Here is a 57,671-nt window from a genome sequence, read left to right on the forward strand (position 1 = left end):
AACGCCATTTCATCGCCATCCCGCCGAGCATACAGGCCTCGGAAGAACCAATGGTGTTGGTGCCAACGGCCTGACCATTTTTCGGCGCAGGCGCATGCCACAGATCGGCAACCATATTTACGCAACGCAGGTCGATGGCTGCGGATTGCGGATATTCTTCTTTGTCGATCCAGTTTTTATTGATCGACAAATCCATCAATTTATGGACGTTTTCGTCGTCCCAGGTCTGGCAGAAAGTGGCCAGGTTCTGACGAGCGTTGCCATCAAGATATAATTCATCATTGATAATCTGGAATGCGACATCATCGCGCATTTCGTGCAGCGGAAATCGTTTTGACTCCGCGATAGTAGAAATGGCCTTTGCGCCAAAACGTGAATCGAGTAGTTCTGAGCGGAAATCCGTTAACAGCTTCTGGTCCATTTCGAACTCCTTAAATTTATTTGAAGGCAATAAAAAAGTAGGATTTATCCGCAATGGAAGCAAGGCATTACAGGCTTAATTTAAATAACAAAATCCTAAGCAGAAAAACGACTTTTTATAATATAAACATTTAACATGATAATATTAAAAACAGACTTTATTATCGTAATAAAAATCGCCCAAACATTCCTGTTCGGGCGATCAAATTAATTATTGTTTATCCTGCATATACGGCGTGTACACCCCGTTCAGACTGTGCAGGAAAGCTACGATATCATCCACATCCTCCTGCGGCAGCTCTTTGCCTACCTGATAGCGCAGCATCAGTTTCACCGCCCCGTCCAGCGTCGGCACGTCACCGCGATGGAAGTACGGTGCCGTTAAAGCAACGTTACGTAAACCGGGTACTTTCTGACGCAATTTATCACGCTCTTCTTTAGTCACATTCATACGACCAATATCCGCCGCCGTAATTTCCCCAAAGTTAAAGTCTTTTTTCAGCCCCAACGGTTCAAAGGAACGTCCGCCGAGAATAATACCACCATGACAAGTTGCACATTTATTATCTTTAAATAATTGATAGCCTTTTTTCTGTTGCGCCGTCAGCGCATTTTCATCTCCACGCAACCATTTATCAAATGGGGAATCCGGCGTAATTAATGTTTTCTCAAATTCAGCAATGGCATCAGTAATATTTTCGCCACTGAAACCTTGCGGATAAACTTCGAGGAACTGCGCTTTAAGCTGCGGATCTTTTTCCAGCTTAGCAATAATTTCGTCCCAGGATTTCGACGCCATTTCAATCGGGTTCAACGGCGGTCCACCTGCCTGATCCTGCAATGTTGCCGCACGACCATCCCAGAACTGCTCAACGTTAAATACTGAGTTAAATACCGTCGGCGCGTTAATCGGCCCAACTGCGCCACCAACACCAATCGATGTTTTTCTGCCATCGACGCCCCCCGCATTCAACGCATGGCAATGAGCGCATGAAATGGTGCTATCAGCCGATAAACGGGGATCGTGATACAGCGCAAAGCCCAACGCCACTTTTTGCGCATCGGTAGGCAGTTTTTGCGGGATGGGCTGCACCGGTTCATTGCGATGCTCCGGAGCAGTATCATTGCTGGCGTAATATTCCGCGCGCTGTTTTGCAATCCAGGCCAGTATTTCCGCCCGCTCTTCATCACTCACCTTACCCGCCCAGTGTAGCGCGGTATAACGCGTTGGTGGCATAGTTTCATACTGCATCACCCATTCAATCTTATTCAGATCGCTTTGCGAAACGGGTTTATCAGCCAGCAGTGCCGCACGCACGGCCTCGAGGTTAAAAGATTTATATCCAAGCTTAATGTCGTAATCCATCAACTGTTTCGCGCCAGGAATATAATAATAGGCGGGTAATTCTGCCGAAGGTGTGTGGCAATAGTCGCATCCTTTTTCGCGGAGAAAGCCTAAAACCTTATTATTTTCACTGACAGCAGATGCCTGAACATCGGCCTGTTTACTGCGTTTATTATCGTGGTACCACACATAACCAGATAACCCTAAATAGCAAATCGCGACGCCAGCCAGGCCGATCGCGGTAATACGTGAGACCATTTTCATTATTCTTCCCTCACGGTGGTGAGTTATTGTGACCCAGAAAATTTTCCAGAATGCTGCAAACGTCTCTGCGAGACAAAGCCATCATAAAAAACAGGGAGATACGCTTTTTGATAGGAATCAATCAATTACATGAATATAAACTATCAATAAGATAGCCTGTGCCTATTACCCAGATCAGGAATGGCATATCATGATTGCGGCGAGAGCAGGATTGAATGTTCTGAAAATGAAAAACAACACGAAATCCGTATTTTTATAAATTCCATGGATATTAGTGCGTTATATTTTTTGACAGGTTAATAAACGTGATCCACCGCACGCTTTGTCGCCCACCAGGCGGAGCGAATGACTACCCTTAAAGAAAAGCCCGATAATTAGCGACGAATTTCGGAGGTTGGATCCTTATGCTCAATCAGAAAATTCAAAACCCTAATCCAGACGAACTGATGATCGAAGTCGATCTCTGCTATGAGCTGGACCCGTATGAATTAAAACTGGATGAGATGATCGAGGCAGAACCGGAACCCGAGATGATTGAAGGGCTGCCCGCCTCTGATGCGCTGACGCCTGCCGATCGCTATCTCGAACTGTTCGAGCATGTTCAGTCGGCGAAAATTTTCCCCGACAGTAAAACCTTTCCCGACTGCGCACCCAAAATGGACCCGCTGGATATTTTAATCCGCTACCGTAAAGTGCGCCGTCATCGTGATTTTGACTTGCGCAAGTTTGTTGAAAATCACTTCTGGCTGCCGGAGGTCTACTCCAGCGAGTATGTATCGGACCCGCAAAATTCCCTGAAAGAGCATATCGACCAGCTGTGGCCGGTGCTAACCCGCGAACCACAGGATCACATTCCGTGGTCTTCTCTGCTGGCGCTACCGCAGTCATATATTGTCCCGGGCGGCCGTTTTAGCGAAACCTACTATTGGGATTCCTATTTCACCATGCTGGGGCTGGCGGAAAGTGGTCGGGAAGATTTGCTGAAATGCATGGCCGATAACTTCGCCTGGATGATCGAAAACTATGGTCACATCCCCAACGGCAACCGCACCTATTATTTGAGCCGATCGCAACCACCGGTTTTTGCGCTGATGGTGGAGTTGTTTGAAGAAGATGGTGTACGCGGTGCGCGCCGCTATCTCGACCACCTTAAAATGGAATATGCCTTCTGGATGGACGGTGCAGAATCGTTGATCCCTAATCAGGCCTATCGCCATGTTGTGCGGATGCCGGACGGATCGCTGCTCAACCGTTATTGGGACGATCGCGACACGCCGCGTGACGAATCCTGGCTTGAGGACGTTGAAACCGCGAAACATTCTGGTCGCCCGCCCAACGAGGTGTACCGCGATTTACGCGCGGGAGCGGCCTCAGGTTGGGATTACTCTTCCCGTTGGCTGCGTGATACTGGTCGTCTGGCGAGCATTCGTACCACCCAGTTCATCCCCATCGATCTGAATGCCTTCCTGTTTAAACTGGAGAGCGCCATCGCCAACATCTCGGCGCTGAAAGGCGAGAAAGAGACAGAAGCGCTGTTCCGCCAGAAGGCCAGTGCCCGTCGCGATGCGGTAAACCGTTACCTCTGGGATGATGAAAACGGCATCTACCGCGATTACGACTGGCGACGCGAACAACTGGCGCTGTTTTCCGCTGCCGCCATTGTGCCGCTCTATGTCGGCATGGCGAACCATGAACAGGCCGATCGTCTGGCAAACGCCGTACGCAGCCGGTTACTGACACCTGGCGGGATTCTGGCAAGCGAGTACGAAACCGGTGAACAGTGGGATAAACCCAATGGCTGGGCACCGTTACAATGGATGGCAATTCAGGGATTTAAAATGTATGGCGATGACCTTCTGGGTGATGAAATCGCGCGCAGCTGGCTGAAAACGGTGAATCAGTTCTATCTGGAACAGCACAAAATGATCGAGAAATACCATATTGCCGATGGTGTTCCCCGCGAAGGCGGCGGTGGCGAGTATCCGTTGCAGGATGGGTTTGGCTGGACTAACGGTGTGGTACGCCGTTTAATTGGTTTGTACGGCGAACCATAATATTTTTACAGCCAGCCGCTAACTTCCTGCTGGCTGTAAAATTATCCTCTTCAGGAGGAGATATTTAACATCATTGCCGCCTGGGTGCGATTTTTCACTTCCAGACGGCGATACAGGGATTCCAGATGCGCTTTTACCGTTCCGGTACTGATATTCAGCGCTCTGCTGATCTCCTTATTTGATTCGCCCGCCGCTAACATGGTTAAAATCTCCCGCTGGCGGGCGCTTAACGATTTGAGATCTTTAATGTCCTTTTCCGGCGTCGTCCGCCAGTCTCCAGGCAGAAACATCATCCCCATCGCCGCACTATTTACCGCCAACGCAAATGTCTCGACGGTTGAATCACGAGGCACAATGGCCAGCACATTAAAATGAATAACTTCCTGTAACCACCGTTTATTGCAATCCGTCGCCGTGATTAACACCTTAACCTCAGGAAACTGCACCACGGTTTTTTGCAGCAACCAGTAGCAAAACTCACCATCCTGATCGCCATCGAGCATAACTAAGGCTTCAGGGTAACTTTCCAGCTTTTGCCATAACTCGTCTGCCTGACTGGCCCCCTGAATACTCACTCCTGGAATACGCTGCTGTAAACTGATTTTCATTCCATGAATAAATATTGACTGCCTGTCAAACATGACTATTTGCATAACTGAATCTCCACCTGAATACGTTAAAAAGACTTAAGTAGTGGAAGGGTATTACCCGCGAGAAAAAATAAGAATTCGCCATTTGGCGGTGGCCATTCTACAGAGATGACGCGTAGAAAATAGTTACCGATATAAATAGTTACAGCTAAACGCCTGAAATTACATGTCGAGGGCCTATTTAAAACAATTTTGAGGATTTCCTTATATTGGTGGTTAGTACGCATGCAATTAAAAATGAAACTCCGCGACCACAAGCAAAAATAACAAACGGCAATGAGACAAAAATAAGCACAAATAGCCAACACGTCCTCTATTCACTTTAAAGGGAATCGCTGAAAAATACGCTCTGTTTAGGGGGATTCACCTTTCTCAGAAAGCTATTCCGCCCTTTTCCTGCTGAGAAATCGCCACATTCGTCATGACAACATTGTGAAACCCGGCATTAGATGTTAGAAAAAACAATAAACAATGCGATATGCGCGTTACTGTTTCGCTGTGAACAACAATCGGTCAAAGAAATGGATAAAATTCACGCAATGCAGTTGTTCATCAAAGTCGCGGAGCTGGAAAGTTTTTCCCGCGCGGCGGATTTCTTTGCTTTGCCAAAAGGAAGTGTTTCGCGCCAGATACAGGCACTGGAACATCAACTTGGCACCCAGCTTCTCCAGCGCACCACGCGACGGGTCAAACTCACGCCAGAAGGCATGACCTATTATCAACGAGCAAAAGATGTGTTGAGTAATCTCAGCGAACTGGACGGTCTGTTTCAACAGGATGCCACCAGTATCAGCGGTAAATTACGCATCGACATCCCGCCAGGAATCGCGAAAAGCCTGTTACTGCCGCGCCTGTCGGAATTTCTCTATCTGCATCCGGGAATTGAGCTGGAACTGAGTAGCCATGACCGTCCGGTAGATATTCTTCATGATGGTTTTGATTGCGTGATACGCACTGGCGCGTTACCGGAAGATGGCGTTATCGCCCGTCCCCTCGGCAAACTGACCATGGTCAACTGTGCCAGTCCGCACTATCTGACGCGCTTTGGTTATCCGCAAAGCCCCGATGATCTGACTTCACACGCAATAGTGCGTTATACACCGCACCTGGGTGTACATCCGTTAGGTTTTGAGGTTGCCAGCGTTAATGGCGTCCAGTGGTTTAAGTCTGGCGGCATGTTGACGGTAAACAGTAGCGAAAACTATCTCGCCGCCGGTCTTGCCGGTCTGGGGATTATTCAGATCCCGCGCATTGCCGTGCGCGAAGCCCTGCGTGCCGGGCGGCTTATTGAAGTGTTGCCAGGCTACCGTGCCGAGCCGCTCTCCCTTTCGCTGGTTTACCCGCAGCGTCGGGAGCTTTCCCGGCGTGTAAACCTGTTTATGCAGTGGCTGGCTGGCGTAATGAAAGAGCACCTGGACTGACCGACTATACTTTTTAAGAATGACCACGACAGAAGGACAAAAGAGCGGATGACGCAGGAAAACGAGATCAAACGTCCCACCCAGGATCTGGAGCACGAGCCGATTAAGCAGTTGGATAATAGCGAGAAAGGCGGCAAAGTTAGCCAGGCGCTGGAAACCGTCACCACTACTGCCGAAAAAGTCCAACGCCAACCGGTTATTGCGCACCTGATTCGCGCGACAGAACGCTTTAACGATCGGCTGGGTAACCAGTTTGGTGCGGCTATCACCTATTTCTCATTTTTATCGATGATCCCGATTTTGATGGTGTCGTTTGCCGCAGGGGGCTTTGTGCTGGCCTCCCATCCGATGTTGCTACAGGATATCTTCGACAAAATTCTGCAAAACATCAGCGATCCGACGCTAGCCGCCACGTTGAAAAACACCATCAACACCGCCGTTCAGCAGCGTACGACTGTAGGGCTTGTCGGCCTGGCGGTGGCGCTTTATTCTGGCATCAACTGGATGGGTAACCTGCGTGAAGCGATTCGTGCCCAGTCGCGCGATGTCTGGGAACGCTCGCCGCAAGATCAGGAGAAGTTCTGGGTAAAATATCTGCGTGATTTTATTTCACTGATTGGTTTGTTAATTGCGCTGATTGTGACGCTGTCGATCACCTCGGTTGCCGGTTCGGCGCAGCAAATGATTATTAGCGCCCTGCACCTGAACAGCATTGAGTGGCTGAAACCGACGTGGCGGTTGATTGGCCTGGCGATTTCCATCTTCGCCAACTATCTGCTTTTCTTCTGGATCTTCTGGCGGTTGCCGCGCCACCGTCCGCGCAAAAAAGCCCTGATTCGCGGAACATTTCTGGCTGCTATTGGTTTTGAAGTGATTAAAATCGTGATGACTTACACCTTGCCATCGCTGATGAAATCCCCCTCTGGCGCAGCATTTGGTTCCGTGCTGGGGCTGATGGCATTTTTCTACTTCTTCGCCCGTTTGACGCTGTTTTGCGCGGCGTGGATTGCCACCGCCGAATATAAAGACGACCCGCGAATGCCAGGGAAAACGCAGCCTTAAAATAGGCCGGATGCGGCGTAAACGCCTTATCCGGCATACGATTTTATTCGGCCTGGCTCCCCGTAGGCCGGATAAGATGCGCCAGCATCGCATCCGGCTATAATGCGCACATAACCTCTTGAAACTCTTCCCCAGAGCCTCTTCAGCCATCTATTTGGGAGCAAACAATTTCATTCCAACTCATAACCCCAGCATATAAATCCAGTTGGTAACTTTTATTTAACCTGAAACCAGTTTTATCCACTATTTATAAAATTATGTGAAGCATTTCATAGAAGAAAAATCACTGGCCTAAACATTATCCCCTTTTTGCCTGGTTTTTGACCATTTCCGCGATTTGTTACACATTGAAATATCACTTTTGCTGTGCGTAATATGGCTATTCGTTAGCCAAAAAATAAGAAAAGATTATGCAAGCAACAGCCACAACACTCGACCACGAGCAAGAATACACGCCAATCAACTCGCGTAATAAAGTCCTTGTCGCCTCTCTCATTGGCACGGCCATTGAGTTCTTCGACTTTTACATTTACGCCACTGCGGCCGTTATTGTGTTTCCGCATATCTTCTTCCCGCAGGGCGATCCAACGGCAGCAACGCTACAGTCGCTCGCCACCTTCGCCATCGCCTTCGTCGCGCGCCCCATTGGCTCTGCCGTTTTTGGTCATTTTGGCGATCGCGTTGGGCGTAAAGCGACGCTGGTCGCCTCGTTGCTAACGATGGGGATTTCGACCGTGGTGATTGGTCTGCTGCCGGGCTATGCCACGATTGGTATTTTCGCCCCGCTGCTGCTGGCGCTGGCTCGATTTGGTCAGGGTCTGGGCTTAGGCGGTGAATGGGGCGGCGCGGCGCTGCTGGCGACTGAAAACGCCCCACCGCGCAAACGTGCACTGTATGGCTCCTTCCCACAGCTGGGCGCACCGATTGGCTTCTTCTTTGCCAACGGCACTTTCTTGCTGCTTTCCTGGCTACTGACCGACGAGCAGTTTATGAGCTGGGGCTGGCGTGTGCCATTTATCTTCTCGGCGGTGCTGGTCATTATCGGCCTGTATGTTCGCGTGTCGCTGCATGAGTCGCCGGTGTTTGAGAAAGTCGCTAAAGCGAAAAAACAGGTGAAGATCCCGCTGGGTACGCTGCTGACCAAACATGTTCGCGTAACCGTACTGGGTACGTTCATTATGCTGGCAACCTATACGCTGTTTTACATCATGACGGTCTACTCTATGACCTTCAGTACCGCCGCCGCGCCAGTTGGGCTTGGCCTGCCGCGTAACGAAGTGTTGTGGATGCTGATGATGGCAGTTATTGGTTTTGGCGTGATGGTGCCAGTCGCCGGATTACTGGCTGATGCCTTTGGTCGCCGTAAAAGCATGGTAATCATCACCACGCTGATCATCCTGTTCGCGCTGTTCGCCTTTAACCCGCTGCTCGGTTCTGGCAACCCGATTCTGGTTTTTGCCTTCCTGCTGCTGGGGTTAAGTCTGATGGGACTGACCTTCGGGCCGATGGGCGCGCTGTTACCAGAGCTGTTCCCGACAGAAGTGCGTTACACCGGAGCATCGTTCTCTTACAACGTAGCGTCGATTCTCGGGGCTTCCGTTGCACCATATATCGCAGCCTGGTTGCAGGCTAACTACGGGTTAGGTGCGGTGGGGTTATATCTGGCGGCGATGGCTGGCTTGACGTTAATCGCCCTGCTGCTGACCCATGAGACGCGACATCAGTCGTTGTAAGTATCGTGTGGGCAGCCACCCTCACCCCAGCCCTCTCCCTGAAAGGGAGAGGGAGAAAAGCGGAGCGAGATGTTATATCGCGAACATAACAGCCCTCCCCCAGAAAGTGAACGGAAAAGCGGTACTCGTTGTTTCAACACGCACAAAACAGTCCCCTCGCCCCTTTGGGGAGAGGGTTAGGGTGAGGGGAACACGCTGCTCCCGAACTCACCAGCAAACACAATCCAACCTCATCACTTCTTCATCTGCGACAATATCGTCCGACACTGATTAGCCTCCCCTTCGGAAGGTGAGATCAGTGCCAGTAACGCCGCCGCCGGTGTTACCAGCGTTGCCAGTGCCGCAGCAACAGCACCACGGGCAATCAACGGCCCGGCTTTCACCCCAGCCTGCGGATTTTTAAACGTCCCACGCACATACAGCGGCGAACGCAGTGTGATAATCCGAATCCCTTTACTCTCCGGATCAATAGTCAAATCCAGCTGTTCCGAAGCAAAACTTGCCGTGCCGGTAACATTAATCAACGCGTTCTCAGTATCGAAAGCAAAAATCTGCGGGCGCGCCACGCCGTTGGCAATATTCAGATTCGCCGCCGCGCAGTTCACCCGCACCTCATCGTCACCAAATATCGCACCGACAATGTAGTTGCCGACATTCAGCCCAACAATCTCCATCAGGTTGCGGCTCACCAGCCCGTCATTCATCAACAGTTTCAGGTTGCCGTTACTGTTGCCTAAAAGTGCTGCCACCGAGTTACCGCTACCGCGTAGTTCCGCGTCACCGTTCATTTCCCCCAGCGTCTTCTGCATCAGTTCCACATCGGGCATCAGTTCTTTCAGTTTCAGTCGACGAGCCTGAATATCTGCCCGCCCCTGCATCGGCTTTTTATCGCCTTCCAGATGAATATTCGCCGCAATGCTGCCGCCCGCCATGCCAAATTTCAGCGGTTGCAGGCGCAGGTCAGCATTTTTGAGGATGATATGAGTAGAAAGATCGCTAATCGGCAGGCTACTGCCATGCTCAATGCGCCGCCCTTTGAAGCGAACATCGGCATCCATAACGTCCCATTTATCGGTTTCGAAGCGGTCATAAGGCAGCACTTTGCCCGCAGGCTGAACGCTTTTTTCGCCCTTCTTCTGTTCAGACCGTTTCGACTTTTCTGCCCCTTTCCCGGAGTCAACGCCAATTAACGGTCCCAGGTCCGCCAGCCGCAATTGCCGCGACTCGACATCACCTTCCAGTTTTGGTCGTGGTTTTCCGGTGGTGTAGACCAGAGAACCGTGGATATCGCTATCGCCAATTCGCCCATTAAAACCGCGATAATCAAAGACCGACGATTTTTCAGTGTCGATTTTCGCTACCAGCCGACCATCCGTTTCAAACGGCGGGGTATCGGGCAGCAGAACGCCCGTCAGTTCATAGAGATCACCCAGTGAATCGCCAGAAAATTTAAGCCGTAAATCGACACCGCCCATCTTCATTGGGTCATTCACGACGCCATCAAAAGCAACACGGGTGTTACCAGAGCGGAAATCAGCCTGTACCGGAAACGGCGTCCCTTCGCCACGCAGCGCCAGCATACCGCCTATTTTTCCCGTACCCGTGAGCGGTTCACCGTTATAACGTCCCTGCGCCTTCAGGCCAAAAACGTAATCGCCCACCTTTTCTTTATCCGCTTTACCTTTCGATCCAGTAACTTCGCTGAACGGCAGCGGCTTGCCTAACGGATCAACAAAAATCTCCAGATCCGCTTTGCTTACTTTGTCATCAATAGCGATCCGCCCTTGATCGAAAAGAATATTATCCAGCCGAAACGACCATGCCGACGGCTTTGCATTCGCGTCTTTGTTATCATCGTTGGCGAGATTAAACGTCCAGTTATTGTTCTTTTCGGAGAGGCGAATCAGGCGCGCGTCGGGCTTTTCGAGCTTGATCCACGGCAGCCAGACCGTTTTGGTCAGCAGCGCCAGCGGGGCCAGCGTTGCCTCTACGCGTGGCAAATGCACCATCGTGACTTCGGGAATATCCGGTGGATTGCCAAGAATGATGTCTTCCGCGTGTACATGGGGCCACGGCACCCAGCTGCGCCAGCCAGTTTCTTGTTTTTGCCGCTCCCACACCACGCCCAGATCGCCACGGATAGCGAACGGACGATTCAACTCCGCAGAGACTTTCTGGTTGATGGTCGGTTTGAGTCGATTCCAGTCAAAAGTTGCAATCAAAATGATCGCCACGACAATCAACAACAAGAAAGCCCCTGAAATCGCAGCGGTTATTTTGCCTGCCTTGCTCATCGTTCGCTTCCTCATATTCTTCCTGTGCCAGTCCTAAAGATAGTCCAGCCAGGCGGAAAATGAGGCAGCTTATAGCGCCAGAACCGCCGTATTCAGCGTTTCTATCGGTGCCGGGCGTGAAAGAAACCAGCCTTGTGCGGCGAATGCGGGCGAGTTCTGAACATCACGCCACTCTTCCGGTGTTTCTACGCCCTCGACAATCACCCCGCGACAATAGCGATTCATTAGATGTAAAAGCTGAGAAAAGAGTGTGCGGCCTTCCGGCGACTGACGCAGCATCACGAACAGCTCTCGCGCGATTTTGATGTAGTCATAACGCACTTCACTTAGCGCAGAGAAATTTGCCATCCCGGTGCCAAAATCATCCAGCCACAGCGGGCCAAATTCACACATCGAGGCAAAGGTTGAATCTTTCGGCAGGCGGATGTGTTCCACCAGTTCGAAACGCAGCCAGGGAAGACGCTCAATCTGGCGCAGGATTTTTGGTTGCTGACGCAGGGCGATGAGCGTAGGGCCATCAATATTGACCGATGCCAGCAGGCCGTGCTCTATAAAGAAGTCGGCTTTTTGCGCCAACAAATCAATCTGCTCTTTCACAACCTCCATCCGATGGCTGACGGTGATTTCAGTAAAATAGCGATCCGGCGGCAGGCGTTGCGAAGGGTTCAAGGGATGCGTGACCACCGTTAATAGCTCCACGGCCATTAACCGCCCGCATGTTTGATAGATCGGCTGCCAGGTGTAAGCACGCTCACACTGCAACCAAAAACGCCGTTCCTGCAAGCTCTCGATGCTTGCTTCAGGGTTGCTTATTCGCTGGATAACCTGCCTTATCATCAAAGATGTCCTGTGTTTAAAAGTGATGCTGCCCGGACTCGACAAAGATTATCGGCGCGTAAGGGCAGAACTTTACCGCCTGGCCGGGGTAAATTTCCTCACTCCACAACGGAATCTTTCAGGAATACGTCCTGGCTCAAAAAAATAATGGAACACTGTTTTAATATGGTTGACCAGCAAACCACCACAGCGCAAACTAACGCTAATTTTTTACAGATCAGGTTCACGACTATGTCCAAAAAGATTGCCGTGATTGGCGAATGCATGATTGAGCTTTCCGAGAAAGGCGCGGACGTTAAGCGCGGTTTCGGCGGCGATACCCTGAACACTTCCGTCTATATCGCCCGTCAGGTCGATCCTGCGGCATTAACCGTTCATTACGTAACGGCGCTGGGAACGGACAGTTTTAGCCAGCAAATGCTGGACGCCTGGCACGGCGAGAACGTTGATACTTCCCTGACCCAACGGATGGAAAACCGTCTGCCGGGCCTTTACTACATTGAAACCGACAGCACCGGTGAACGTACGTTCTACTACTGGCGTAACGAAGCCGCTGCCAAATTCTGGCTGGAGAGCGAGCAGTCTGCGGCGATTTGCGAAGAGCTGGCGAATTTCGATTATCTCTACCTGAGCGGGATTAGCCTGGCGATCTTAAGCCCGACCAGCCGCGAAAAGCTGCTTTCCCTGCTGCGCGAATGCCGCGCCAACGGCGGAAAAGTGATTTTCGACAATAACTATCGTCCGCGCCTGTGGGCCAGCAAAGAAGAGACACAGCAGGTGTACCAACAAATGCTGGAATGCACGGATATCGCCTTCCTGACGCTGGACGACGAAGACGCGCTGTGGGGTCAACAGCCGGTGGAAGACGTCATTGCGCGCACCCATAACGCGGGCGTGAAAGAAGTGGTGGTGAAACGCGGGGCGGATTCTTGCCTGGTGTCCATTGCTGGCGAAGGGTTAGTGGATGTTCCGGCGGTGAAACTGCCGAAAGAAAAAGTGATCGATACCACCGCAGCTGGCGACTCTTTCAGTGCCGGTTATCTGGCGGTACGTTTAACGGGCGGCAGTGCGGAAAACGCGGCGAAACGCGGGCACCTGACCGCAAGTACCGTTATTCAGTATCGCGGCGCGATTATCCCGCGTGAGGCGATGCCAGCGTAAAAGCAGCATATGCAAAAGGCTGGATAAAGTGTTACCCCTCTATCCAGCTCATCCATAAATACCTGATGATTGTGCTAACTCATCACCATCAGGCATTACTGTGCAGGTGGAATATCCGTCACTTCAGGATGTACGTCATCCGTGGCGACAGAGGTGGTCGCAGCGGCGGTAGATGGGGCCATGATTTGATCCCAGGCCGCCTGCAACGCTTTCATGTTAAATTCCGGCTCGCCTTTCGGCTGCAGCAGTATTAACGCCATATCATTCGACAACTGCTGACGCAGATCCTGATTTAACATCTCCACCGTCAGGCTGTTAAGGAAATCCTGCCGCAGTTTCTGATACTGCTCCGGCGCGATATCGACGACCTGATTTTGCAACGAACGCATCCGCTGACCCATCAGAATATCGGTATCAGCCCGCGCATAGGCGGCAAACAGTTTCTGCAGCTCCAGTTTCTTTTGCGCCACTAACGCATTGAACTCTTCTTCCGGCAGACCTTTATCGCGAACCTTCGCCAGTTCACGCGCCACCAGATTAAGGTTGCTGTTCAGCTTGTCGTTTGGTGATTCGATGTTGATGGCACACTGCGCACGCAGATACAGCACACGGCAGTCAAATCCAAGACCGATGTCTTTGCTGTTACTGGCGCTTAACGCTTGCTGAACATGCCAGAACAGCGCCTCGCGGGCCAGGTCCGCACGCCAGTAGCGCAGCAGTGCGGCTGATTCACGAATCGGCTGCCACGGCGTATCCCACATGATAGATAACCGGTCCTGACGCACCGCGTCAGTCATAATACTCACCGCTTCCGCACGCAGCGGAGAAAGCGTCGGCACCGGAGCTGGCGTTTCACGTTTGCCTTTCAGTTCGCCAAACGTTTTGTTGATTTGGTCGACAACCGAGCGCGCATCCACGTTTCCCACCACCAGTAGCGTCATTGCATCCGGGGTGTACCATTTCTGATAGAAATCTTTAATTTTTTCCGCTTCAACGGGTTGTTTCAGCGGATCGGCAGGATCGTGACCTAACAAGGTTGATCCTTTCAGACGATAACGCCACCAGCCCTCTTTAGTATCGGCAGGCCAGGTTGCCACCATGTCCTGACTTTGCAGCGCGTGGTTGATGGTTTCTGGTGTGATAGTCAGTTTGCCAGTGGCATTTGCCAGGTAAGAGAGCGCCTCTTTCAGCAAATCGTTACGGTTATTGGGCAAACTCAGATTAAACAGCGTAGTGTCATACGAGACAATTACCGGCGGCATCGGGCGTTTAGGGTCGATCCCCTGCTGCCACAATGAACGCGCCTGTGCTGCGTCAAGGCCACCGCTTTGCGTTAGCGCAATACGAGGGATGGCGTGACTGTAACCGCTCTGTTGTGTACTTTCGGCGAGCGAACCGGTATTAACCAGCAGGCGAATTTCAACACGATCGCTGGGACGCTGGGGGGTGGTCAGCACTTGCCACTGTAAACCGTTGGAAAGCGTCCCCTGTTGCCATGCTGGATCAGGCTGGAGCGCATCTGCCTGCACATAGCCAGCAGTGGCCATCATCAGCAAACCGCCCGCTAAAAGTCGAATTTTTGTGCCCTGCATGTGAACCCCTGATCAACTATCCTGGTAATAAAAAAACTGCCCGTTGTCGGTCAGTCTAAATGACGTTAAAAACACTTCGTGTTAGACCGCAAGAACATGAAAATGTCACGGAAGAAGTGAAATAAACCTGAACTCACCCAGGTGGTAAGTTCAGGCACAGGGGTCAATTATGCGCAAACACCCGCACTCGGGGAAGGGAGTGCGGGCATAAGTGATGAGATTAAGAGGATAATTCGTGCGTTTTGCCATCCGGCGCACGATTATTCAGCACATCGTCCAGTTTTTTGTGGTCCAGTTCTTTCACCCACTTAGCAACGACAATGGTCGCTACGCCGTTACCGACCAGGTTAGTCAGCGCACGAGCTTCTGACATAAAGCGGTCGATACCGAGGATCAGCGCCAGACCCGCTACCGGCAAATGGCCCACCGCAGAGAGCGTCGCCGCCAGCACGATAAAGCCACTACCCGTTACCCCTGCCGCCCCTTTAGAAGAAAGCAGCAACACGATTAACAGCGTGATTTGGTGGACGATATCCATCTGACTGTTAGTGGCCTGGGCGATAAACACCGCCGCCATTGTCAGGTATATCGATGTGCCATCAAGGTTAAACGAGTAGCCTGTCGGGATGACCAGCCCCACCACCGATTTACGGCAGCCGAGTTTCTCCATCTTGTCGAGCATACGCGGCAGCGCCGACTCGGAAGATGAAGTCCCCAGTACAATCAGCAGTTCTTCACGGATGTAGCGGATAAATTTGAAGATACTGAAACCAGTCGCTTTAGCGATTGAACCCAATACCAGCACCACAAACAGGATACAGGTAATGTAGAAACAGATAATCAGCTGCCCCAGTTGCACCAGTGTGCCGACGCCGTATTTACCGATGGTAAACGCCATTGCCCCGAACGCACCAATAGGTGCCAGACGCATGATCATATTGATGATGCCGAAGATGACCTGCGAGAAACTTTCGATGACGTTAAAAATCAGTTGGCCTTTGCTGCCCAGACGGTGGAGCGCAAAACCAAACAGTACGGCAAACAGCAGCACCTGCAGAATGTTACCGCTGGCAAATGCGCCAATGACGCTCGCCGGGATGACATCCATAATGAAGGCGACAATGCCCTGGTCTTTCGCCTGATCGGCGTAAACCGCTACCGCTTTCGCATCAAGCGTTGCCGGATCGACGTTCATTCCGGCACCAGGCTGCACGACGTTAACGATGATAAGACCAATAATCAGCGCGATGGTACTGACAATCTCAAAGTAAAGCAGTGCGACTGCGCCGGTACGACCGACCGCCTTCATGCTTTCCATGCCCGCAATGCCCGTTACGACGGTACAAAAGATGACAGGAGCGATGATCATCTTAATGAGCTTAACGAAGCCGTCGCCAAGCGGTTTCATTTGCTCGCCTATTTCAGGATAGAAATGGCCAAGGAGAATACCAATGGCTATCGCTGTCAGGACCTGAAAGTAAAGGCTTTTAAACAGAGAGGTTTTCATAGGGTGTCCTTTAGTAAAACCACAGGTCTTGTAAGGTTATGGGGTACCTGCGGCCTTAAAATAACACCCAGACAACATCACAGAAATGTACCTGGATCATAATTGAAACAAAAAGGTTAAAAAGTTTGAGCTGGCTCGCACAAACCAGCACTTTTTAAAGTTTTGTAATCAGTTTGGGGTAGCTACTTTTCTTCCAGGTAACTCTCTTCGAAGATTTCAATAGGGAGTGGGCGAGCAAAAAGGAAGCCCTGGGCAATACCAACGCCCGCTTTTGCCAGCCAGTCGCGTTGTGCTTCAGTCTCCACGCCTTCGGCAATCATTTGTAAGTTCAGGCTCTGCGCCAGCATGATAATTGCAGCAATCATGCTGCTATCTTCCGGCAAGCCTTCAACAAACATTTTGTCGATTTTCAGTACGTCGATTGGCAACGATTTCATATGCTGCAGCTGACGCAGCCCTGCGTAGCCCATGCCGAAATCATCCAGCGCCACCCGAACTCCGGCATTGCGCAGCGGACGGAGGATTGCCACCGCAGCATGAGGGTCGTCAATACGTCGGCTTTCTGTCACTTCCAGAATCAGTGTTCCCGGCTGAATGCGATAGCGGGTTAACAGTTCCAGCATATCCGCCACCATATTTGGGTGCATCAGTTGCAGCGCAGAGAGGTTTACCGACAAGGGCAGCATAATGCCGCGCTCTTGCCAGGCTGCAAGCAATCGACAGGACTCTTCCAGCACCCAGTGACCGACGGTAACCATCAGCCCACAGCACTCAATGCGATCGATTAAGCCATCCGGCAGGTCCCAACTGCCATCCGGTTGCTGGATACGCAGTAACACTTCCGCACTGACCAGTTTTCCGCTGGTCATCTCGACCTGTGGCTGTAACCAAATAGCAAACTGATGATTTTCCAGTGCATTAAGGATATCGCTCTCTTCCGTCAACCGCTTCTGGGCGGCTTCCATCTGCTGCGGATCAAAGAACTGAATCTGATTCTTGCCTTTATGGCGAGCGGTAAATGCCGCAGAAATAGCGCGACTGTAAAGCTGTTCGGCGGTGAGATCGCCGTAGAACATCGCCACGCCAATGCTACAGTGCGGACGGAGTTGAATACGTTCAATCGGCAGGCGCTCGCTCATGATAGTGAGCACTTGCTGACCTAAGGTGATTGCGTGCCACGGTTCCTGTACACCGTTGGCAATGACAGCAAAGTCATAACCGCTAATCTGCGCGAGGATCATACGTGGCGACAGTACCGATTTGAGTTTTTCCACCAGCGTCAGCAGCAGAATTTCTCGTTGCGCCTCTTTCAGCACGCCCGCAGTATCACGCAGGGTTTCACAGGTGATGATCATCAGCGCGGTGGTTTGTTTACGCGCGACAACCTGCTCCAGCATCTCCATCAGCAAGGCTTTGTTCGGCAAATCCGACACCGGGAAGCGCATCGCATTTTCGTTCTGTTCTTCATAATGGCGCTGCAGCAATTGCTGGTTGAGGTTGTAACTGCGCACCAACATACCGATTTCATCGTCCTGATGCAGACGCGGTAATGCCAGTTGGTGACCAACAAGCTCCTGGGCTGGGATGGCGTTAAGTTCGCGAGCAATATTGCGTAACGGATGCAAAATCAGGCGGTTAATGCACCAGCTGATGGCGACGGTCAGGATAAGCGACAAAAGTAAGTAAATGGTCACTAACGTTGAGAGGGTGCTCATCACGAACTTATACATACGGAAGGAATCCGCCTGTAGTACCAGATAGGCAATTGGCTGCGGGTTTGCCGGACGTTCGAGCGAGTAAACGCCCAGCGAGATTTGAACCGGTAGCTCAAACAGGCGAGTAACCATTACCGGCACCGGGCGCTCTGGAATAAAACTTTTACGCAGCGCCTGGAACTGGTTAGGCAGCACTACATCGGCACGGCTGACCACGCCTGCCGGTTTAATGCTGGCAAGAATAGCTTCCGCTTCGGGAATATCGCCTTTCAAAATAGCTGAAGATAAGGGTTCGCGGACAGAGCGAGCAATGCTTTCCAGTTGCGTAGCCGTGTTATAGCGATTCTGTTGGACCAGATGGAACAGCAAAACGGTGCAAAAAATAAAAACGAACACCAGGACAACGGCTGCCACCATTGCCATCTGCTTGATTGTTAACGAGCGACTTACGCGCAAATTGTCTCCCCCCGGAAATCCCAGATTGCCGCCCGAGTATACCCGATCGCAGCGGCATTAAGAGAGGCGCTATCTGAAAACTTACCAGTCGGCGTAAGGTATCAGCGGCTGCGGCGGTAAATCCATGTCACCCTGCCATCCGGCGGCGGAATAACGTACGTAGAGCAGGAAATGGCTGGGTGCGTAATCTTTCGCCTGCTGGATATCAATTGCCGTGCCAACAAACCAGTTGGAAGTAACACGTCGTTCAAGTAATGCCCGCGCCGTGTAGCCGAAGCCCTGACTGCTGCCGCCATCGTTGGATTGCCGCGCAGCTTCTTCCTGCCAGTCGGTCGGGATCAGATTCATCAGCGGATAACGCGGCATGGTTTTGGTGCGTGAATGCGACCACGAGCCAGACGCCCCCAGCTCCCACGACCAGTTTTCCGTGCGCTCCCGCCACATCACCGGTATGGCAAACGACAGGTATTCCTGCGGGCTGTAGTAACCGCCCTGACCGAGTGAGTAGCCACTCAGGTCTTTGTCGTAATGCCAGATCATGTTGTTCAGGCCGATTGTGACGCGGCGATTGTTCTGGTTGATGACCTTATAGTAATAGCCCGTCATCCAGCGCACGCGCCAGTTATCTTCGACATTTTTACCGGTTAACTGGTCGCCACTAAGCGATGCCCAGACGCCGTTTGCTTCACCTTTATCGTAGCTCAGGCTTAGCCCCACGCCGTCGGCACGCACACCGCCCCATTTTTTCCCGGTATTGCTCGGGGAGTCTTTTTGCCCACCAAAGGCCAGCAAAGAACTGGAGATGGGCCGACGGTGGGCGTTAACGGTGTAACCCAGCGGCCCGATATCATCGCTGTAACTGATGCCGCCGACCACATCCACCACGTTGAAGCCCATCGGCGTGGTGCCGATATCCCAGCTCCAGACGTCATTTCGCCAGCCGACCGCCACGCTGGCACCGGAATCCGACTGGCTGCGGTTGCCGCTACAGTCCTGTAATGTACAGGTGCCCCAGTTATCATCCCATTTACCATCGGCATTAGTGGAGAAACTGCCGACGTTCATATTGACGAAATCACTGCGAAAGAACATCCGCCCGTCAGAATACGGCGCGTCCACCTGCAACATAGTGGTGTGCGCTTTCAGATCGGAGTAACCACCGGTGCCGCTCGATCCCCAATAATCATGCTCAAGGGTGACGTTAAGATCCTGCTGGCGATAGAGGTCCGCCGCATCGCTGCGCACGCCGCGTTTCAGCCAGTCATCTTTCTCGTCGTTACGGGTCAGTCGGGTGAATGTGTCGTTATCCTGCGGACGCGTCGTAGTCACACCGGATGCGACCATGGCGTCTTTGTAGGTTTCCAGCGCCTGCTTTGGATCGCCCGCCTGCGCTTCAAACTTCGCACCGTCGCGCAGCACCATCGCGCTTTCCATCGACGGTGGCTGAGATTTTGCCTGCGGGATCAACTTATTAAACGTCTGCTGCGCCGCTGCGGTATCTCCAAGCTGCGCCTGCGCCAGCGCCACGCGCCGCTGTGTGTTCAGCGAGGCGTTATCGGTAGCGGGCAGTTTCGCCAGCTGGCTACGTGCCGCCGCTGTGTCACCGGCAGCAATATCCACTTCCGTCAGCCCCAGAATGGCATCGGCGTTAGTTGGCTCCCGCGTCAGGACATTCTGATATGCAGCGCGGGCGGCGGTGTAATCACGTCGCTGCTGCGCCCAGTCAGCCAGCGTGAGGTCAATACGCGTGGAAGGTGGTTGCTGACGCAGCATCGCTTCCGCTTCAGCTTCTTTGCCGCTTTCTCGCAGGCGATTAGCGGTTTCCAGCACCTGATCGCTTTGCAGTCGATTAACCAGCTCCTGAATATTGCTGTTCCACTGCGCGCGCGGCAGGCTGTTGATATGCGCCAGCGCCGCTCTGTCGTGGTCATGACCAGAGAGGTACAGCCCGTAAGCGTAAACCTGCTCCGGGTCGTTCGGCTTCTGCTGCGCCAGATTGCGCATTAACGTATCGGCCTGGCTGCGTTGTCCGGCCTGCCAGAGATCCTGCGAAAGTCGGTAAGTAATCCATACGCTGCCGGGGTCCAGCGCCAGTCGTTGCCGCTGAAGTGCTGCCGCCTGCGCCCATTTGCCCTGGTTTTCCAGTGCCTCTGCCTGCTGTGCCAGACGGTCGTTTTGCAGGCTGCGTTCGATATCATCAATGCTACGCCGCTGACTGGCAGAGAGCGAGGCGATAAACGCTTCAGCTTTTTCTGGCGATTGCTGGCGGTAAATATTTGCCAGCCCGCGCACGGCGTTAGTGTTGCCGCTGTCCATACGCAAGGTCTGCTGATAATAACGTTCGGCGGCGGGATAATCTTTTCGCGCCATCGCCACATCGCCCAGCCCCAGCACTGCATAACTGTCGGTGTTATCGACATTACGCGCCTGCTGGAACAGGCGTTCTGCCCGGTCAGGATTATTGGCTTTCAGCGCAGCATCGCCCTGCTGGATCGCCAGCCAGTAGCGGTTTACTTTCAGCAGACTGTTCCATTTGTCGTTGTTGCTGCTGTGCGGGTCCAGTGCGAGGGCTTTTTCCAGATTCGCCACTGCATTGGCGCGATCGCCTTTCTGAGAATACGCCTGGCCCAGCGCCCCCAGAGCTTCACTGTCTTTCGGGTTCGCCCGCACCGCCTGTTGTAGTTCGGGAATGGCTTTACCCGCCATACCAGAGTCCACCGCCGCTAAACCTTGCGCACGAGCGCGGAAAGCAGGATCGGCCAGCTGTTTTTGCTGTTCTGCCAGTTGCGATTGCGCAGCCGCCACGCTATCGCCATCACTAAAGATCGAGAGATATTTTTTCAGCGCCGACACACTGGCATCACTGACGGGCATGTCTTTAATCTGCCCGTACCAGATTTTAGAGGCCCCTTCGCGCCCGGCGTTCGATTTTGCCATCTGTTCCAGGACGGCAAAACCTTCGTCACGGCGATCGCTACTAAACAGCAATAGCGCCAGATTGTTTTGCAGGCCCGTATTGCCCGGTGCATCCGCATTGATGCGTTTTAACTGATTAATCGCTTCGCCACGGCGAGCCGGAATTTTCGCCACCGTACTCCAGTACTCGACAGCAATGTCACCTTCCGGCGGCGCACCGTTGAACAGTTTGTTGTAACTCGCCACAGCTTCTTCTGCATGACCGGTCGTCGCCTGCAATCGTGCCTGTTGCAGTGCCTGACGACCATCCGGCGTGGAAAGTAGCATCGTAGTCCGCGACGATTTATACGCATTTGAACTCGGCGCTAACTGCGACAGCCGATCGAGCTGTTTTTGCGCGCCATCAATATCGCCCTGACGTAACAAAGAACGGAAACGGGCGGCAACGACGTCCGGGTTATTCGGATCAATAAGTTCCAGCCGATATAACGACTGTTGCACCAGATCTTCACGATGGGTCGCTTCGCCTAACCGAACTTGCTCCAGCAACTGTTGCTGAGCGGTTGGTGCTGCCTCGACCATCGGCATGACGGCCAGACCGAGGGAAAGCGTGAATATGTTTAGTGTGAATTTGCGCATTCCTGGCCCCAGTCAGGTAATAACTCACCTTTTGTCGAGAAGCGGAAACGGTGTTGATCCCAGCCTTGTCCAAACAGGGTCAGCACATAGTTGTAATAGGCATCGCTGCCGGGAAAGTTATCGGCCACGCGCTGGCGCTGAACGGCCTGCGCATCGCGGTTTTGTAAAAAGGGCAGCATGGCGGCAGAAAAACCGACCGGTCCTTTACCCTGCGCTTTCCCCGTAGCCACATCCACTTTTTCCGGCGGATAACCGTTTTTCTCAGTGAATGTCGCCATCGGTTTAAACCGGTTGAGCATCCGCGCTTTTTGCGGATCGCTGTCAGGCATCATGCCTACCCACATGTAAACGCGGATAGCGTCGTAGCTGCTGATCAATGTTTTTTCGGCTTTTAGCTGCCAGCCTTTGTCTTTCTCATAGCGCACCCAGTCTGGCGAAAAACCTTTCGGGGCGGTTTCCAGCAATAAACGTTGATTGGTTTCGCGCAGCGTGGTCCACGGCGCGCCAAAGCGGGTGAAATACTGCGCCAGCGTCGGCGGCAGGTAGCTGGGGTTAAAACGCCAGCTGTTATCCTCAGCAAAACCCACTTTGCCCGGTAACAACATGGAACCCAGCCCAGGCACCGTCACCACTTCCTCCCGCGCGATACGTTTTAGCAACGCGCTGCCGATGTCGGTATAACGCTGCTCTTTCCACAAACGCCCCGCCTCCAGCAACGACCAGGCCATCCAGACATCACCATCGGAGGCCGAATTGCTGTCCAGCACTTCCCACTTACTGTTCTCTTTCTTGCCCCACAGCCAGGCGGGCAAACGTTCTTTTAAAGAACCCTGAGCGAGATTGTTCTGCGTCCAGTCGAGAATATTATCGAAAGCTACACGGTCGTTAGCCGCCAGGGCAAAGAACATACCGTAACTTTGCCCTTCGGAGGTGGTGATTTTGCGCGCGTCGCTGGGGTCGATGACGCGCCCTTCCTGACTGATGTAATCCTTTTTAAACTGCTCCCAGGCAGGCCAGGTACAGGCTGCCTGAACACTAAAGGCAGCCAACAGCAGCATCGTCACGATTCCACTACGCAACACATTCATCTTCAATTACTCGTTATCCGGGTTAAGACGACGACGACTAATAATTCGCAGCAGACGCCACAGTACCCATGCCAGCAATATCACACTGATAGCCGCCAGCACCGCCAGCAGAATCGGATGGTTTGCCAGCGCATACCACAAGCGCTCGAACCACGGCAGATGACCTACGTAATAAACGTCGCCAACACGTAGGCTGTTGATACCGGACTCGCGGATCACCGCGACCGAACCGAACATGGTGGCGCGTTTGCCGCTATCGTTCACCGCATCGTTAAGCATTTCATAACCGCGTGGGCTATCTGCCAGCAGCGCAATCACGCTGCGCTGGTCGTTATACGGCGACTGGAAGCCAATCACCGCCGCCATCGCACCGGAAGAGGTCAGCGTTGACTGGGTTTCTGCCGCGCGATCGCTCTCGTCCGGCACAATGCCGGGGAACGGGGTCTGGCGCATCGGTGTTTTCACCCAGCTTTCGGTCGCCTGCACCAATAGGTCGATCTGCTTATCGTCTTTCAGTTTGTCCGGGATACCACCGATGATCATGATGTCGGCATCTTTGCCCTGAATGGTGCTGCCATCATCGGTCACCGTCAGATTAATCGCCGGGAAGCCCGTCTGTGCGCCGATAAAACCAACAGTATTCAGCAACGTTTCCATCTGTGCTTCGTTAGGCGCTTTCGGCATCACGGTGATGGTTTGCGACAGATCCGCCATCCGGCTGAATGGGAAGCCCGCGTTAGCAAAGGCGCGTAGATCCGGCATCGGGATGAAGTGGTAATACTTCGAGAAGTCGATGGTGGAGTCGTCACCAATCACCACATGATTCTGCACCGGCTGGAAGGTAATACAGTTATCCACCGAACCGCCCGGCATCGGGTTCATATACTCAAAGTCGAAGCGCAGCTGGTTGGTCGCGCCCAGTTTCAGCGCCGGAATAGAGACATCTGTTTTGCCATCCAGCAAACCTTGTAATACCGGAATCCGCAGCAGCAGGCGGTTCGCCTCCTGTTTGCTGCTCAGGTTGAAGGATTGCAGGAACTGGTTATTCAGGCTGATATCCATCCGCGAACTGTCTTTCACCGGCGGCATGGTGTAGCGGTAATTAATATCCATATCAATGCCGGTACTGCGCATCAGGTAGAGATCCGGCGGCAGGTTTAGCGAAACGTTAATCGCTGCTGGCTCAAGACCGCTGGATTGTAACTGTTCTTCATAGGTTTTCAGTTCGCCAAATGTGACCGGACGATCGGTACGTACCCAGTTCGGCGCATCGTACGGCTTACGCGGTAGCAGCGGTTTCACTTCATTCACTACCACGCTTTCACCACGGAACAGAATGTTACCCTGAGCGATACCTTTCGCTGCCTGCAACAGGTCTTTGTCGTCACGACCAAACACCACCAGCAGTTTGACGTAAGGATTCTGCGGATGGTTAATCATCTCAATCACCGGGGCTTTTACCGCCGGATGATCGCGCAGGAAGTCCGGCCGTTTGTCGTTGGTTGCAAAGACAATGGCATTACGATCCGGCAGTTGGTTATAGAGCACCGGGAAGTTCTGCCCACGCCAGCCAGAACGCGAACCAAACCACGAGGCGACAATGGCAGAGGCTTGTTGCAGCCCAACATCCGGCGCACCCGCAAAGACCATCGGCAAGGTGTTGGTGCGGTTATCACGCGGATCAAAGAATGGCACCGGGAAGTGTGACAGGTCATTCTTCACATTCAGGGTCTGATAGGTCAGATCCAGTCCACTGCTCCGCCCAACATCCAGCCAAAGCGTGGTGCTGGCCGGGTTTTCGCACACGTCCTGATAATGGCCGACAAACTCCAGCCGCACACGGTTGAAGTCGGTAATAAACAGTGGGTTAATGGGCATTTGCGCCAGCGTTTTTTTACCCAACTGTTCTTTGGTCACTGGCAGCACGCCCATCAGCTCATCATTGAGATAAACCTTTAACTGCGACTGGACAGGCAGTAACGATGGCGATGGCGTGTATTCGAGGTTGAGCATCGCCTTCGTCACCACTTCATCGCTGCGCATACCAAACTCAATGCTGCCGTTCGGGTTAATGCCACGTAGCACCATGCTGCCCGGCGGCGGCGCAATTTGCGCAAAGGTCAGCTTCACATCACGCGAAGGACCGTTCTGCGCCACGACTGGCGCATCAGCGCCCTGCACGCCCGGCATCACTTGCCCCACCTGCGGATTTTGTTCCGTCTGGGCGGCTACAGCTGGCTCAGCATTGATCAGTGGTTGCGTTGCTGGCGTCGCCTGCGTCATGAAAGAGGGGAACGCACTCATCCCCATAGCCACTGCACAAATCCAGAATAGTTTTCTTTTCATCGCGTTATCATCATTGTTGAGCCAAAGCCTGATCCGATGGTTGTGCCGTTTCGCTCCGCTCCGGGCGGCGCGGAATAAACGATACAACCCAGGAAACCAGAGAAGTCAGCACACGGAATATGCCCTTCACCGAAGAAGGCGCAAACTCCGCCAGATGGCGGTAGCCACGGAAGCCGAGCTTCAGAATATCCAGCAGACTTTCCAGCGGCTTATCTTCCGGGTAGCTGTCCTGCCAGAGCGCCCATGTATCCGCACGGGCAAACGTACACTGCACAAAATCGATATGTTGCTGGGTGGTGAGCGGCATTAATTTCAGCCCAACTTCATTACCCATCACGCGCGCCACCTGGGTCGGGAAGACGTATTCCTGCTGACCGCGTTTAAGCAACAGATTCACTTTCTGCCCTTCCAGAATCTGCGCCTGACCGTTGATCTTGATCCCCAAACCACCGTCGGAGAAATCCTGAACGGTACACGAGAAGAGGTGACCATCTTCGCGGGCAATTGCCGCGGGCATCGTCATCTCCACGCGGTGCGATCGGCGTACCTGTTTGCTTTCTACCGATACCGCAACTGCGCCGCCAAGAACAATCAGGTTGTAGAATACCCACACCATACTGACGACCACGGTGAGCATCTCGGTTGGCGGGCCATAGAAGTAGCGCCAGATGCCTACCGCAACGCCCACCAGGTTGAGCAGGACAAGGAAGATGTAGGGCCGCGAGATCACCCAGTCGACGTACTCTTCTTCCACCAGTCCACCTTTGGCGGTGACGTTAAATTTGCCTTTGTGCGGGTTAATCAGCGCCACCAGCGTCGGTGGTGCGATATACCACGCCAGCACCGTTTCGTAGATTTCACTCCAGAAAGAGTGGCGATATTTGCCCTGGATCTTGGAGTTGGTCAGGCTGGCATGGATCATATGCGGCAGCACGAACAGGGCGATCATCAACGCTGGCGCATAGATGATGTAGGCATGAAGCAGCAGGAACGCCAGCGGCGCAGTCAGGAAGATCAGTCGTGGAATGCCCGACAAGAAGTGGAACATGGCGTTGACGTAGCACAGCCGCTGGGCGAATTTCAGCCCTTTACCGGTAAGCGGGTTATCGAGACGGAAGATTTGCACCATCCCGCGTGCCCAGCGAATACGCTGACCGATATGCGCCGACAGACTTTCGGTCGCCAGCCCCGCCGCCTGCGGAATACGCATATATGCAGAGGTGTAGCCACGACGGTGCAGGCGCAGAGACGTGTGCGCATCTTCGGTTACCGTTTCGACAGCAATACCGCCAATTTCATCCAATGGTTTGCGACGAATTACTGCACAGGAACCGCAGAAGAAAGTGGCGTCCCACATATCGTTGCCATCCTGCACCAGACCATAGAACAGCGTGCCTTCGTTCGGCGTTTTACGAAAACGCCCCAGGTTGCGTTCAAACGGGTCCGGCGAGAAGAAGTGGTGCGGCGTCTGCATCATCGCCAGCTGTTTCTCTTTCAGGAACCAGCCCATGGTCATTTGCAGGAACGATCGCGTTGGTACGTGGTCGCAGTCGAAAATCGACACGAACTCGCCTTTGGCATATTTCAGCGCATTGTTGATGTTGCCCGCTTTCGCATGTTCATGAGTGGTACGGGCGATATATTTCACCCCCACGTTTTGCGCAAACTGGCGAAACTCTTCCCTACCGCCGTCATCGAGGATCCAGATGTTCAGCTTGTCTTTCGGCCAGTCGATACCCAGCGAGGCGTAAATAGTATTTTTCACCACGTTGAGATCTTCGTTGTAAGTCGGGACAAAGATATCCACCGACGGCCACAGCGACATATCTTTCGGCAATGGCACCGGCTGACGATTCAGCGGCCATACTACCTGGAAGTAGCCGAGCACCAGCACAATCCACGCGTACGTTTCAGCGAAGAGCAGAATAAGCCCGCACACCAGGCTGACCGGATCGTCCCAGTTCAGCGTAGAGGTGTAACGCCACCAGATATAACGGCAAGAAACGGTCAGCGACAGCACAATCAACATTAGCGCCGAGAAGCGCCCCGGCATCCGCCGTACGATCAGCGCTACACCCCACAGCAGCATCAGGAAGATAAACTGCGCCAGCGGGTTAAACGGTTGAGTAACGCAGATTAACGCCAGAATCAGCGAGAAGGTGACGATGATACCGAGGATCAACCGCCGCGCCCCGGCACTCAAATGACCGAGCTCTTTTTTCTCATCAAGATGCTGTGTTTTATGGCTAACGCGCTCAGGCAGCTCGTTCATCCATTGATGGTAACGTCCACGAATATTCTGCAGACCTGAAAATGCCCGCCTGCGCGGTTTCGGCGTTTCTTTGCGCGATGTACCGATCAGTAACCAGCATGTTTGAATGAGATAACGGACCGGGTCCAGCGGACGCGGACGCGAGGCGTTGATATGCGGATACAGGTTTTTATGTTCTGCGCGAATACGCTGCCAGCGCGGGTGCTCCAGCGGAATAAAAATCCAGGCCAGGATCATCCAGAAACAGCCGAGCGTCGCGCTGAAAGCCGACGCACCGTGACGACGATAATCGCGATAACGCCCGATAAGCCGCGCGTTGACCGGCGGGATAAGCAACCACCGGGTCAGGATACTCATGATGCACTCCCGACTGGCGTTTTCAGCCCGGAGTAGTTCAACAGGCACCAGTTCGCCAGCGTCAGTATCTCTTCAGCCGCCAGCGCATCACTGCGATATTCACCTACTGGTTGCTTAGCCGCCAGGCATTCAGCCATCGCTTCATCACGATGAATGAGCATCGGCAGTAATCGGCGCTGGCTTTGCAACCAAAGCTGGTAAATATCGTCCTGAACCTGACTGCCAATACGGAAGTCATTAATCAAAATATGTGCGCCATCCGGCAGCGCTTGCTGATGCAGTCGGATATGGCAGTTGGCATCCACATTGACGATTGCCAGCGAGTGATCGCACAAACTCAGCAGCTGGTGGGTTATCTGCGAGGCATCACGCGGTAAGTCGATTAAAATCCACTGGTAACGCCCGCTGGCTTTTAGTTGCTGTAAGCCGGAGCAAATATCGCTCAGCCGGGTTTGCCAGTGCTGTGGATTTTCTTGTTCTTCAATGGATAACTGACCAAAAGGCAGCAAATCGAGCTGCGAGGTGTAGCGCAACCCAGCGTCACGCCAGTCCTGGCCATCCAGCATCGCTCTGGCCCAGCCCTGACGGTGGGTAAAATCAACATTAAATGACAGGCGCAACAAGTTGTCCGGGCAGGCATCGACCACCAGAACATTTTCTCCCAACATTTGTAATGACCAGGCTAATGCGGCGGTGATGGTTGTTGTCCCCACGCCTCCCCGCACCCCCTGCAATCCCAGTACGGCCATTCACCAATCCCCTACTTTTGTTGCGCAAACTCTGCCAGCAACGGCCAGCGTTTTAATGCCGCGGCCAACTGTTCGCGTTGGGAAATATCGGCATAATCAATATCAGGCAGTGAAAATGCCTGCTTTAACGCCACAATATCATTCTGGAAGATATAGCCTATCGCGGGATCAGGCAGAGTATCTGGTTCATTGTTATTCATTTTGCTTGATCCCTATGAAATAACCGTACCGTTCATGAGACAATTCTAACCGTGAGCATTTCGCCGGTTTATTGTTTACGGCGAGACGGGAATTTGCTCACTTTTTGACTTTCCGTTACGCAACAGAAAAAGTTAAAAACGAAAAGACTAAAATCACACGTCTTGTGACCTTCTAAATTGATTCACATGCTAAATCTGATAAGTTTTAATTTCAATGGTAGGTTTATTTCTTAGCTTTCGCTAGTAAACTGATAATCAGACAAAATGGTGACATGAGGGACATTGTGGACCCTGTATTCTCTATCGGTATCTCATCATTATGGGATGAGCTGCGACATATGCCAGCAGGCGGCGTCTGGTGGTTTAACGTCGATCGCCATGAAGATGCTATCAGTCTGGCGAATCAAACAATTGCATCCCAGGCTGAAACCGCACACGTCGCGGTCATTAGCATGGACAGCGATCCGGCGAAAATCTTTCAATTAGATGATTCTCAAGGGCCGGAAAAAATAAAATTATTTTCAATGCTAAATCATGAAAAAGGTCTATACTATTTGACCCGTGATTTGCAGTGTTCTATTGATCCCCATAATTACCTTTTTATTCTTGTTTGCGCAAATAACGCATGGCAAAACATTCCTGCCGAGCGGCTTCGCTCATGGTTGGATAAAATGAATAAATGGAGCAGGTTAAACCATTGTTCGCTTTTGGTAATTAATCCCGGAAATAATAACGATAAACAATTTTCATTGTTGCTTGAGGAATACCGTTCACTTTTTGGTCTTGCCAGTTTGCGTTTTCAGGGTGACCAACATTTGCTGGATATTGCCTTCTGGTGCAACGAAAAAGGGGTCAGCGCCCGTCAGCAGCTTAGCGTTCAGCAACAAAATGGTATCTGGACATTAGTTCAAAGCGAAGAGGCGGAGATCCAACCACGCAGCGACGAAAAACGCATTCTGAGTAATGTTGCTGTACTGGAAGGTGCGCCGCCGCTATCGGAACACTGGCAACTGTTCAACAATAACGAAGTCCTGTTCAATGAAGCCCGTACCGCTCAGGCGGCGACGGTGGTCTTTTCTTTACAGCAAAATGCGCAAATCGAGCCACTGGCCCGCAGCATTCATACCCTGCGTCGCCAGCGCGGTAGTGCGATGAAAATCCTCGTGCGGGAAAATACCGCTAGCCTGCGCGCCACCGATGAACGTTTGTTATTGGCCTGCGGTGCAAATATGGTTATTCCGTGGAATGCGCCACTCTCCCGTTGTCTGACGATGATCGAAAGCGTGCAAGGGCAGAAGTTTAGTCGCTATGTGCCGGAAGATATCACTACCTTGCTGTCAATGACCCAGCCGCTCAAACTGCGTGGTTTCCAGAAGTGGGATGTGTTCTGTAATGCCGTCAACAACATGATGAATAACCCTCTATTACCTGCCCACGGTAAAGGCGTTCTGGTTGCCCTACGTCCGGTACCGGGTATCCGCGTTGAACAAGCCCTGACGCTGTGTCGCCCTAACCGTACCGGCGATATCATGACCATTGGCGGTAATCGGCTGGTGCTGTTTCTCTCATTCTGTCGGATTAACGATCTGGATACCGCGTTGAATCATATTTTCCCATTGCCTACTGGCGACATTTTCTCAAACCGTATGGTCTGGTTTGAAGATGATCAAATCAGTGCCGAGCTGGTGCAGATGCGCTTGCTTGCCCCAGAACAATGGGGCATGCCGCTGCCTTTAACGCAAAGTTCTAAACCGGTCATCAATGCCGAGCACGATGGTCGCCACTGGCGACGAATACCAGAACCCATGCGACTGTTAGATGATGCTGTGGAGCGCTCATCATGATGACCATCAGCGATATCATTGAAATTATTGTCGTTTGCGCACTGATATTTTTCCCGCTGGGCTATCTGGCGCGGCACTCTTTGCGACGCATTCGCGACACCTTACGTTTGTTCTTTGCTAAACCTCGTTATGTTAAACCGGCCGGGACGTTACGCCGCACGGAAAAAGCCAGGGCAACCAAAAAATGACTCAATTTACACAAAATACCGCCATGCCTTCTTCCCTCTGGCAATACTGGCGCGGCCTTTCCGGCTGGAACTTCTATTTTCTGGTTAAGTTCGGCCTGTTGTGGGCGGGATATCTTAACTTCCATCCGCTCCTCAATTTGGTGTTTGCCGCGTTTCTGCTGATGCCCATTCCGCGCTACAGCCTGCATCGCTTGCGCCACTGGATTGCCCTGCCGATCGGCTTTGCTTTGTTCTGGCATGACACCTGGTTGCCTGGCCCGGAAAGCATAATGAGCCAGGGTTCGCAGGTGGCGGGGTTCAGTACCGATTATTTAATCGACCTTGTCACACGCTTTATTAACTGGCAGATGATTGGGGCCATTTTTGTTTTATTAGTGGCCTGGTTATTCCTGTCACAATGGATTCGCATTACCGTTTTTGTGGTTGCCATACTGCTATGGCTGAACGTACTTACCCTGGCGGGACCAAGTTTCTCCTTGTGGCCAGCCGGACAACCGACGACCACTGTAACAACGACGGGTGGTAACGCAGCGGCAACCGTTGCGGCGACGGGTGGCGCACCGGTAGTGGGTGATATGCCCGCACAAACTGCACCGCCAACAACGGCGAACCTTAACGCCTGGCTGAATAATTTCTATAACGCGGAGGCGAAACGTAAATCGACCTTCCCGTCTTCGCTGCCCGCTGATGCTCAGCCATTTGAACTACTGGTGATTAACATCTGTTCGCTTTCCTGGTCGGATATAGAAGCCGCCGGGTTGATGTCGCATCCACTGTGGTCGCATTTCGATATTGAGTTCAAGAACTTTAACTCCGCCACCTCCTACAGTGGCCCGGCGGCGATCCGTTTACTGCGCGCCAGCTGCGGGCAGACTTCGCACACTAATCTGTATCAACCGGCAAATAACGACTGCTATCTGTTTGATAACCTTTCGAAACTGGGCTTTACCCAGCACCTGATGATGGGGCATAACGGCCAGTTCGGCGGTTTTTTGAAAGAAGTTCGCGAAAATGGCGGCATGCAGACTGAATTGATGGATCAAACAAATCTGCCGGTTATTTTGCTGGGCTTTGATGGTTCGCCGGTTTATGACGATACCGCCGTGCTTAACCGCTGGCTGGACGTTACCGAAAAAGATAAAAATAGCCGTAGTGCCACGTTCTACAACACGCTTCCACTGCATGACGGCAACCATTATCCGGGGGTCAGCAAAACAGCGGATTACAAAGCGCGGGCGCAGAAATTCTTTGATGAACTGGACGCCTTCTTTACTGAACTGGAGAAATCGGGTCGTAAAGTGATGGTGGTCGTGGTGCCGGAACACGGCGGCGCGCTGAAGGGCGACAGAATGCAGGTATCTGGCCTACGTGATATCCCTAGCCCGTCTATCACCGACGTCCCCGTTGGGGTGAAATTCTTCGGCATGAAGGCACCACATCAGGGGGCACCGATTGTCATTGACCAACCGAGCAGCTTCCTGGCTATCTCCGATCTGGTGGTTCGCGTTCTTGATGGCAAGATTTTCACCGAAGACAATGTTGACTGGAAAAAACTCACCAGTGGGTTGCCACAAACAGCACCGGTCTCCGAGAACTCAAATGCAGTAGTTATTCAATACCAGGATAAACCGTACGTTCGCCTGAACGGCGGCGACTGGGTGCCTTACCCGCAGTAAGCACGAAAAAGGCCGCAGAGTTTCACCCCTGCGGCCTGGTCCGGGCGCAAATTGCCATTACGGCAGCCTGACGCCCGCATGACACGTTACTTCCGCTTGTTCAGCCAGTTCACGATCATACTGGCAAGAATGCCAGCAATGACCGGAGCCGCTAAATCATGCCAGAAGGCCATGCCCAGTTCTGCGAGCGTCATATAGCCGCCTGTGTTGTAATGACAACGTTTCGCGGCTATTCTTGAGTTGTTCAGGTTCAAGAATGGCCCCCGTGATGTTGTCAGGTGCATACCTGCAACGTGCGGGGGTTTTCTCTCTCCAGCAACCAATGCCACCAGGGATAAAGCCCCCGCAACATTGCGCCTCACCGGAACCCTTCCGGCTTGCCGCTGATTCTACGACTGTTTTTCTGTTCCGGAATCCGTCACGTCTTCACTCTGTGCTGCGCATTCCGCAGAATATTATCCGCTTGCAACCGTTGCATTTTTCTTACGAAAAAGGCCGCAGAGTTTCACCCCTGCGGCCTGATCCGGGCGCAAATTGCCATTACGGCAGCCTGACGCCCGCATGGCACGTTACTTCCGCTTGTTCAGCCAGTTCACGATCATACTGGCAAGAATACCAGCAATGACTGGAGCCGCTAAATCATGCCAGAAGGCCATGCCCAGTTCTGCGAGCGTCATATAGCCGCCTGTATTGTAATGACAACGTTTCGCGGCTATTCTTGTATTGTTTGGATGCAAGAATGGCCCCCGTGGTGTTGTCAGGTGCATACCTGCAACGTGCGGGGGTTTTCTCTCTCCAGCAACCAATGCCACCAGGGATTAAGCCCCCGCAACATTGCGCCTCACCGGAATCCTTCCGGCTTGACGCTGATTCTACGACTGTTTTTCTGTTCCGGAATCCGTCTCATCTTCACTCTGTGCTGCGCATTCCGCAGAATATTATCCGCTTGCAACCGTTGCATTTTTCTTACGAAAAAGGCCGCAGAGTTTCACTCCTGCGGCCTGGTCCGGGCGCAAATTGCCATTACGGCAGCCTGACGCCCACATGACACGCTACTTCCGCTTGTTCAGCCAGTTCACGATCATACTGGCAAGAATGCCAGCAATGACCGGAGCCGCTAAATCATGCCAGAAGGCCATGCCCAGCTCTGCGAGCGTCATATAGCCGCCTGTGTTGTAATGACAACGTTTCGCGGCTATTCTTGAGTGGTCTAGGTTCAAGATTAGCCCCCGTTATGTTGTCAGGTACATACCTGCAACGTGCGGGGGTTTTCTCTCTCCAGCAACCAATGCCACCAGGGATAAAGCCCCCGCAACATTGCGCCTCACCGGAACCCTTCCGGCTTGCCGCTGATTTTACGATTGCTTTTTACTGTCAGCACCCGGCAATCTTCCTCATTGCGCGATGCCTTCCAGCTTAATTTCTTTATTTGCAATAGTTGCAGTTCATATCCGGGCTGACTCCAGACTGGTAGTGAAATGCGCAATTTTGTAGAATTGCGCCTCCTCGCGACCTCCCCAGTGAATCTGTTGCCTCATTTTTTACATACTGCGTATTCGACTTCTCCACCTGTTGCGCAAGAGAAACTGGGTTTATTCATTTTTGCGAGGCCGACTTCTTTCTGGACAGGACTTTATGCAGCACAACACACTATCGAAACACAATCAGAAATTGCCGTTTACACGCTACGACTTCGGCTGGGTTTTATTATGCATAGGCATGGCGATTGGTGCCGGAACCGTGCTGATGCCAGTACAAATTGGCTTGAAGGGAATTTGGGTATTTATTACCGCAGCGATCATTGCTTATCCTGCCACCTGGGTAGTGCAGGACATTTATTTAAAAACCCTTTCTGAAAGCGATTCCTGTAATGACTACACCGATATTATCAGTCATTACCTGGGGAAGAACTGGGGAATTTTCCTCGGGGTTATCTACTTTTTGATGATTATCCACGGGATTTTTATCTACTCTCTCTCCGTGGTTTTCGACAGCGCCTCGTACCTGAAAACCTTCGGTTTAACCGATGCCGATCTTTCACAATCTCTACTTTATAAAGTCGCTATTTTCGCCGTACTGGTGGCGATTGCGTCTGGTGGTGAACGATTACTGTTTAAGATTTCTGGGCCAATGGTGGTGGTCAAAGTAGGGATTATTGTCGTGTTCGGTTTTGCGATGATCCCGCACTGGAATTTCGCCAATATAACCGCCTTCCCGCAAGCCTCCGTCTTTTTCCGCGATGTCCTGCTTACCATTCCATTTTGCTTCTTTTCTGCGGTATTTATTCAGGTACTTAACCCAATGAATATTGCCTATCGTAAACGGGAAGCAGATAAAGTACTGGCAACCCGGCTCGCGCTGCGTACCCACCGAATTAGTTATATCACGCTCATCGCGGTGATCCTGTTTTTTGCCTTTTCGTTTACCTTCTCAATTAGCCACGAAGAAGCCGTTTCTGCCTTTGAACAAAATATCTCGGCACTGGCGCTGGCCGCGCAGGTGATCCCTGGACATATCATTCATATCACCTCTACGGTGCTGAATATCTTTGCCGTACTGACCGCATTCTTTGGCATTTATCTCGGTTTCCACGAGGCTATTAAAGGCATTATTCTCAATCTGTTAAGCCGAATTATTGATACCAAGAAAATTAACTCACGCATGCTGACTCTGGCGATCTGCGCTTTTATCGTCATTACGTTGACGATTTGGGTTTCGTTTCGTGTATCGGTGCTGGTGTTCTTTCAGTTGGGAAGCCCGTTATATGGCATTGTGTCGTGCCTCATTCCGTTTTTCCTGATCTATAAAGTCGCACAACTGGAAAAACTTCGCGGATTTAAAGCCTGGCTGATTCTGCTGTACGGCATTTTGCTATGCTTGTCGCCACTGTTGAAGCTGATTGAGTAAACCGGAGCACAAGGCTCCGGTTTTGAACATTACCGCTGCGGATTTTCATCCTGATCAACGGCAAAGCAGGCCACCAGTTGACCGCCGTAATCTTTCAGTGCTGGCTGCAACTGGGTGCAGGGGCCGAAGCGTCGACGACAGCGGGCGTTGAAGGCGCAACCCGGCGGTGGATTGAGCGGGCTTGGCAGTTCACCGGTGAGCTTGATGCGCTCGCGGCGATCGTCCGGGTTCAGGCGCGGCGTCGCGGAGAGCAGCGCCTGAGTGTAAGGATGACGCGGGTTATTGAAGATTTGGTCCTTTGTCCCCTTCTCCACGCAGCGGCCCAGGTACATCACCATCACTTCATCGGCAATGTGCTCCACAACCGACAGGTCGTGCGAGATAAAGACATAAGAAAGCCCCAGTTCCTGCTGCAAATCCATCATCAGATTCAGCACCTGCGCACGCACTGAGACGTCCAGCGCAGAAACCGGCTCATCGGCAATCACCACATCCGGGTCGAGCATCAGACCACGGGCAATAGCGATACGCTGACGTTGTCCGCCGGAGAACATATGCGGATAGCGGTCATAGTGCTCGGTTTTCAGGCCGACTTTCGCCATCATCGACAGGGCTTTTTCCCGACGCTGTTCTTTGCTTAAGCTGGTGTTAATAAGCAGCGGCTCTTCGAGAATTTGCCCAACTTTTTTACGCGGATTCAGCGAACCGTAAGGGTTCTGGAAGACAATCTGGATTTTCTGCCGACGCAGCTTCTGCGCCTGCGGATCGTGCTTGAGCAGATCCTGCCCCTGGTAATACAGCTCACCACCGGTGGGCGTTTCGATCATCGTCAGCAACCGACCGAGGGTCGATTTACCGCAGCCAGATTCGCCCACTACTGCCAGCGTTTTGCCACGTTCAAGGTTAAACGAAACGCCATCCAGCGCTTTAACCAGACGTTCCGGCGCGAACATGCCTTTCTTCACCGGATAATGTTTTTTCAGGTCGATAGCCTGCAACAGCGGTTGTTGCAGGGTGGCCTCTTGCGTACTCATAGTGTCGGCCTCCCGGCATCATCAAGTGGGTAATGGCATTTGGACTGACGCCCGTCAGCGAGCATATTCAGCGCCGGTTCTTCAGCGCGACATCTGTCAGTGGCATAGGGGCAGCGCGGGTTAAGCAGGCAGCCGTTCGGGCGGTCGTACTTGCCGGGAACGACACCTGGCAACGACGCCAGACGTTCTTTGTCCTGAGCAAATTCTGGCAGCGCACGCAGCAATGCCTGAGTATACGGGTGACGCGGCGCATGGAAGATGGCGTGCGCATCACCGGTTTCCACCACCTGGCCTGCATACATCACGATGATTTTATGTGCCGCTTCCGCCACCAGCGCCAGGTCATGGGTAATTAACACCAGCGCCATGTTCTCTTTCTGCTGTAGCTCCAGCAGTAGTTCGATGATTTGCGCCTGAATGGTCACGTCCAGCGCAGTGGTTGGTTCATCGGCAATCAGCAGTTTTGGCCGACAGGCAATCGCCATGGCGATCATCACGCGCTGGCTCATGCCGCCGGAAAGCTGATGCGGGTAAACATCCAGACGCGATGCCGGATCGGGAATACCGACCTGATTCAGCAGGTCAATCGCTCGCTGACGGCGGGTACTTTTGTTGCCGCCCTGATGCACCTTAATCGCTTCCATAATCTGGAAACCCACGGTGTAGCACGGGTTAAGGCTGGTCATCGGGTCCTGGAAGATCATCGCCACTTCGGCACCCACCAGGTTGCGGCGCTCTTTTTCTGAGATACGCTGCAAATCCTGGCCGTTAAACTCCAGTTTTTCTGCCATTACGCGGCCCGGATAATCAATCAGCCCCATAATCGCCAGTGAACTGACCGACTTACCGGAGCCGGACTCACCCACAATCCCGACCACTTCGCCCTGTTTTACGCTGTAGCTGATGCGGTCTACGGCGCGGAACGGCGCGCTTTCGTCGCCGAAATGCACCGATAATTTATCTACATTTAATAACGCCATCTCGAACCTCTTACTGCTTCAGTTTGGGATCGAGCGCGTCACGCAGACCGTCACCCATCAGGTTAAATGCCAGCACCGTCAGCAGGATCGCCAGACCCGGGAAGGTCACGACCCACCAGGCGCTTTGCGCGAACTGCAACACGTCGGAGAGCATGGTGCCCCACTCAGGCGTTGGCGGCTGTGCCCCCATGCCGAGGAAACCAAGAGCAGCCATATCGAGAATGGCGTTAGAGAAACCGAGCGACGCCTGAACAATCAGCGGCGCAAGGCAGTTCGGGAAGATGTTAATAAACATCTGACGCATCGCCCCGGCACCCGCCACGCGAGACGCGGTGACGTAATCGCGGTTAACTTCCACCAGCACGGCGGCGCGGGTTAAGCGCACATAGTGCGGCAAGGCAACGAAGGTCAGTGCCAGCGCGGCGTTACCAATCGACGGGCCGAAAATTGCCACCAGCACCAGCGCCAGCAGCAGACTTGGCAGCGCCAGCATGATATCGACCACGCGCATAATGATGTTATCGACCAGGCCGCCAAAGTAACCGGCGATCAGGCCGAGAATAACGCCCATAATCAGCGATAACACAACTACCAGACAGCCAACCAGCAGCGACAGGCGCGCACCGTACATCAGGCGCGACAGCACATCACGGCCTACGTCATCGGTGCCCAGCAAGTGCGCCATGCTGCCGCCTTCCTGCCAGGCTGGCGGGGCGAGCAGTGCATCGCGGAACTGTTCCGCCGGGTTATAGGGTGCAATCCAGTTGGCAAAGATCGCGATGAACAGCACGATGACGACGTAAACCAGCCCGACGACCGCACCTTTGTTGCGTTTAAAATAGTGCCAGAACTCCTGTAACGGGGTCATCGGCACCGGTGCGCTAATCACTTTATTTTCAGTAACCTGTGACATGATGTCCCCTTACTTCTTATGACGAATACGCGGGTTCACCACGCCGTACAGCAGATCGACCAGCAAGTTGACGAGGATAATCATCGTCGCCACCAGCAATACGCCGCCCTGCACTACCGGATAGTCGCGGCGTTGCAGTGCGTCAATCAACCAGCGTCCCAGACCGGGCCACGAGAAGATGGTTTCGGTCAGAATCGCCCCCGCCAGCAATGTTCCCACCTGCAGGCCGATAACGGTCACCACCGGCAGCATCGCGTTACGCAGCGCATGGACGATAATCACCCGCATGCGGGTTAGCCCTTTGGCGCGCGCGGTGCGGATGTAATCCTCGCCCAGCACTTCCAGCATCGAGGAGCGTGTCATACGCACAATGACCGCCAGCGGAATAGTACCCAGCACAATGGCAGGCAAGATCATATGGGCGACGGCATCGATAAAGTTGCCGTCTTCACCCCAGATGGCGGTGTCGATTAGCATAAAACCGGTTAACGGATTGGAGTCATCGAGGAACACCATATCGCTCACGCGACCGGAGACGGGCGTCAGGTTCCAGTGCACCGAAACCAGCATGATCAGCATCATGCCCCACCAGAAGATCGGCATCGAGTAGCCGGTCAGCGCCAGGCCAACCGCTGTGTGATCGAAAATGGAACCGCGTTTAACCGCAGCCAGCACACCAACCGGAATACCGACTGCCGTAGCAAAAATCATCGCGCAGACGCCAAGTTCCAGCGTGGCCTGAAAGCGCGGCACGAACTCTTCCCATACTGGAATTCGGCTTTTCATTGAAATGCCTAGATCGCCGTGCATTACGCCCCAAATGTAATGGAGATACTGCTGCCACATCGGTTTATCTAAGCCGAGTTCAGCCAGCAGCTGCGCGTGACGCTCAGGGGAGATCCCACGTTCGCCTGCCATGATCATCACCGGATCGCCCGGGATCATGTGGACAAAGGCAAATGTGAGAAGGGTAATACCGATAAACGTGGGGATGACGAGTCCCAAACGTCGGAGAATAAACTGCAACATAACCCGGATTCTCTATAGTGACCCGCAGCCTGGAACTGCGTGTCTGTATTGCTCACAAATCAATTCCCGCCCTTGTCGGACAGAGAATGAAGTATTGCTGCCGGATGGCGCTGCACGCAGAGGCACAGCGCCACCGGGTATACAGATTGTTGACAAAGTGCGCTTTGTTTATGCCGGATGCGGCGTTAACGCCTTATCCGGCCTACAAAATCGTGCAAATTCAATACATTGCAGAATTTTCGTAGGCCTGATAAGCGGAGCACATCAGGCAGTTTTGCCTTTGCCATCAGTCTTGTATGGCTTTTAATTATTCGATAGAGACGTTTTCGAAGTGATGTTTGCCTAATGGATCAACCACATAGCCTTTGACTTCTTTGCGTACCGGTTCAAACACGGTGGAGTGAGCGATGATCAGTGCCGGAGCCTGATCGTGCATCACCACCTGCGCTTGCTTGTACAGTTCAACGCGTTTGTTATGGTCGTCGGTAGCACGCGCCGGTTGAATCAGATCTTCAAACGGTTTGTAGCACCATTTTGAGTAGTTAGAACCTTGTTCAGAGGCGGCGCAGCTGAACAGGGTGGCGAAGAAGTTATCCGGGTCCCCGTTATCGCCAGTCCAGCCCATCATTACCGTCTGATGTTCGCCATCTTTCGCACGCTTGAGGTACTCACCCCATTCGTAGGTGACGATTTTGGCCTGCACGCCCACTTTCGCCCAGTCTGCCTGAATCATCTCCGCCATGCGGCGAGCGTTCGGGTTATACGGACGTTGTACCGGCATCGCCCACAGGTCGATGGAGAAACCTTTTTCCAGACCCGCTTCTTTCAGCAAGGCTTTCGCTTTTTCAGGATCGTAGGTGTAATCCTGAACGTCGTCGTTATAGCCCCACATGGTTGGCGGGATCAGGTTTTTCGCTGATACACCCGCGCCCTGATAAACCGCTTTGATGATCGCGTCTTTGTTCACCGCGTAGGTCAGTGCCTGGCGAACTTTCACGTCATCCAGCGGTTTTTTCTGCACGTTATACGAGAGGTAGCCGACGTTCAGCCCCGGCATTTCCATCAGGTTGATGGATTTATCCTGCTTCATGCGAGCGATATCTGCCGGGTTCGGGTACGGCATCACCTGGCATTCATTCTTCTGCAATTTCGCGTAACGCACGGAAGCATCAGGGGTAATAGAGAAGACCAGCGTATCGATCTGCGGTTTGGTGCCCCAGTAGCCATCAAACGCTTTGTAGCGGATACGGGAATCTTTTTGGTACTGCTGTAACTGGAATGGACCGGTTCCGATTGGGTTGAGGTCCAGTTTTTCCGGTGTACCGGCTTTCATCATCGCATCAGCATATTCTTTTGACAGAATAGAGGCGAAGTCCATTGCCAGATCAGCGAGGAACGGCGCTTCCGGGCGAGTCAGCACGAACTGAACTGTGTTGTCGTCCACCTTTTTCACTTCGCTGATCAGCTCCGGCAAGCCCATGCCTTCGAAGTATTCGTAGCTACCGCCAGAAACTTTATGGTACGGGTTTTGCGCGTTTTTCTGACGATCGAACGAGAACACCACGTCATCGGCGTTCAGTTCGCGCGTCGGTTTGAATTCTTTATTGTCATGCCACTTCACACCTTTACGCAGATGGAAGGTATAGGTTTTACCGTCTTCGCTGACTTCCCACTTTTCAGCGAGGCCCGGGATCACTTCAGTGGTGCCGATTTTAAATTCAACCAGGCGGTTATAAAGCGGTACGGAAGAGGCGTCATAGGTGGTGCCGGAGGTAAACAGCTGCGGGTTAAACCCTTCCGGAGATCCTTCTGAGCAATAAACCAGAGTTTTAGCCTGAACACTTGCTGCGACGGTCATAGCCACCAGGCTGAGACCAAGCTTCAGCATCCCTGACTTTTTCAAGGAAATACGCATTATTCTGCTCCAATTGTGATGTTTGTTGTTTTAACCCTTTGCAGTGGGTTGTCGCTGCCTGACCTTTTTTGTTTTTTGCCCGGTCGGGTCAACGTTATGAGGTGGGGATGCCGTACTAATTAACATCAGTGTAACAGTGCGGATCCTCCATAAAATGCCCCTCGTGACCTACAATCTGTCAACAGAATGTGAAAACGTCAATACAGCCAACCGGGATTTACACCAACGGTGAGAATCCACAAACAAAGATTAAAAAAACTTCAAACAGCTATTTGCAGCAGAGAAATTTGTGCTACTCCAACATGACCAGAACAATCAGCTTAATATTTAGCAACATTTGGTGATTAAGTTTTATGCATTTAATGAAAAAAATCTGAGGAAAAGGTGGATATCTGAGCGATTAATACCATGAACGCTAAAACGCACAGCGGAAAATGCCAGGGTCAGCCATAAGTAACGCAAAAAAAGATTTAAGCAAATATAAAAAAAGACAATGGTTTCTGTCACAAATCCGTTAATGGATAGTGAGATATGGGGCGCAAATTTGGCAGGGAAATGTGTGGCGTGTAGGTCGAATAAGGCGTTCACGCCGCATCCGACAATAAGTGCGGTGCCGTTGCCTGATGCGACGCTGACGCGTCTTATCAGGCCTACGTCGAGTCGAACCTCCCCGCCCCCGGAGGTTCTCATCCTCATGAGCTACAAATGCAAAAAAGCCTGCTCGTTGAGCAGGCTTTTCGAATTTGGTCGGTGATAGAGGATTACTCGCCACTTCGTGGCTCGCCCTGCGGGCCGTTGCTGGCGCAACGTTCTCTCGCTTCGCTCGAGTCGAACCTCCCCGCCCCCGGAGGTTCTCATCCTCATGGGCTTCAAATGCAAAAAAGCCTGCTCGCTGAGCAGGCTTTTCGAATTTGGTCGGTGATAGAGGATTCGAACCTCCGACCCCTTCGTCCCGAACGAAGTGCGCTACCAGGCTGCGCCAATCACCGAATGCGGGGCGCATCTTACTGCGCAGATACGCCCTCGTCAATCCCTTAATAGCAAAATGCCTTTTGATCGGCGAGAAAGTCAGCAGGCCGCTTAGTTAGCCGCTGCCACTTTTGTCTGCGGGATGTGACACCAGTTGTTGTTTTCGTTAATTCCACCATCCGGTGAAGTATAGCCAAGACAACCCATGATGGTGTCGTACAGCTCTACATGACGGCGTGGCACTTTCATGTCGGCTTCTTTTTTCAGCTGCGCAAATGCCTGAGCATTGGCCGGATTTTCCAGATATTTATCTGACATCCAGACCATCATCGGTACGCGGAACTGCTCCGGCGGTGCCAGTTCACGCGGCGTGCCGTGCAGGTGCTCGCGTTCATTAATTGACTCACCGTGGTCAGCTGCGTAGAACACAATCGCTTTCTTATCGCGAACCTGATCAATCACGCTGGAGATAAAGTGATCCACATAGGTCACCGAGTTGTCATAGGAGTTGATCATCTGCGCTTTGGTACAGCCGCTATCAACACCAATACATTCCGGCTTCCACTGCGCGAAGCTACGCGGATAACGCTGGGTGTAGTTAAAATGCGAACCTTTGGTATGCAGAATGATCAGATGCTTACCATCCGGGTTGCGCCCTAGCGATTGCTGCATTTCGTCTACCAGCAACATATCATCTACCGGCTTGCCACGATTACGTGGCTCCGCACCAATCTGCTCACGATAAGCAATGTTGTCCGCCATCGTGTTGCTGTAGAACCACATTTCGCTCTGCATAGCGTAGAGGTCAGAACTGAATCCTAACTGCTTCAGAACCGCGAAAATGTTCTGTTCTTTTAATGTGCGCTGCGGATTATCTTCCGCGCCCCCCTGACGTACAAACATGCAACGCAGTGAGAGTTTGGTTGCGGTATCACAGGAGTAACCACGGAACGCCGCCAGATTTTTCTCCTGGGCCAGTTTCGGCGTGGTATTACGCTCATAGCCGAAAATGCCCATATGGTCCCAACGCGTGGTTTCACCGATGATAAACACGACATAAGTGTCATCAACGTTTTGCGGTGCCTGATAAGTGAATTTCTTCGCCGGATTAAGCAATGAATTATTATCGGAAGATTCATCGACCCGCGCCCAGGCATACAGCCCCAACGCAGAAAGCCAGTTTGATGGCAGATAAGAGTTCGCTACGACACCGCCATAACTCGGCAAATCAACGCCGGTCGCCCTCTCCACTTTCTTCTGCTGGATATCCAGCAAACGAATCGGTGCCCAAACCATAATACCCGCCAGTACGACGACCGCCAGGCTGCGAATACGCTGCCCTGGGGTTCGCAGTTGTCGGAGCAAGGTGTAGCGACAGCGGTTATTCCAGATAAGGATAAGAGGCAATGCACTAACGGCGATTAACCAGAGAATAAAGTTCAGACCAACAACTTCTTTTGACAGGTCGATATCGGTGGTCATGACGGAAGCGATGATGCCATAACCAATGACCACATTAAGGAAGGTCATGTAATAGCTGGCACCTGCGGAAAAGAGCACCACCAGCGACGCCAGAATACGCCAGCTGCGGCGGCCAAACAGCGATAGAAGACGTAGTAAAAAGAAGGTCACCAGTACGGTGGCGGCCAGTTCAACAACAGCAGAAACGCCTTTCCAGACGGTAAAATCGTGCGCATAGCTGCCGAAGCGGCGATAAAAAACCGCGCCATTCATAAAAAGGCCAATATAGATTGCAAGCAAAAAGCTCAGCTTCTGCTGTGTAATCGATTTGATGTATCTCATGCAAACAAACCCTGGACAAACAGGTGATAACACCCTGCTTAGCGGCTTTTCAGGCCCGGCAGGGGAAAAGTGCGGAGGTAGTCAGATAAGTAAAATCTACACGCGCGAATAAGTAGACCACAGCAAAGCGAAAAAGTGTGGGGAAAGAGTGTGCATGAAGCACAAATTTACAAAAATGCAAGTTTGAAAAGAGACTTTAGCGTTACAAAAAGCAGTAAAAAGGGCCAGTTAACTGGCCCAAATTTTACGAGTCATTGTTTATACATTTCGTTGATGCGTTTGATGCACACGGAAGCTGAAGCCCAGTAGCTCGCGGCTGAGCATTAAAGGGAGCCATGCGCCTCACGCAACATTTTCTGCTCTGGCTGACGAATCGTCGTAGAAAGCGCCAATGACAGAATCAGCAGGGCGAAAATCACGTAGAAGGTCACATAGAAACCGCCAAACAGTGAGGCGATAATCGAACCAAAAATGCTACCGATACCGAAACCGAGGTAAATCACACCGTAGTTTTTCGCCAGGTTATTGAGGCCGAAGAACTCACTGACCAGTGACGGAAAGACGGTAATAGTGCCGCCAAAGTTAAATGCCACGCAGGCAATCGCTGCAAAGAACGTCACTGCATTCAGTGGTGCAAACAGCAGGGCCGCCATACCCACTAGCGAAATCACCTGACCAATGGTGATAACACGGATACGGGCGATTTTGTCAGACAGTATCCCCAGAACCAGACGACCTGAAAGGTTGGCGATGGAAATAACAGTGACTGCATTAGCTGCGGAAACCACATCAAGGTGTGCCAGACTTTGGGCGATATCTTTCGCTACCCCAATCACGTACAGGCCGCTCATGCAGGCAGTCAGGAACATTACCGCTAACATCCAGTACTGCGGTTTACGCATCGACTCTGCCAGCGTGTAATCTTTCTCCACCACACCATTGCTGGTTTTCACTTCCTGTTTTGGTGCGTCTTTCATTAACGTTGCGCCGAAAACAATCATCACCAGCGCAATCGCTCCCCAAATCACAAAGGTTTTTTCCAGACCCACCGTTTCCAGCAGCCGCGTGTCGATAAATTTGAAACCCAGGCTACCCAGACCATAAGAACCGATAGCGAACGCGGATATCAGACCTTTACGCTCCGGGAACCACTTCACGCAGTTAGAGAGCGTCAGCAGGTAACCCGCGCCATCCGCCAGACCGACCAGCACACCGGCGCTTAACCACAGCATCATCAGGTTGTCAGAATGCGCGGTCAGGAAGAAGCCTAATCCCAGCAAAATGCCGGAAGCCATGGTGACGCGTTTAACGCCAAAACGTTCCTGTAATTTGCCCGCAACAGAAGATGAAATTGCCAGCCCCAGACTTAACAAGCCGAAAGAGAAAGCGACCTGGCTTACCGGCGCATCCAGCTTGGCGGAAAGCGCGCCATTAAACAGGCTCCAGGTATAAACCGACCCCAGCGCAAACTGGGTAATGATTGTACCGATGAGTGTCAGCCAGCGGGTACGCTGATAATTTGAAGGTGTCATGGCAGTATTCCTGCAGTAATAAAAAGGAAAAATCTCTGCCGACAACCATAACGAAGTGCACTTTATGCCTGGGGAAAAACGGCATGAAATGCCATCAGAACGGAATGAAATGCCTTAGTTCAGGAATGAATGACGCGACAATTATTCACCAAATTTATTATTTGGTAAGTTAGCACCCACTATCGCCACAACTGTTGTTATTCAATGGTTTCAATTGTGACTGTAACGTTAAAATCTGGCGCTAACCCCCATCGTATACAGATAGTCGCTATTATTAGTGGTATTTTCTGCCTGAGTTAGCGCGGCATAGGCGGCAATATTTTGATTGAGCAACATATCAGCGCCTACGGTGACATCCAGCCAGTTGCCGTTCTGGTTTGTCGCCGTCATCCGGCTCAGGCCTGATTGCGCCTTCCAGATATTCTCGCCAAATTGCTGGTTATAGCTGATTTGCGCCCAGGGTCGGAGATCGCCAAGCCGGGAGTCAACACGCCAGCCTAAGCTACTCACGCTGGCATGCCATAACGGATCGGTCAGCGTGGTAGTACTGTCGCCAAACTCGTTATACATCGAGGTGGTTGTGCCATCGTAATGTAATGCCGCGACCGGGCCGGTTGTAACCTGTTCATATAAAGGAAAATTCCAGCCCATACTCATACTGCTGGTCACATCCACAGGAGTTTCTTCCGCCAGATTGACTTCCAGTCCCAGCGCCCTTTGGCTACTTTGAATACGTTGCGACAAAATATCGTTGTAATCAGGTTGATGATCACTATCCCAGGTGTAACGCTCTGTGGAATGTCCGGGTTGCGTATCAACGATATATTCTTGTTGCCAGGCGTAAGCTGTGTTGAGAAAAAAGGCACTGATTACCACGCTCGCCAGCAGGCTTAGCTGCCAGCGACCACCGCTTTTTTTTATGATCATTAACACGACTCCAGGGAAGAGCCGAATTCGGCAATATTATTGTCATTGTATGAAGGATATCGGGCATAGTAGCCCTGTATTAAATATTGACTTTTTCACCGATGCGTCAAGAAAAGCGGCTGAAATTTTTACGATCGGGTACATAGCGAGGGAAAGTATGGAACGTTGCGGCTGGGTGAGTCAGGACCCGCTTTATATTGCCTACCATGATAATGAATGGGGCGTGCCTGAAACTGACAGTAAAAAACTGTTCGAAATGATCTGCCTTGAAGGGCAGCAGGCTGGGTTATCGTGGATCACCGTCCTCAAAAAACGCGAAAACTATCGCGCCTGCTTTCATCAGTTCGATCCGGTGAAGGTCGCAGCAATGCAGGAAGAGGATGTCGAAAGACTGGTACAGGACGCCGGGATTATCCGCCATCGAGGGAAAATTCAGGCAATTATTGGTAATGCGCGGGCGTACCTGCAAATGGAACAGAACGGCGAACCGTTTGCCGACTTTGTCTGGTCGTTTGTAAATCATCAGCCACAGGTGACACAAGCCACAACGTTGAGCGAAATTCCCACATCTACGTCCGCCTCCGACGCCCTATCTAAGGCACTGAAAAAACGTGGTTTTAAGTTTGTCGGCACCACAATCTGTTACTCCTTTATGCAGGCATGTGGGCTGGTGAATGATCATGTGGTTGGCTGCTGTTGCTATCCGGGAAATAAACCATGATTCGGGAAGCGCAACGTTCAGAACTCCCCGCGATCCTCGAACTGTGGCTGGAAAGTACAACCTGGGGGCATCCCTTTATAAAAGCGAATTACTGGCGTGACTGCATTCCGCTGGTGCGGGATGCCTATCTTGCCAACGCGCAAAACTGGGTCTGGGAAGAGGACGGTAAGCTTCTCGGTTTTGTCAGCATTATGGAAGGCCGATTTCTGGCAGCAATGTTTGTCGCACCGAAGGCCGTCAGACGCGGTATTGGTAAGGCGCTGATGCAGTATGTGCAGCAGCGCTATCCCCATCTGATGCTGGAGGTTTATCAAAAAAATCAACCGGCGATAGATTTTTACCGTGCGCAGGGTTTTCACATTGTCGATTGCGCATGGCAGGATGAAACCCAACTACCCACCTGGATTATGAGCTGGCCGGTGGTTCAAACGCTGTAAGTGTCAGTTCCGGACCGTTGTATTTTTCCAGCCATGCCAGCGCCGTATTACCCGCACAGCCATTCCCCAGCCGCGAGCTGGGGAGATCTTTGGTCAGCACGTTCACTGCGCCGTTTTTACAAATACCGTCAGCGGTTAAATCCAGATCCGGCCATGCCCCTTCGTGAATGCAAATCACGCCAGGTTTAATTCCCTCGCTAATGACCGCTCCGGCAAGGATCTGCCCACGGGAGTTCCACACCCGCACCATATCCCCTTCGGTTATGCCGCGCGCCTGAGCATCGTCAGGATGAATGGTGACAGGCTCACGGTTTGCTACCGCGTACAATTCGCGCAGAGAACTGTAATTCAGCTGGCTGTGCAGGCGGTGCGCCGGATGGGCAGAAAGTACCTGCAACTGTTCTGGTTCGGCATTGCCCTGCCATTCGTCCGGCTCCAGCCACATTGGATGCCCAGGGCAATCCGGGTAACCGTAATCGGCAATACGCTGTGAGAAGATTTCAATCTTGCCGCTGGCGGTTTTTAACGGATGCGCCAGCGGATCGCGGCAAAAATCAGCGAAGCGAATAAACCGCTCGCTGTCCGGGTTTTCCGGCATCTCAATTAACTGGTTGGCTTGCCAGAACTCAGCAAATGGCGGCAATTCAACCTGCTGGCTTGCCCCGCGCTGCCGGGCAACGTTATAAAACGTTTCCAGCCATTGCAGCTGACTTTTTCCTTCCGTAAACCGCGCATAGCCGCCCTTCTCCCAACGTTCACTCAACTCGGCAAAAACATCAAAATCATTACGCGCTTCATAGCGTGGCGGCACCACTTGCTTCATCGGCACCAGATGCTGATTACTGTAATCACCGGTCATGGTGAGATCATTACGCTCAAAAGAGGTAGTCGCAGGCAGAACGATATCCGCGTGTTTCGCCGCCGCCGTCCAGAAGCATTCAGAGATCACCACCAGCTCCGGTTTTTGCCAGGCACGGATCAGACGATTGGTATCCTGATGATGAGTAAAGTTGGCACCGCCCGCCCACCAGATAAAACGAATATCCGGGAAATGTCGGTTCATACCGTTGTGTTGATATGCGCCACCAGGGTTTTCCAGTGCTTCAACAATGCGGGCAACAGGGATTTTATCCACCGCATCGCAGCCACCCGGCAAGCTACCCTGCATGGAAGAGAGCACCGCAGAACGCCGCGTGGGGTTACCACCATTGGCAAAATGATAAGAAAGACCAAAACCGCCGCCGGGTGTGCCGATTTGCCCCAACATTGCCGCCAGCGTGACGATCATCCAGTGTTTTTGCTCACCAAACTGTTGGCGCTGCATTCCCCAGCCAGCCATCAGCATGGTCGTGTTTTGGTGGAAAAGAGCCGCCAGCTCGCGGATTTTCGCTGCGTTAACCCCACAAATCTCTGCCGCCCATTCGGCGTTTTTCGCTATTCCGTCACTCTCGCCCAGCAAATAAGAGGCGAAGACGGCATAACCTGTGGTGCAACGCGTCAGAAACGCTTCGTCGTGCCAACCATTTTCCACCAGCGTATGGGCGATCCCCAGCATCAGCGCAACATCGGTGCCCATGTGCGGTGCCACCCACTCCATTTTATCGCCAAAGAAATCGACGGTTTCCGATCGCATTGGATCAATACAGATCAGCTTTTTCCCGCTGTCACGCAGTGCGGAAAAGTAAGAAAGCCCCTGCTCATCAGATGCATTCCACGCAATTTTCAGCGTATTGAGTGGGTTAGCACTCCACAACACCACGACATCGCTATGTTCCAGCACCAGCGGCCAACTGGTTTGCTGTTGATAAACTTCGCTGCCACCCACGACATACGGCATGATCGCCTGTGCCGCACCGGTCGAATAATCCCCCAGATGCCCGATATAACCGCCTGCCAGCGCCATATAGCGTTGTAATAATGTCGAGGCCTTATGCAGCACGCCGTTTGAACGCCAGCCGTAGGAACCAGCAAAAATCGATGCCGGACCATAAGCCTCACGAATGCGTTTATGTTGTTGGTGAATAAGATCCAGCGCCTCATCCCAACTCACGCGAACAAATTCATCCTGCCCACGAATGCCTTGCGGGTTTTCCGGTGACGCGAGAAAGCCTTTGCGCACCATTGGAAATCGTACCCGTGTATTGCTGTGAACCTGGTCGCGAACCGCGCTCTGCAAGGAGTTTTCCATTCCTGTGGCTAACGCGCCATGCGAGCTAAACACGGTTTCGCCGTCGGTTTCAACCAGCATGGGCCCCCAATGGGCGGCAGTCAGAACGGAATATCGTGAGGATGAGTTGGCCAAACCGAAAACTCCTGAAAGGTTAGATGTATTGAGCAGTTAAATATTACTTACAAATTTCCGAGTATTCCCAGGAATAATCTTCATGTTCACGCGGCATAATCTCCCGCCACGGAACCCGTGGCAAAGAATAAAAAGGTTATTAAGGATTAACAATGAAGAAACGTGTTTATCTTATTGCCGCCGTAGTGAGTGGCGCTCTGGCGGTATCTGGCTGCACAACTAACCCTTACACCGGCGAACGCGAAGCAGGTAAATCTGCTATCGGCGCAGGTCTGGGCTCTCTCGTGGGCGCGGGTATTGGTGCGCTCTCTTCTTCGAAGAAAGATCGCGGTAAAGGCGCGCTGATTGGCGCAGCAGCAGGCGCAGCTCTGGGCGGCGGCGTGGGTTATTACATGGATGTGCAGGAAGCGAAGCTGCGTGACAAAATGCGCGGCACTGGTGTTAGCGTAACCCGCAGCGGGGATAACATTATCCTCAATATGCCGAACAATGTGACCTTCGACAGCAGCAGCGCGACCCTGAAACCTGCGGGCGCTAACACCCTGACCGGCGTGGCAATGGTGCTGAAAGAGTATCCGAAAACGGCGGTTAACGTGATTGGTTATACCGACAGCACGGGTGGTCACGACCTGAACATGCGTCTCTCCCAGCAACGTGCGGATTCCGTTGCCAGCGCGTTGATCACCCAGGGCGTGGACGCCAGCCGCATCCGTACTCAGGGCCTTGGCCCGGCTAACCCAATCGCCAGCAACAGCACCGCAGAAGGTAAGGCGCAAAACCGCCGTGTAGAAATTACCTTAAGCCCGCTGTAATCCCTTTCATGCCAGGTGATGCAGAAATCACCTGGCATTCTTCAGTTTTCCTTCATCATATTTCAGGCTAAGGTGATCGCCTTATCAGTGAATGGAGAGAAGCATGAAGCCGTCCGTTATCCTCTACAAAGCCTTACCTGATGATTTACTGCAACGCCTGCAAGAGCATTTCACCGTTCACCAGGTGGCAAACCTCAGCCCACAAACCGTCGAACAAAATGCAGCAATTTTTGCCGAAGCTGAAGGTTTACTGGGTTCAAACGAGAATGTTGATGCCGCATTGCTGGAAAAAATGCCGAAACTGCGTGCCACATCAACGATCTCCGTCGGCTATGACAATTTTGATGTCGATGCGCTTACCGCCCGAAAAATTCTGCTGATGCACACGCCAACCGTATTAACAGAAACCGTCGCCGATACGCTGATGGCGCTGGTGTTGTCTACCGCTCGTCGGGTTGTGGAGGTAGCAGAACGGGTAAAAGCAGGCGAATGGACCGCGAGCATAGGCCCGGACTGGTACGGCACTGACGTTCACCATAAAACACTGGGCATTGTCGGGATGGGACGGATCGGTATGGCGCTGGCACAACGTGCGCACTTTGGCTTCAACATGCCCATCCTCTATAACGCGCGCCGCCACCATAAAGAAGCAGAAGAACGCTTCAACGCCCGCTACTGCGATTTGGATACTCTGTTACAAGAGTCAGATTTCGTTTGCCTGATCCTGCCGTTAACTGATGAGACGCATCATCTGTTTGGCGCAGAACAATTCGCCAAAATGAAATCCTCCGCCATTTTCATTAATGCCGGACGTGGCCCGGTGGTTGATGAAAATGCACTGATTGCTGCATTGCAGAAAGGCGAAATTCACGCCGCCGGGCTGGATGTCTTCGAACAAGAGCCACTGTCCGTAGATTCGCCGTTGCTCTCAATGGCCAACGTCGTCGCAGTACCGCATATTGGATCTGCCACCCATGAGACGCGTTATGGCATGGCCGCCTGTGCCGTGGATAATTTGATTGATGCGTTACAAGGAAAGGTTGAGAAGAACTGTGTGAATCCGCACGTCGCGGACTAAGCCGCGACTGCGTGAAGTAAAGCCCGATAATCGCTCGGGCTTTTACTCTTTATTGGGTTGCAGTAACTGCTGTAGTCCAGGCCTGATTAAACGCCTGATGTTGTGCCGGTAATGGCGCAATCAGTTTGTTATATTCACTTGCCTGCTGTGAAGTCGGGAACTGGATGCCATTTGCGACAAAGCTCACCTGAGTACCTTGCTGAGCAATGTAGTCTCCAACCATCACCAGTTGTTGCGTGAAAGTTTGTGCAGCCGGAATCAACGGTTGCAATGCATCAGCTGGCGTCGTTACCACTTTGGTGAATGCCTGATCAAAGACCGGTTTCAAATCATCGGTCTGTTTTAGCGCAGAGTGCGCAGCATCGGCCTGCAACTTCGCATTTTGCAGTTGTTGCGCCAGCACACCCAGCGAACCGTTCATTTCACGCAGCGGACCGCTTTGCGTAACGTAATCCTGCGGTACGCGAATTGCGTTAACGCTGTCTACGACCGGGCGCAGACCGGAATCCATCGCCTGATTCACCTGCTGAGAATAACCATACAGAATCGCGTAATCAGAGACAAAAGGACCAAACTGTTTTTTCTGATCGGCAGTCAGGGTTGGTAGACGTTCACCGCTACGCATCACTGTATTCTGCAGGAAGTCGATAAACGCTTTACGCTGATCGCCTTCTTTATCAAAACACCCACTCAGGCTAACTACCATTAATAACGCCGCAAGAGGCGCAAACCAGCGAGAGCAGGACTTTCCTGTCGCCATTTTCTTACTCCTTTCACCCAAAAAAAGCGCACAACGACACACGCGTGTCTGACGTGACAAGGATAGTCCAGGACAGGCTTGCAGGATACCCTTTCTACGTAATCTTCCTGGTAAAATCATGGAGAAAATGAAACAAGGTTAATTTGTTGTTTCATTGTTAAAAAATGATAGTGCCGTTGCTTTTTTTGTAGCCAGAGATTTACGCCTTCGCAGAAGGTTAGATTTTCGAAATCTTTACAAACCAGGAGTGGTAAGAGATATATCGGCATTTATCAGATCGTTAGGTGGCTATAAGTCACGCTAAATGACTGGCTGAATCGAATCATAGCCAGAGCATGCCCTGACTTCACCCCGCTGTGTCTGCTTTTCCCGACTATTCTTAATGAGCTTCGATGCAATTCACGATCCCGCAGTGTGATTTGAGGAGTTTTCAATGGAATATAAAGATCCAATGCATGAGCTGTTGAGCAGCCTGGAACAGATTGTTTTTAAAGATGAAACGCAGAAAATTACCCTGACGCACAGAACAACGTCCTGTACCGAAATTGAGCAGTTACGAAAAGGGACAGGATTAAAAATCGATGATTTCGCCCGGGTTTTGGGCGTATCAGTCGCCATGGTAAAGGAATGGGAATCCAGACGCGTGAAGCCTTCAAGTGCCGAACTAAAATTGATGCGTTTGATTCAAGCCAACCCGGCATTAAGTAAGCAGTTGATGGAATAGACTTTTATCCACTTTATTGCTGTTTACGGTCCTGATGACAGGACCGTTTTCCAACCGATTAATCATAAATATGAAAAATAATTGTTGCATCACCCGCCAATGCGTGGCTTAATGCACATCAACGGTTTGACGTACAGACCATTAAAGCAGTGTAGTAAGGCAAGTCCCTTCAAGAGTTATCGTTGATACCCCTCGTAGTGCACATTCCTTTAACGCTTCAAAATCTGTAAAGCACGCCATATCGCCGAAAGGCACACTTAATTATTAAAGGTAATACACTATGTCCGGTAAAATGACTGGTATCGTAAAATGGTTCAACGCTGACAAAGGCTTCGGCTTCATCACTCCTGACGATGGCTCTAAAGACGTGTTCGTACACTTCTCTGCTATCCAGAACGATGGTTACAAATCTCTGGACGAAGGTCAGAAAGTGTCCTTCACCATCGAAAGCGGCGCTAAAGGCCCGGCAGCTGGTAACGTAACCAGCCTGTAATCTCTGCTTAAAAGCACAGAATCTAAGATCCCTGCCATTTGGCGGGGATTTTTTTATTTGTTTTTCAGGAAATAAATAATCGATCGCGTAATAAAATCTAGTATTATTTTTGTGAAAAATAAATTTGGGTGCAATGAGAATGCGCAACGCCGTAAGAAAGGCGGGAATAACTTCCCGCCGAAGACTCTTACTCTTTTAAATTGCAGGCTAAAAATGCCGCCAGCTCATAACACCCCTGTTTAATATGCAATTCACACAGTGAATCTCTTATCATCCAGGTGAAAAATAAAAGCGTGAAACAAATCACTATTAAAGAAAGTAATCTATATTTCTGCGGCATTCCCAGCCCCCTGTGTTGATTTCCAACGAGTAAGAGGCTAACCTTATGGTGTTCAGGCATAGGGTAGCCTCACTTTGATTTATAGTCAGGTGGGGCTTTTCTCTGTCTGCCTTTCGGTGAATACCTGAGACAAACAGTCTCAAGCACCCGTGGCTATTCTAGCTTAATAAGTTTGTTTCTTCTCCTTGATATAATCCTAAAAAAACCTCATAAAATTAATATATGAGATAATCTTTATTCAGCAGAAGATTATTAAAGGTTGCTGTATTATTTAGCGATAATAAAAAAAGCCTGCCAGATGGCAGGCTTTTTAATAACGGCGTTATTACTGCAACAGCGAAATATCCGCAACGCGCAGGAACAGTTCGCGCAGTTTCTCCAGCATGGTCAGACGGTTGAGACGCAATTCTTTGTCATCAACCATGACCATCACTTTATCGAAGAAAGCATCAACCGGCTCACGCAGCTCTGCCAGTTCGACCAGCGCATCCTGGTAACGACCTTCCGCAAAGTACGGCTCCAGCTTGTCACGTAGCACCACAACCTGCATCGCCAGTTTAATTTCTTCCGGCTCTTTCAGGGTAGAGGCATTCACGCGGTCGCTCAGCACTTCGTCAGATTTCGCCAAAATGTTGGAGACACGCTTGTTCGCCGCCGCCAGTGCAGCAGCTGCTTCAAGGGTACGGAAGTGCGATACCGCTTTCATGCGGGCATCGAAATCAGCCGGACGAGTCGGACGACGCGCCAGTACCGCCTGGATGGTGTCAACGGTGTAACCTTCGTCCTGATACCAGGCGCGGAAGCGACCGAGCATAAAGTCGATAACATCATCAACCACGTTGGCGTTAGTCAGCTTATCGCCATACAGACGCACTGCTTCTTCGGTCAGCGTTTGCAGATCAAGGTTGAGGTTCTTCTCAACGATAATTCGCAGCACGCCAAGTGCGGCACGACGCAGCGCAAACGGGTCTTTGTCGCCTTTCGGATGCTGGCCGATACCGAAGATACCCGCCAGAGTATCCATCTTGTCAGCAATCGCCAGCGCACAGGCTACCGGGTTAGACGGCAGGTCATCACCGGCAAAGCGCGGCTGATACTGCTCATTCAGCGCCACCGCGACATCTTCCGCTTCGCCATCGTGACGCGCATAGTGCATCCCCATAACGCCCTGGGTGTCGGTGAACTCGAAGACCATGTTGGTCATCAGGTCACACTTAGACAGCAGGCCCGCACGGGTTGCGTGGTTAACGTCAGCGCCAATCTGTTCAGCAATCCAGCCAGCCAGCGCCTGGATGCGGTCAGTTTTGTCGCGCAGCGTACCCAGCTGTTGCTGGAACAGCACGGTTTGCAGGCGCGGCAGGTTATCTTCCAGACGTTTTTTACGGTCGGTATTGAAGAAGAACTCGGCATCCGCCAGACGTGGACGAACGACTTTCTCGTTACCAGAGATAATTTGCTGCGGATCTTTCGATTCGATGTTGGCAACGAAGATGAAGTTCGGCAGCAGTTTGCCATCGTTCGCATACACCGGGAAGTATTTCTGGTCACCTTTCATGGTGTAAACCAGGGCTTCAGCCGGCACCGCGAGGAATTTCTCTTCGAATTTTGCGGTCAGAACGACCGGCCACTCCACCAGCGAAGCCACTTCTTCCAGCAGGCTTTCGCTTAAGTCAGCGTTACCGCCAATCTTACGCGCTGCTTCTTCGGCATCGGCTTTAATCTTCGCTTTACGTTCTTCGTAATCGGCGATGACTTTCCCGCGCTCACGCAGAATTTCCGGATACTGATCGGCGTTGTCGATGGTGAATTCCGGTTCGCCCATAAAGCGGTGGCCGCGAATCACGCGATCGGACTGAATGCCCAGAATGGTTGCCGGAATGACTTTGTCGCCCAGCAGCAGGGTCACGGTGTGCACCGGACGCACGAAGTGCACGTCGCTTGCGCCCCAACGCATCAGTTTCGGGATCGGCAGTTTCGCCAGAGAAGTCGCAACCATATTCGGCAGCAGTGCTTCGGTGCTTTCGCCCTTCACATGGGCGCGATACAGCAGCCATTCGCCTTTATCGGTAGTCAGACGCTCAGCCTGGTCAACGGTAATACCGCAACCACGCGCCCAACCTTCTGCCGCTTTGCTCGGTTTGCCTTCAGCGTCGAACGCCTGGGCAATCGCCGGGCCGCGTTTTTCGATTTCACGATCCGGTTGCGCTTCCGCCAGGTTAGCTACTTTCAGCGCCAGACGACGCGGAGCAGCAAACCATTGAACGGTGCCGTGTGCGAGGCCAGCGTTATCCAGCTCCGCAGTAAAATTCGCAGCAAAGGACTCAGCCAGGCTGCGCAGTGCTTTTGGTGGCAGCTCTTCAGTGCCGATTTCCACCAGAAAAGTTTTCTCAGACATAGCCGCCTCTTACTTATCTTTGTTGCACATCGGGAAGCCGAGGGCTTCACGGGAAGCGTAGTATGCTTCTGCCACTGCTTTGGTCAGGGTGCGAATGCGCAGAATGTAGCGCTGACGCTCGGTGACGGAGATGGCTTTACGCGCATCCAGCAGGTTGAAGCTGTGGGCGGCTTTCAGAATACGCTCGTAGGCTGGCAGCGGCAGCGGATTTTCCAGCGCCAGCAGCTGCTGCGCTTCTTTCTCGTACTGCTCAAAGCAGGTGAACAGGAAGTCCACATCCGCGTATTCGAAGTTGTAAGTGGACTGCTCCACTTCGTTCTGATGGAACACGTCGCCGTAGGTGGTTTTACCCAGCGGGCCGTCGCTCCAGACCAGGTCGTAAACGCTGTCTACGCCCTGAATGTACATGGCCAGACGTTCCAGACCGTAGGTGATCTCGCCGGTAACCGGTTTACACTCCAGACCACCAACCTGCTGGAAGTAAGTGAACTGCGTCACTTCCATGCCGTTTAGCCACACTTCCCAGCCCAGTCCCCAGGCACCCAGAGTCGGGTTTTCCCAGTTATCTTCCACGAAACGGATGTCGTGAATAGTCGGGTCCATGCCCAGCTCTTTCAGAGAACCGAGGTACAGCTCCTGAATATTGTCCGGCGATGGCTTAATGACCACCTGGAACTGATAGTAGTGCTGTAAACGGTTGGGGTTTTCGCCGTAGCGACCATCGGTCGGGCGACGAGAAGGCTGAACATAAGCAGCCGCCATCGGTTCTGGCCCCAGCGCGCGCAGACAGGTCATTGGGTGAGAGGTTCCCGCG

Annotated in this window: 46 protein-coding genes, 1 tRNA gene and 1 other RNA gene (1 of these 48 running past the window's edge); 16 read left to right on the forward strand and 32 right to left on the reverse strand. The window is 52.2% G+C overall.

Features of this window, described 5'->3' with window-relative positions; all coding sequences use genetic code 11:
• Together ACJHXA_RS17060 and ccp are read right to left on the reverse strand one after the other, a co-directional pair.
• On the reverse strand, positions 1-421 hold a 421-nt coding region (locus ACJHXA_RS17060; RefSeq protein ID WP_001481891.1), incomplete at its 3' end, for a pyridoxal-dependent decarboxylase.
• Positions 422-631: 210 nt separating this feature from the next.
• Positions 632-2,029, reverse strand: coding sequence for a cytochrome c peroxidase (ccp, locus tag ACJHXA_RS17065; protein ID WP_000784821.1), 1,398 nt, complete (start codon positions 2,027-2,029; stop codon positions 632-634).
• A 404-nt stretch (positions 2,030-2,433) separates the two neighbouring features.
• On the opposite strand from ccp, the gene ACJHXA_RS17070 reads away from it, so the two are divergent.
• A complete protein-coding gene (locus ACJHXA_RS17070) occupies positions 2,434-4,083 on the forward strand; it encodes an alpha,alpha-trehalase (RefSeq protein WP_000934218.1) in 1,650 nt (549 codons plus the stop codon).
• Between the two features lie 50 nt (positions 4,084-4,133).
• On the opposite strand, the gene ACJHXA_RS17075 is transcribed toward ACJHXA_RS17070, so the two are convergent.
• Positions 4,134-4,736, reverse strand: coding sequence for a helix-turn-helix transcriptional regulator (locus ACJHXA_RS17075; protein ID WP_001167678.1), 603 nt, complete (start codon positions 4,734-4,736; stop codon positions 4,134-4,136).
• Between the two features lie 518 nt (positions 4,737-5,254).
• Here ACJHXA_RS17075 and ACJHXA_RS17080 point away from each other — a divergent pair.
• The 3 genes from ACJHXA_RS17080 to ACJHXA_RS17090 all read left to right on the forward strand — a co-directional run bounded on the left by ACJHXA_RS17080 (position 5,255) and on the right by ACJHXA_RS17090 (position 8,949).
• On the forward strand, positions 5,255-6,154 hold the full coding sequence (locus tag ACJHXA_RS17080) for a LysR family transcriptional regulator (RefSeq protein ID WP_001307449.1): 900 nt from the start codon (positions 5,255-5,257) through the stop codon (positions 6,152-6,154).
• A gap of 48 nt (positions 6,155-6,202) precedes the next feature.
• Positions 6,203-7,216 carry an inner membrane protein YhjD gene (gene yhjD, locus ACJHXA_RS17085; RefSeq protein WP_000191257.1) on the forward strand — a complete coding sequence of 338 codons (1,014 nt, stop codon included), beginning with the start codon at positions 6,203-6,205 and terminating at the stop codon, positions 7,214-7,216.
• A 410-nt stretch (positions 7,217-7,626) separates the two neighbouring features.
• Positions 7,627-8,949, forward strand: a complete 1,323-nt coding sequence (locus ACJHXA_RS17090) for an MFS transporter (protein ID WP_001149002.1) — start codon at positions 7,627-7,629, stop codon at positions 8,947-8,949.
• Positions 8,950-9,182: 233 nt separating this feature from the next.
• Here the strand turns inward: ACJHXA_RS17090 and ACJHXA_RS17095 are convergent, their stop codons facing one another.
• Complete coding sequence (locus ACJHXA_RS17095; RefSeq protein WP_001296794.1) at positions 9,183-11,243, reverse strand: AsmA family protein; 2,061 nt, start codon at positions 11,241-11,243, stop codon at positions 9,183-9,185.
• A gap of 69 nt (positions 11,244-11,312) precedes the next feature.
• Positions 11,313-12,080, reverse strand: a complete 768-nt coding sequence (gene pdeH, locus ACJHXA_RS17100) for a cyclic-guanylate-specific phosphodiesterase (protein WP_001295219.1) — start codon at positions 12,078-12,080, stop codon at positions 11,313-11,315.
• Positions 12,081-12,311: 231 nt separating this feature from the next.
• On the opposite strand from pdeH, the gene kdgK reads away from it, so the two are divergent.
• Positions 12,312-13,241 (forward strand): 2-dehydro-3-deoxygluconokinase, encoded by a 930-nt coding sequence (gene kdgK / locus ACJHXA_RS17105; protein WP_001296796.1) that lies wholly within the window; start codon positions 12,312-12,314, stop codon positions 13,239-13,241.
• Positions 13,242-13,336: 95 nt separating this feature from the next.
• Here kdgK and ACJHXA_RS17110 read toward each other — a convergent pair whose 3' ends face one another.
• From ACJHXA_RS17110 to bcsR, 9 genes are all read right to left on the reverse strand, one after another.
• Positions 13,337-14,833, reverse strand: coding sequence for a M16 family metallopeptidase (locus ACJHXA_RS17110; RefSeq protein ID WP_001163137.1), 1,497 nt, complete (start codon positions 14,831-14,833; stop codon positions 13,337-13,339).
• A gap of 220 nt (positions 14,834-15,053) precedes the next feature.
• Positions 15,054-16,340: a C4-dicarboxylate transporter DctC gene (dctA, locus tag ACJHXA_RS17115; protein WP_000858214.1), complete on the reverse strand. Its 1,287-nt coding sequence runs from the start codon at positions 16,338-16,340 to the stop codon at positions 15,054-15,056.
• A 182-nt stretch (positions 16,341-16,522) separates the two neighbouring features.
• Complete coding sequence (gene hmsP, locus ACJHXA_RS17120; protein WP_001266306.1) at positions 16,523-18,511, reverse strand: biofilm formation regulator HmsP; 1,989 nt, start codon at positions 18,509-18,511, stop codon at positions 16,523-16,525.
• 81 nt (positions 18,512-18,592) lie between these two features.
• Complete coding sequence (gene bcsC, locus ACJHXA_RS17125) at positions 18,593-22,066, reverse strand: cellulose synthase complex outer membrane protein BcsC (RefSeq protein WP_001225102.1); 3,474 nt, start codon at positions 22,064-22,066, stop codon at positions 18,593-18,595.
• Positions 22,048-23,154 carry a cellulose synthase complex periplasmic endoglucanase BcsZ gene (gene bcsZ, locus ACJHXA_RS17130; RefSeq protein WP_001307453.1) on the reverse strand — a complete coding sequence of 369 codons (1,107 nt, stop codon included), beginning with the start codon at positions 23,152-23,154 and terminating at the stop codon, positions 22,048-22,050. Before bcsZ ends, bcsC begins: the two co-directional genes overlap by 19 nt.
• A gap of 6 nt (positions 23,155-23,160) precedes the next feature.
• Entirely contained in the window at positions 23,161-25,500 is a 2,340-nt protein-coding gene (bcsB, locus tag ACJHXA_RS17135; protein ID WP_001307454.1) for a cellulose biosynthesis cyclic di-GMP-binding regulatory protein BcsB, read from the reverse strand.
• Between the two features lie 10 nt (positions 25,501-25,510).
• Positions 25,511-28,129, reverse strand: a complete 2,619-nt coding sequence (bcsA, locus tag ACJHXA_RS17140; protein ID WP_000025914.1) for a UDP-forming cellulose synthase catalytic subunit — start codon at positions 28,127-28,129, stop codon at positions 25,511-25,513.
• Positions 28,126-28,878 carry a cellulose biosynthesis protein BcsQ gene (bcsQ, locus tag ACJHXA_RS17145; RefSeq protein WP_000279528.1) on the reverse strand — a complete coding sequence of 251 codons (753 nt, stop codon included), beginning with the start codon at positions 28,876-28,878 and terminating at the stop codon, positions 28,126-28,128. Before bcsQ ends, bcsA begins: the two co-directional genes overlap by 4 nt.
• An 11-nt stretch (positions 28,879-28,889) precedes the next feature.
• Complete coding sequence (bcsR, locus tag ACJHXA_RS17150; protein WP_001063318.1) at positions 28,890-29,078, reverse strand: cellulose biosynthesis protein BcsR; 189 nt, start codon at positions 29,076-29,078, stop codon at positions 28,890-28,892.
• A 272-nt stretch (positions 29,079-29,350) separates the two neighbouring features.
• Here bcsR and bcsE point away from each other — a divergent pair, with 272 nt between their 5' ends.
• The 3 genes from bcsE to bcsG are packed head-to-tail and all read left to right on the forward strand — an operon-like array spanning position 29,351 to position 32,786.
• A complete protein-coding gene (gene bcsE / locus ACJHXA_RS17155; RefSeq protein ID WP_001204931.1) occupies positions 29,351-30,922 on the forward strand; it encodes a cellulose biosynthesis c-di-GMP-binding protein BcsE in 1,572 nt (523 codons plus the stop codon).
• Positions 30,919-31,110 (forward strand): cellulose biosynthesis protein BcsF, encoded by a 192-nt coding sequence (gene bcsF, locus ACJHXA_RS17160; protein WP_000988308.1) that lies wholly within the window; start codon positions 30,919-30,921, stop codon positions 31,108-31,110. The genes bcsE and bcsF overlap by 4 nt, the downstream gene beginning before the upstream one ends.
• On the forward strand, positions 31,107-32,786 hold the full coding sequence (gene bcsG, locus ACJHXA_RS17165; RefSeq protein ID WP_000191596.1) for a cellulose biosynthesis protein BcsG: 1,680 nt from the start codon (positions 31,107-31,109) through the stop codon (positions 32,784-32,786). Before bcsF ends, bcsG begins: the two co-directional genes overlap by 4 nt.
• Positions 32,787-32,872: 86 nt before the next feature.
• Here the strand turns inward: bcsG and ACJHXA_RS17170 are convergent, their stop codons facing one another.
• The 3 genes from ACJHXA_RS17170 to ACJHXA_RS17180 all read right to left on the reverse strand — a co-directional run bounded on the left by ACJHXA_RS17170 (position 32,873) and on the right by ACJHXA_RS17180 (position 33,946).
• Positions 32,873-32,980 carry a type I toxin-antitoxin system toxin Ldr family protein gene (locus ACJHXA_RS17170; protein ID WP_001295224.1) on the reverse strand — a complete coding sequence of 36 codons (108 nt, stop codon included), beginning with the start codon at positions 32,978-32,980 and terminating at the stop codon, positions 32,873-32,875.
• A gap of 375 nt (positions 32,981-33,355) precedes the next feature.
• The gene (locus ACJHXA_RS17175) at positions 33,356-33,463 is read right to left on the reverse strand and encodes a type I toxin-antitoxin system toxin Ldr family protein (RefSeq protein WP_001295224.1); all 108 of its coding nucleotides are present in this window, start codon (positions 33,461-33,463) and stop codon (positions 33,356-33,358) included.
• A 375-nt stretch (positions 33,464-33,838) separates the two neighbouring features.
• On the reverse strand, positions 33,839-33,946 hold the full coding sequence (locus tag ACJHXA_RS17180) for a type I toxin-antitoxin system toxin Ldr family protein (protein WP_001295224.1): 108 nt from the start codon (positions 33,944-33,946) through the stop codon (positions 33,839-33,841).
• A 475-nt stretch (positions 33,947-34,421) separates the two neighbouring features.
• Between ACJHXA_RS17180 and ACJHXA_RS17185 the strand changes: the two genes are divergently transcribed.
• Positions 34,422-35,693 (forward strand): aromatic amino acid transport family protein, encoded by a 1,272-nt coding sequence (locus ACJHXA_RS17185; protein ID WP_001296805.1) that lies wholly within the window; start codon positions 34,422-34,424, stop codon positions 35,691-35,693.
• A 29-nt stretch (positions 35,694-35,722) separates the two neighbouring features.
• On the opposite strand, the gene dppF is transcribed toward ACJHXA_RS17185, so the two are convergent.
• The 10 genes from dppF to ACJHXA_RS17235 all read right to left on the reverse strand — a co-directional run bounded on the left by dppF (position 35,723) and on the right by ACJHXA_RS17235 (position 46,795).
• Positions 35,723-36,727: a dipeptide ABC transporter ATP-binding subunit DppF gene (gene dppF / locus ACJHXA_RS17190; protein WP_000107018.1), complete on the reverse strand. Its 1,005-nt coding sequence runs from the start codon at positions 36,725-36,727 to the stop codon at positions 35,723-35,725.
• Positions 36,724-37,707: a dipeptide ABC transporter ATP-binding protein gene (gene dppD / locus ACJHXA_RS17195; protein ID WP_001196486.1), complete on the reverse strand. Its 984-nt coding sequence runs from the start codon at positions 37,705-37,707 to the stop codon at positions 36,724-36,726. Before dppD ends, dppF begins: the two co-directional genes overlap by 4 nt.
• A gap of 10 nt (positions 37,708-37,717) precedes the next feature.
• Complete coding sequence (gene dppC, locus ACJHXA_RS17200) at positions 37,718-38,620, reverse strand: dipeptide ABC transporter permease DppC (protein WP_000084677.1); 903 nt, start codon at positions 38,618-38,620, stop codon at positions 37,718-37,720.
• A gap of 9 nt (positions 38,621-38,629) precedes the next feature.
• Positions 38,630-39,649 carry a dipeptide ABC transporter permease DppB gene (gene dppB / locus ACJHXA_RS17205; protein ID WP_000938855.1) on the reverse strand — a complete coding sequence of 340 codons (1,020 nt, stop codon included), beginning with the start codon at positions 39,647-39,649 and terminating at the stop codon, positions 38,630-38,632.
• A 307-nt stretch (positions 39,650-39,956) separates the two neighbouring features.
• On the reverse strand, positions 39,957-41,564 hold the full coding sequence (gene dppA / locus ACJHXA_RS17210) for a dipeptide ABC transporter substrate-binding protein DppA (protein ID WP_001222883.1): 1,608 nt from the start codon (positions 41,562-41,564) through the stop codon (positions 39,957-39,959).
• A gap of 744 nt (positions 41,565-42,308) precedes the next feature.
• A non-coding RNA gene (locus ACJHXA_RS17215) (RtT sRNA) lies at positions 42,309-42,442 on the reverse strand.
• A 34-nt stretch (positions 42,443-42,476) separates the two neighbouring features.
• Positions 42,477-42,553: transfer RNA gene (locus ACJHXA_RS17220), tRNA-Pro, on the reverse strand.
• Positions 42,554-42,644: 91 nt separating this feature from the next.
• Entirely contained in the window at positions 42,645-44,336 is a 1,692-nt protein-coding gene (eptB, locus tag ACJHXA_RS17225; RefSeq protein ID WP_001269224.1) for a kdo(2)-lipid A phosphoethanolamine 7''-transferase, read from the reverse strand.
• A 323-nt stretch (positions 44,337-44,659) separates the two neighbouring features.
• A complete protein-coding gene (locus ACJHXA_RS17230) occupies positions 44,660-45,868 on the reverse strand; it encodes an MFS transporter (protein WP_000189027.1) in 1,209 nt (402 codons plus the stop codon).
• A gap of 228 nt (positions 45,869-46,096) precedes the next feature.
• Positions 46,097-46,795: an autotransporter outer membrane beta-barrel domain-containing protein gene (locus tag ACJHXA_RS17235; RefSeq protein ID WP_001296791.1), complete on the reverse strand. Its 699-nt coding sequence runs from the start codon at positions 46,793-46,795 to the stop codon at positions 46,097-46,099.
• A gap of 157 nt (positions 46,796-46,952) precedes the next feature.
• Here ACJHXA_RS17235 and tag point away from each other — a divergent pair, with 157 nt between their 5' ends.
• Together tag and ACJHXA_RS17245 are read left to right on the forward strand one after the other, a co-directional pair.
• On the forward strand, positions 46,953-47,516 hold the full coding sequence (gene tag, locus ACJHXA_RS17240; RefSeq protein ID WP_000438953.1) for a DNA-3-methyladenine glycosylase I: 564 nt from the start codon (positions 46,953-46,955) through the stop codon (positions 47,514-47,516).
• Positions 47,513-47,953 carry an N-acetyltransferase gene (locus ACJHXA_RS17245; RefSeq protein ID WP_000617478.1) on the forward strand — a complete coding sequence of 147 codons (441 nt, stop codon included), beginning with the start codon at positions 47,513-47,515 and terminating at the stop codon, positions 47,951-47,953. Before tag ends, ACJHXA_RS17245 begins: the two co-directional genes overlap by 4 nt.
• Here ACJHXA_RS17245 and bisC read toward each other — a convergent pair.
• Positions 47,922-50,255, reverse strand: coding sequence for a biotin sulfoxide reductase (bisC, locus tag ACJHXA_RS17250; protein WP_000013909.1), 2,334 nt, complete (start codon positions 50,253-50,255; stop codon positions 47,922-47,924). The two genes, ACJHXA_RS17245 and bisC, sit on opposite strands and share 32 nt — an antisense overlap.
• 152 nt (positions 50,256-50,407) lie before the next feature.
• Between bisC and ACJHXA_RS17255 the strand changes: the two genes are divergently transcribed.
• Together ACJHXA_RS17255 and ghrB are read left to right on the forward strand one after the other, a co-directional pair.
• A complete protein-coding gene (locus tag ACJHXA_RS17255; RefSeq protein ID WP_000747625.1) occupies positions 50,408-51,067 on the forward strand; it encodes an OmpA family lipoprotein in 660 nt (219 codons plus the stop codon).
• Between the two features lie 103 nt (positions 51,068-51,170).
• The gene (gene ghrB, locus ACJHXA_RS17260; RefSeq protein ID WP_000805027.1) at positions 51,171-52,145 is read left to right on the forward strand and encodes a glyoxylate/hydroxypyruvate reductase GhrB; all 975 of its coding nucleotides are present in this window, start codon (positions 51,171-51,173) and stop codon (positions 52,143-52,145) included.
• A gap of 49 nt (positions 52,146-52,194) precedes the next feature.
• On the opposite strand, the gene ACJHXA_RS17265 is transcribed toward ghrB, so the two are convergent.
• Positions 52,195-52,905 carry a DUF3053 domain-containing protein gene (locus ACJHXA_RS17265; RefSeq protein ID WP_000190517.1) on the reverse strand — a complete coding sequence of 237 codons (711 nt, stop codon included), beginning with the start codon at positions 52,903-52,905 and terminating at the stop codon, positions 52,195-52,197.
• Positions 52,906-53,338: 433 nt separating this feature from the next.
• On the opposite strand from ACJHXA_RS17265, the gene ACJHXA_RS17270 reads away from it, so the two are divergent.
• The 3 genes from ACJHXA_RS17270 to ACJHXA_RS17280 all read left to right on the forward strand — a co-directional run bounded on the left by ACJHXA_RS17270 (position 53,339) and on the right by ACJHXA_RS17280 (position 54,321).
• A complete protein-coding gene (locus tag ACJHXA_RS17270; protein WP_000455798.1) occupies positions 53,339-53,629 on the forward strand; it encodes an HTH-type transcriptional regulator in 291 nt (96 codons plus the stop codon).
• 280 nt (positions 53,630-53,909) lie between these two features.
• A complete protein-coding gene (gene cspA / locus ACJHXA_RS17275; protein ID WP_000014594.1) occupies positions 53,910-54,122 on the forward strand; it encodes an RNA chaperone/antiterminator CspA in 213 nt (70 codons plus the stop codon).
• A 139-nt stretch (positions 54,123-54,261) separates the two neighbouring features.
• Positions 54,262-54,321, forward strand: coding sequence for a hypothetical protein (locus ACJHXA_RS17280; RefSeq protein ID WP_212591412.1), 60 nt, complete (start codon positions 54,262-54,264; stop codon positions 54,319-54,321).
• Here ACJHXA_RS17280 and hokA read toward each other — a convergent pair.
• From hokA to glyQ, 3 genes are all read right to left on the reverse strand, one after another.
• Positions 54,310-54,462 (reverse strand): type I toxin-antitoxin system toxin HokA, encoded by a 153-nt coding sequence (hokA, locus tag ACJHXA_RS17285; RefSeq protein ID WP_001135735.1) that lies wholly within the window; start codon positions 54,460-54,462, stop codon positions 54,310-54,312. The genes ACJHXA_RS17280 and hokA overlap by 12 nt on opposite strands.
• Positions 54,463-54,787: 325 nt before the next feature.
• The gene (gene glyS / locus ACJHXA_RS17290; RefSeq protein WP_001291774.1) at positions 54,788-56,857 is read right to left on the reverse strand and encodes a glycine--tRNA ligase subunit beta; all 2,070 of its coding nucleotides are present in this window, start codon (positions 56,855-56,857) and stop codon (positions 54,788-54,790) included.
• A 9-nt stretch (positions 56,858-56,866) separates the two neighbouring features.
• Positions 56,867-57,671: the 3' portion of a glycine--tRNA ligase subunit alpha gene (gene glyQ / locus ACJHXA_RS17295; RefSeq protein WP_001168544.1), read on the reverse strand. Its footprint extends 107 nt past the window's final position; 805 of the gene's 912 nt are visible here — the last part of the coding sequence; its start codon lies beyond the right edge, outside the window; it ends in the stop codon at positions 56,867-56,869.

Source organism: Escherichia sp. WS33, from assembly GCF_046486385.1.
Taxonomy (GTDB): domain Bacteria; phylum Pseudomonadota; class Gammaproteobacteria; order Enterobacterales; family Enterobacteriaceae; genus ECMA0423.

What these genes read in the sequence shown, in the direction of transcription:
- ccp (WP_000784821.1), bottom strand. Translation starts at nt 2,029, where the DNA reads ATGAAAATGGTCTCACGTATTACCGCGATCGGCCTGGCTGGCGTCGCG.
- ACJHXA_RS17070 (WP_000934218.1), top strand. Translation starts at nt 2,434, where the DNA reads ATGCTCAATCAGAAAATTCAAAACCCTAATCCAGACGAACTGATGATC.
- ACJHXA_RS17075 (WP_001167678.1), bottom strand. Translation starts at nt 4,736, where the DNA reads ATGCAAATAGTCATGTTTGACAGGCAGTCAATATTTATTCATGGAATG.
- ACJHXA_RS17080 (WP_001307449.1), top strand. Translation starts at nt 5,255, where the DNA reads ATGGATAAAATTCACGCAATGCAGTTGTTCATCAAAGTCGCGGAGCTG.
- yhjD (WP_000191257.1), top strand. Translation starts at nt 6,203, where the DNA reads ATGACGCAGGAAAACGAGATCAAACGTCCCACCCAGGATCTGGAGCAC.
- ACJHXA_RS17090 (WP_001149002.1), top strand. Translation starts at nt 7,627, where the DNA reads ATGCAAGCAACAGCCACAACACTCGACCACGAGCAAGAATACACGCCA.
- ACJHXA_RS17095 (WP_001296794.1), bottom strand. Translation starts at nt 11,243, where the DNA reads ATGAGCAAGGCAGGCAAAATAACCGCTGCGATTTCAGGGGCTTTCTTG.
- pdeH (WP_001295219.1), bottom strand. Translation starts at nt 12,080, where the DNA reads ATGATAAGGCAGGTTATCCAGCGAATAAGCAACCCTGAAGCAAGCATC.
- kdgK (WP_001296796.1), top strand. Translation starts at nt 12,312, where the DNA reads ATGTCCAAAAAGATTGCCGTGATTGGCGAATGCATGATTGAGCTTTCC.
- ACJHXA_RS17110 (WP_001163137.1), bottom strand. Translation starts at nt 14,833, where the DNA reads ATGCAGGGCACAAAAATTCGACTTTTAGCGGGCGGTTTGCTGATGATG.
- dctA (WP_000858214.1), bottom strand. Translation starts at nt 16,340, where the DNA reads ATGAAAACCTCTCTGTTTAAAAGCCTTTACTTTCAGGTCCTGACAGCG.
- bcsC (WP_001225102.1), bottom strand. Translation starts at nt 22,066, where the DNA reads ATGCGCAAATTCACACTAAACATATTCACGCTTTCCCTCGGTCTGGCC.
- bcsZ (WP_001307453.1), bottom strand. Translation starts at nt 23,154, where the DNA reads ATGAATGTGTTGCGTAGTGGAATCGTGACGATGCTGCTGTTGGCTGCC.
- bcsB (WP_001307454.1), bottom strand. Translation starts at nt 25,500, where the DNA reads ATGAAAAGAAAACTATTCTGGATTTGTGCAGTGGCTATGGGGATGAGT.
- bcsA (WP_000025914.1), bottom strand. Translation starts at nt 28,129, where the DNA reads ATGAGTATCCTGACCCGGTGGTTGCTTATCCCGCCGGTCAACGCGCGG.
- bcsQ (WP_000279528.1), bottom strand. Translation starts at nt 28,878, where the DNA reads ATGGCCGTACTGGGATTGCAGGGGGTGCGGGGAGGCGTGGGGACAACA.
- bcsR (WP_001063318.1), bottom strand. Translation starts at nt 29,078, where the DNA reads ATGAATAACAATGAACCAGATACTCTGCCTGATCCCGCGATAGGCTAT.
- bcsE (WP_001204931.1), top strand. Translation starts at nt 29,351, where the DNA reads ATGAGGGACATTGTGGACCCTGTATTCTCTATCGGTATCTCATCATTA.
- bcsF (WP_000988308.1), top strand. Translation starts at nt 30,919, where the DNA reads ATGATGACCATCAGCGATATCATTGAAATTATTGTCGTTTGCGCACTG.
- bcsG (WP_000191596.1), top strand. Translation starts at nt 31,107, where the DNA reads ATGACTCAATTTACACAAAATACCGCCATGCCTTCTTCCCTCTGGCAA.
- ACJHXA_RS17170 (WP_001295224.1), bottom strand. Translation starts at nt 32,980, where the DNA reads ATGACGCTCGCAGAACTGGGCATGGCCTTCTGGCATGATTTAGCGGCT.
- ACJHXA_RS17175 (WP_001295224.1), bottom strand. Translation starts at nt 33,463, where the DNA reads ATGACGCTCGCAGAACTGGGCATGGCCTTCTGGCATGATTTAGCGGCT.
- ACJHXA_RS17180 (WP_001295224.1), bottom strand. Translation starts at nt 33,946, where the DNA reads ATGACGCTCGCAGAGCTGGGCATGGCCTTCTGGCATGATTTAGCGGCT.
- ACJHXA_RS17185 (WP_001296805.1), top strand. Translation starts at nt 34,422, where the DNA reads ATGCAGCACAACACACTATCGAAACACAATCAGAAATTGCCGTTTACA.
- dppF (WP_000107018.1), bottom strand. Translation starts at nt 36,727, where the DNA reads ATGAGTACGCAAGAGGCCACCCTGCAACAACCGCTGTTGCAGGCTATC.
- dppD (WP_001196486.1), bottom strand. Translation starts at nt 37,707, where the DNA reads ATGGCGTTATTAAATGTAGATAAATTATCGGTGCATTTCGGCGACGAA.
- dppC (WP_000084677.1), bottom strand. Translation starts at nt 38,620, where the DNA reads ATGTCACAGGTTACTGAAAATAAAGTGATTAGCGCACCGGTGCCGATG.
- dppB (WP_000938855.1), bottom strand. Translation starts at nt 39,649, where the DNA reads ATGTTGCAGTTTATTCTCCGACGTTTGGGACTCGTCATCCCCACGTTT.
- dppA (WP_001222883.1), bottom strand. Translation starts at nt 41,564, where the DNA reads ATGCGTATTTCCTTGAAAAAGTCAGGGATGCTGAAGCTTGGTCTCAGC.
- eptB (WP_001269224.1), bottom strand. Translation starts at nt 44,336, where the DNA reads ATGAGATACATCAAATCGATTACACAGCAGAAGCTGAGCTTTTTGCTT.
- ACJHXA_RS17230 (WP_000189027.1), bottom strand. Translation starts at nt 45,868, where the DNA reads ATGACACCTTCAAATTATCAGCGTACCCGCTGGCTGACACTCATCGGT.
- ACJHXA_RS17235 (WP_001296791.1), bottom strand. Translation starts at nt 46,795, where the DNA reads ATGATCATAAAAAAAAGCGGTGGTCGCTGGCAGCTAAGCCTGCTGGCG.
- tag (WP_000438953.1), top strand. Translation starts at nt 46,953, where the DNA reads ATGGAACGTTGCGGCTGGGTGAGTCAGGACCCGCTTTATATTGCCTAC.
- ACJHXA_RS17245 (WP_000617478.1), top strand. Translation starts at nt 47,513, where the DNA reads ATGATTCGGGAAGCGCAACGTTCAGAACTCCCCGCGATCCTCGAACTG.
- ACJHXA_RS17255 (WP_000747625.1), top strand. Translation starts at nt 50,408, where the DNA reads ATGAAGAAACGTGTTTATCTTATTGCCGCCGTAGTGAGTGGCGCTCTG.
- ghrB (WP_000805027.1), top strand. Translation starts at nt 51,171, where the DNA reads ATGAAGCCGTCCGTTATCCTCTACAAAGCCTTACCTGATGATTTACTG.
- ACJHXA_RS17265 (WP_000190517.1), bottom strand. Translation starts at nt 52,905, where the DNA reads ATGGCGACAGGAAAGTCCTGCTCTCGCTGGTTTGCGCCTCTTGCGGCG.
- ACJHXA_RS17270 (WP_000455798.1), top strand. Translation starts at nt 53,339, where the DNA reads ATGGAATATAAAGATCCAATGCATGAGCTGTTGAGCAGCCTGGAACAG.
- cspA (WP_000014594.1), top strand. Translation starts at nt 53,910, where the DNA reads ATGTCCGGTAAAATGACTGGTATCGTAAAATGGTTCAACGCTGACAAA.
- hokA (WP_001135735.1), bottom strand. Translation starts at nt 54,462, where the DNA reads ATGCCGCAGAAATATAGATTACTTTCTTTAATAGTGATTTGTTTCACG.
- glyS (WP_001291774.1), bottom strand. Translation starts at nt 56,857, where the DNA reads ATGTCTGAGAAAACTTTTCTGGTGGAAATCGGCACTGAAGAGCTGCCA.